This window comes from Novosphingobium mississippiense, assembly GCF_044029535.1.
Lineage (GTDB): Bacteria > Pseudomonadota > Alphaproteobacteria > Sphingomonadales > Sphingomonadaceae > Novosphingobium.
This window is the reverse complement of sequence record NZ_CP147003.1, coordinates 809,085-866,755: the sequence shown is the minus strand read 5'-3', so window position 1 is coordinate 866,755 and position 57,671 is coordinate 809,085. Positions and strand designations below refer to the sequence as shown.

The following is a 57,671-nucleotide window of genomic DNA, read 5'->3' as shown; positions in this document are numbered from 1 at the left end:
TCCCCCCGTTTCGAACAGGGCTTGCGGGCGTTCTTCTCCGACATGCTGCTGTTCGAGAAGTTCGACGAATTGGCCAAGGATCCGGTCATCTACCCCTATTTCAACCAGGAGGTGCTGCAGGCGCTGCCCGAACAGATGCTGCGCACCATCACCACCCAGTTGCTTGATGGTGACGGTGACTATCGGGAACTGTTCACCACCCGCAAGACGTGGATGAACCGGCCGCTGGGCGCGCTCTACAAAGTGCCGGTCAGCGCATCGCAAGGGTGGGTACCCTACGAATTCTCGGCCGGTTCCGACCGTTCGGGCCTGCTGGGCCTTGCCGGCTTCCTGGCCATGTATTCGCATTCGGGCCGCAGTTCGCCCACGCTGCGCGGACGCGCGATCCGCGAACTCCTGCTCTGCCAGCCAGTGCCGAACCCGCCGGGCAACGTGAACTTCACCGCGGTGCAGGACACGGCGAACAAGGCGATGCCCACCGCGCGCATTCGCCTGGATGCCCATACCACCGATCCGGTCTGCGCGGGATGCCACAAGATCACCGATCCCATCGGCCTTCCTCTGGAGCGTTTCGACGGGATCGGCGCCTTCCGCGCGACCGAGAACGATGCCCCGATCGACGTATCTGGCGCGATGGACGATGCCGCCTTTTCCGGTGCCGACGGACTGGGCAAGGCGATAGCTTCCAGCCAGGACGCAACGATGTGCGTCACGTCACGCGCGCTGGAATATGCGACCGGGCGGCCCAGCGAGAACGGCGAACTGGTTGAGCAACTGGAACGCCGTTTCGCCGCGGATGGCTATCGCTTGCGCAAGCTGATCGAGATGGTCGCCACCCTACCGCAAACTTACGAAATCGCCCCTGAAGACCTGAAAACCGCCCCCGCCCAAGTGGCGATGCGGCGCTGAACGCGAGGAGCAACACAATGGCATTCGACATGTCCCGCCGCTTTGCCCTCAAGGGCCTGCTGAACGGTGCCGCGATCACTGTGGGCGTTCCGCTGCTCGACATCTTTCTGGATGGCAACGGCGAAGCGCTGGCCGCCACCGGCGCGCCGGTGCCGATCCGTTTCGGCACTTGGTTCTGGGGCCTTGGCGTCAATCCCAGCCGCTGGTTTCCGGACAAGGCTGGGCCCGGATACGACCTGAAGCCCGAACTGGAAGTGATCAGGCCACACGCGCAGAAGATCAACATTCTTGGCAACTTCAATGTCATGCTGGACGGTGCTCCGAACCTCCCTCACGTTTCGGGCGGGCCCGCCATTCGCACCGGCCGCGCAATGACGGCGGAAGGCGGGCTTCCCGGGGAAAGTTTCGATGTGACGATCGGGGACCGGATCGGGACGCACACCCGGTTTCGCAGCCTGGAGACATCGGCCTCCGGCGATCCGCGCAATTCGCTGAGCGGTCGGGGCGGCGGCAATCTCAACCCCTCGGAAGGTTCTGCAGCAGGGCTTTACCGGCGTATCTTCGGAACCGGCTTCAAGGATCCGAACGGCGCGACGTTCACGCCCGACCCCGAAGTGATGGCCCGGCGCAGCGTGCTCTCGGCCGTCACCGAGCAGCGGCAGGCACTGGAACGGTCCGTCGGCGTGGCGGACCGGCAGAAGCTGGAGCAGTACTTCACATCGGTACGCCAGTTGGAAAACCAGTTGGACGTGGAACTTACCAAGCCTGAGCCGTTGCAGGCCTGCCTCGTGCCCAAGCCGGTCGCCGACCGGCCGGTGAATGCCGAGATCGAGAACGTGGTCACCAACCATGCGCTGATGACGGACCTGATGGTCATGGCGCTGGCCTGCGATCAGACGCGGGTGTTCAACATGATGTTCAACAACGGCGCATCGTCGCTGACGCGGATCGGCAGCACGATCACACATCATCAGCTTACCCATGAAGAGGCGCTGGACAACCGGCTGGGCTACCAGCCCGAGGCGACTTATTTCCTCAACCGCATCTTCGAGGCATGGACCTACTTCGTCGGTGCGCTCGACAAGGTGCAGGAAGGATCCCGCACCCTGCTCGACAACACGCTGGTCTTTGCCCATTCGGAAACCGAATTCGCCAAGTTCCATACCATCGACAATATCCCGATGATGACCGCAGGCAGCGCCGGCGGGCGCTTCAAGACCGGGATTTACGTCGACGGGCTGGGATCCCCGATCAGCCGCGTGGGGCTGACGCTGCAGCAGGCGATGGGCGTGCCTGTCGACAAGTGGGGTGGCAAGAGCATGGAAACGTCCAAGCCCATCACGGAGATGCTGGCATGAAGGCGGCTTTCGCTCTCGCCATGCTGGCTGTGACGCTTTCGCCATCCGGCACTTATGCGCAGTCGTCGGCACCGACTGCCCGCCTGCTTGGCCCGGTATTGAATGCCGTGGCGATCGACAGGGAACTGCAGTTCTACGAAACCGCATTCGGCCTGAAGCCAGGCATGACGCTCGATCACGGCACGCGCCGCGAATATATGCTGCGGTTTTCGGCCGATCCCGCCGAAGCCGGGCTCATCCTGGTTCACGATTCCGGGCCTGATGCGCCAACCAGTCTTACCCATGGCAACGGTTTTGACCGTATCGTGCTGCGTGTGACGGACATGGATGCGCTCGTCGCCCGCCTGGATGCGGCCGGCATCGGGCACGATCCCGTGCACGAAGCAGCGCGCGGTTACCGCGTCCTCCAGCTTCGCGATCCCGAAGGGTATCCCCTTGAAGTGATACAAAGCGGCTCTTCTGCAGGAGCGGCGAAATGACCGCGACACGCAGGCACTTCCTGCGGCAGGTTTTCGGTTTTGGCGCCGTCGCGATGGCGGGCCTGGTCGCTGCAAGGGCGCAGGCGCAAGGCGCCGCTTGCTACGACCCCGCGACCCTTCCCTACACCCAGAAAAGCCGCAGACGGGCATTGGGTTACCTCGATGCAGCGCCGGCAGGAAACCGTCGGTGCGGCCTCTGCGCCTTTTTTACCGCGTCCGCTCCGGGATGCGGGGCCTGCCAGATGCTTTCGGGTGGGCCGGTCAATGACGGCGCCGTCTGCAATTCGTTCGCCGCGAAGGTGGCGAAATGAGCGCTCCATCCGGCATTCGCGTCGGGGTTCGGGTATGGGATATTCCCACGCGCCTGTTTCATTGGCTGCTGGTCGCGCTTTTTGCATTTTCGTGGTGGAACGCGGAAAACCGGCACATGGACTGGCATTACATCTCGGGCCTGACTTTGCTGGGCCTGCTGGCCTTTCGCTTGATCTGGGGGCTGGTCGGCGCCAGCACCGCGCGCCTTGGCCCTCTGTTCGCCTCACCCGGAACGGTTCTTGATTACCTTAAGGGACGGCAGGCCGCGCGAGCCGGGCACAATCCGTTGGGCGGCTACAGCGTGTTGGTCATGCTCGTGCTACTTTCGCTACAGGTGGGAACCGGCCTGTTCGCGACGGATGTCGATGGGCTGGAATCCGGGCCATTGTCCTTCCTCGTAAGCTTCGAACAAGGCCGGCTTGCCGCCGAAGTCCATGCGATAAGCTTCAACGTCCTGCTGGCTCTGATCGGACTGCACGTGCTGGCGGTGGGCTTCTATCAGCTGTTCCGCCGCCGCAATCTGCTGGGCCCTATGGTGACGGGCCGCGATCGTGAACTGGCCCCCGAAACGCCGGCTGTTCGACCTGCATCGCTGGCGACGTTCGCGATTGCCGCGACAGTCGCCGCCGCTTTTGCGTGGTATGCGGGCAAGGGTTTCGGCCTCTAGCCGCATCCGCTGCAACGCGCGTGCGATACCGTGCCCCGTCCTCTTCTCGTTATCGTAAATAGTATTCACTATTTATTGTGATGGGAAAGTGGCTGGAGGACACGGCGATTATTACCGAACTGCTCGATTTTTCGGGAAAGGCGGCCATCGTCACCGGCGGGGCGACCGGCATCGGATATGCCACAGCGCTGCAACTGGCGCGGCTGGGTGCGCGTGTCGTGATATGCAGCCGCTCCGTCGATGAACTCGACACCGCGGCCCGCCGGATCGCTGCGGAAAGCGGCAGTGAGTGCCTGGCGATCCCGACCGACGTCAAGGACGAGCAGGCCGTGACCCGCATGGTGGGACGCACGGTAGAGGCGTTCGGCAAGATCGACGTGCTGGTCAACAACGCCGGCGGCACTCGCATGGGCCCGCTGGAAGCGATCCCCACCCGTGGCTGGGATGCGGCCTTCGATCTCAACACCAAATCGGCCTACCTCTGCGCGCGCGAGGCCGGCAGGCACATGATAGCTGCCCGGTCGGGCGCGATTGTCAATGTCTCGTCCAACGCCGGGATTACCGGCGTGAAGGGTGGCGCCCACTATTCGGCGGCAAAGGCCGCGCTGCAGATGTTTACGACCGTCACCGCTGCCGAATGGGGCCGGCACGGCATCCGCGTGAACTGCGTGGCCGCCGGCATGATTGCCAGCCCGCGCGCTGCGGCTGCGTGGGATGCCGCAGGCATCTCCGGCGAGGACATGGCCAAACCCATTCCGCTTGGCCGCCCGGGAACGCCCGATGAAATGGCGAACGTGATCGTGTTCCTGGCCAGTGACGCCGCCTCCTACGTCACCGCGCAGACGATCGCGGTCAATGGCGGCCCGGCACTGGGCGGAATGGCATTGGACTGACAAGGGAGGAGCCGGGCATGGCGCCTGCGATCAAACCGCTGATGGAATACCTCGCCCCGCTGGAAGAGGCCGTGGCGCAACTGGCGAACACGTGGCGGCCTGATGATCCGGCCTGTCGCACCGACGTCTACCGCCAGATTATGATGCAGTTTTCCTACGCCTATTTCGCGTTCTTCCATGCCGATGCCGATCATCCGGACTGGGCCCCCTTGTGGAACCCAGTTTTCACGCTGCAGCCCAATCCGGACGATATCTATCTCTACTGCCCGATCAGCAGCGAACGACGCTATCGCATCAGCGGCAATCGCGGCACGGTGAAGATGGTAACTTTCACCACCCAGCTCAGCCTTGCTGGCATGCCTTGGGAAAACGACCTGACCGGCGCACACTACAACGACATCGACGACGGCGACCTGCAGGTCGATGCGAATGGCGACTTCGAACTGCTGCTCAGCGCCGAACGCCCCGAAGGCCATCAGGGCAACTGGCTGCGCATAGCCCCCGGCGCGCAGGTGCTGATGACGCGGTATCGCAGTTACGACTGGGAGAACGAGGTCGATCCCCGCATGTCGATCGAATGCCTCGATCCCGTCGGCCCGAAACAGCGCCTGTCGCCCGACCAGATCGTCGAACGCATCGATCACATGGCCCATATGCCCGAACGCGCGCTTCGACTGTTCTACCCTATGCAGAACGGCATTCGCGAACGCGTGGGTGTGAACGTGTTCGAACCGATCAAGTACGGCGGATCTTTCACGCGGCAGGTCTACCTGCCGGCCGTCTACGAACTGGAAGACGGCGAAGCGCTGATCGTCGAGACGGACCTACCCGCACAGCGACGCTATTGGAATTTCCAGCTGAACGATCCGTACTTCAATGCCGCCGAATACGTCTATCGCCTCTCCAGCACCAACGGCCACTATGCGCGAGTAAGTTCGGACGGGAAGTTCCGCGCCGTGATCGCGCTGGAAGATCCCGGCGTGCCGAACTGGCTCGATCCAGCGGGGTTCAAGCAGGGAACCATTTACGGCCGCTGGTACGATTGCGACAGCGAGCCCACGCCGACGATCAAGCGCGTAAGGCTGGCGGAACTGCGTGACCATCTGCCGTCGGACACGCCCATCGTCACGCCGGACGAACGTGCGGAGGAATTGCGCCGCAGAGTGCGTGCCTGCCAGCGCAGGCGCCGTTGGTAGCCCCGCGTCAGTCGCTTAGCTCAGCAGCGTCGATCGCGGCGAGCGCTTCCTTCATTGCCCACTTCGCCGTGTTCGCGGCCGGAAACCCGGCGTAGGGAACGGCCAGATAGAGAATTTCTTCCAGTTCGGCGCGGCTGATGCCGTTGGCCAGCGCCATGCGAACATGATGCTTCAGTTCCTCCGTCTGACGCAGCGCCATCAGGATGCCGATCACCACGCAACTGCGCGAACGCGGATCCAGCCCTTCGCGCGACCAGATGGTGCCATAGGCAAAGTCCGCCGCCCAGGTCGCGCATTCCTTGCCGAAATCCCCGCCGACGAGATGTTCGCGCAAGGCATCCCCCTCGCCCGTAGCCAGAGCTTTGCCTAGATAATCGATGCCGCGTTCGCGCTTGTCCATCGCCGTGCTCCTCAGACCGTCTTCAACGCGCCACCTTCATGAGAGGATTGGCGAATGGCATCCATGATCTTCATCGAGGCCAGACCATCGGCGAAAGTCGGGATCGCGACCGAAGACTGCCCAATCTGGCCGGTGATCGCATCACGCAACGCTTCGCAAAGCCGCGTGAACGGGCCGAGTTCAAAGCTGGGCGGGCGACCCGAAGCCGATACCTCGCCCATGGGGAGGCGCAAGTCCTCGGGCACGTCCAGTTCGCGCGTGCCGTCCTTGTCGGCCAGCATGACCTTGCCTGCGTCGATCCAGACCGTGCCCTTGCTGCCGGCGCAGCGCACCAAAGTGGCTGGCGCTCCCCATGCGCCTGCGCTCTGCTGCATCGAACCTTCCAGCCCATTGGCGAGCCGGAATCGCAGCGAGTAACTGTCGTCAGCAACGTCAGTCCGATCGGATACCGTGAGAAGGCGCGCGGAAACGCTGTCGAACTCACCAAGCCAGGCGCGGATCTGGTCGAGCAGGTGGGAGCCGCCCGCCCCTAGCCAGCCACCGCCCGAAGCCTCGTCGAACCACCAGCCGGGCAATCGCGCCTCGTGATCGGCGCAAAACGGAATGAACTGGTCCATCGCCAGCAAACGCGGTTCACCGATCAGGCCGTCTGCAATCGCGCGTCCGAACAGCACCCGCTCTGGCAGCCAGCGGAATTCATGCGCGACCATGTGGACGACGCCTGCCTTCTCCGCTGCTGCCAGCAAGGCCGCGCCCTCGGCCGCATCGAGCGCGAAGGGCTTTTCGCACAGCACATGGCAACCACGCGCGATGGCCTTCATCGCCAGCGGCGCGTGCGTCGAAGGCGTCGAGGCGATGGTGACAAGCTGCGCGCCGGTCTTCTCGATCGCTTCGTCCAGATCGGTGAAGAACGCGGGGATGCCGGCATCCGCCGCCTTGCGCTCCAGCTTGTCCGGCCGGGTGCCAACAAGGCCCACCACCTCGAAACCGGCGGCGCGCAAGGCAGGGACATGGACGCGGCAGCCGAATCCGGTGCCGACGACGAGTGCGGGTATCTTCGTCATGATCGGCTCTCCGTCAGGATGCGTTGCAGCGCACGTGGACCTTGGTTTCCTCGTTCGGGCCACGCAGCGTGGCGAACATGTCTGGCAACTCGTTCAGGCCGATCACATTGGTGACGATCGCCTTGGGATCGACGTGGCCCTTGTCCATCTGGTCGGCAATGTAGACGAATTCCTTCATCGAATAGCCCACTGCGAACTGCATGGAGACGCACTTGTAGGAGGCGATGGCCGGGATCACCGGATCGGGGGCGGTGCAGAATCCCAGTGAGACGATGCGGCCGAACTGGTCGGCATGGGTGATCGCCTTGGAAAGCATGCCTTCGGCGCCGACCGCCTCGAACACCACTTGCGGCGGCCCGCCCAGCGCTTCGACCACTTCGCCGATCTCGCCTTCACCGTAGGCGACAAAGGCATCCGCCCCCATCGCCAGCGCCAAATCCTTGCGCCGCGCCGAGCGTGACATGGCGACGATCCGCCCTGCCCCCAGTCGCCGCGCCCAGTAGATCGCATAGAGCGCGACCGTACCGCCGCCCAGCACCAGCACACGGTCACCCGGTGCGATTGAGGCGAACTTGGTGCCGTAGAGGCTGATCGCCAACGGTTCGATCAGGGCGCCATCGGCCAGCGACAGTGTGGACGGCAGCTTGGTCGCCACGGTGGCAGGCACAGAGGCCAGTTCCGCAAAACCCACCATCGCCTTGGACGGACTCGATTGGCAGAGCACATTGTTGCCATGCGCACGGCACTGGCGGCAGTTCCCGCAGGCGACCGAGGGCAGGACGGCGATCTTCTCTCCGATCCGGAACCCTTCGACATTGCTGCCCAGTTCGACGATCTCGCCCGCATATTCGTGGCCGAACTGCACGTTCGCGCCATAGTCCCACATGCCGCCCTTGGTCATCGACAGGTCGGTGCCGCAGATGCCGCAGCGGTCCACCCGGATCAGCAGGTCGTCCGGGCCCGGGCGAGGATTGGGCAGGCTTTCGATGACGATCGGGCGGCCGCCGCCCGGATAGAGCGCTGCCCTCACTTGCCTTTCTCCACCAGATCGAAGCGTTCGATGTAATCTCCGAAAGGCTCCCGCGCCTGTTCGGGCGTCATGCCGTAATCGGCAATAGAGTAGCGATGGACGCCGTGCTGAAGCTCTGGCTTCTCCTCGATCCGCTGCGCGAACTGGGCGCGCGTCGTGTCCGGAATGTCCATGCCGATGAAGGCATAAATACGGTCCAGCACGTCCATCGGATTGCGATGGAAATCGAGATGGACGACGTCCAGCACCTTGCCCGGATGCTGTTCGCGCACGGCATCGGCTTTGCGCACGGCGTTCGCCCATTTGGCCACTTCGCGTTCCAGCATATTGGCGGCGCGCTGGTCGGCACGGCCTTCCTCCATCGTCGGGTGGAGCGTCATCAGCAGCGACACCAGCGAAGGCACTGCCTTGGCCGGATCACGGTGTGTCTGGATCACCTTCGCATCGGGGAACACCGCGAAGAGCAGATCGAGATTCTCGATATGCCCGGGGTTCTTCAGCAGCCACCGCTTGTCGCGATCGTTCGATCCGATCAGCTGGACGCAGCGGTAATAGTAGTCATAGGCGGCCTGCTCGCTCTGGCACTGCCACCATGCGTCGTAAGTCGGTGCGGACCAGCCGCAGCTCCACAAGTTGGAGACAAACGACTGGCGCAGCAGCATGCAGCATTCGTGCACTTCCTCGGCGGCGATGTGGTGCGCCGCCCGCTTTTGCGGGGCGGCGGCATAGCGTGCCTCCAACACCGCGACGGTCTTGCGGTATTCGGGATAGCTTTCCCACTCGCTCAAGCGCGGACGCGGCATCGGCGCATCGAGCAGCCACGTCTGCAAGCCCTGGAAACGCGGGTCTACCGCCATCAACCGATGGAGCGCCGTGGTGCCCGTGCGCGGAACGCCGGTAATGACCACGGGGCCCGTGATCGCTTCCGCATCGAAGCCCAGATTGTCCTTCATCGCCTTGAAGGCCCCGGCCCGGCTGCGGAGCACGCCGATCACTTGCCCCCATGCCGCGCGCCGGCCCTGCTCGGTGAAATGCGGGTCATAGTCCATCGACTGGAGCATGACCTTCAGCCCGTGCAGGTAATCGCCGGGGCCGAAATCGTCGTGCCCCAGTTCGCGCGCGACAATCTCGTGCGCCTGGTCCGACGCGGTCCGGAACCGCTCGGGCGGATCGTACCCGAAATCCATCGACTATCCTCTCTCGTACCTCGTTCTTGTCATCAGCGCCCGATTACCAACGTCGGCGGCGCTGGCAGGCGCGCACCCGCTGGCGCAGTTCGTCATCGCGTTCCTCGGGCGTCACCGTGGGGGTATCGGTGGGGAGGTGATCGCGCAGTTCGGCCAGCTTCACGCGCTTGATCGTCGGCGTCGGCTCGCTGTCGCAATCGTACCAGCGGCCATAGATACCACCCTCGGTATATCCTGCCGGGTCCAGCCAGTTGGGCACGCCGGGATCTTCCAGCGCGATCACCGCACGGTACTTGCCGTCCGAACTCAGCTTCGCGAAATGGCCGTTCGAACTGGAGATGCGATAGACGTATTCCAGCGCGTTGAAGTACGGATCGTTGAGCTGGATGTTCCAGTACGGTGCCTTGGCCGGGATCTCGGTCTCGATGATCAGGGCTTCGTCGGGTTCGAGCTGGAAGCAGGCGGGCCAGTAGACCTGCTTCACCAGTGCGCCGGGCATGCGGATCGGTTCGAAGACGTTGAAGCCCACCCGATCCTTCACACCGTTCTGCATCGGGTAGTAGAGCTTGGTCTTGCGCCCGGGGAACTTCGCCATCTCCTGAATGCGGCGCAGGATTTCCTCCGGCGAAAGGCGCGGCTTGGGCGGCACCGGATCGAGGCATTCGATCGAAAGCTGCGGGTCCACCTCGTTCAACCAGTCGTAGCTGCGATAGCGGAGGTAGAGGTAGCCCGCCTCCGGATCGATCTTCGCCCACTTGCCGGTGTAGCCCGCCGGCCGTTCGGCGCTGAAGATGACGGAGAAATCCTTGCCCAGTTCAAGGCCAAGGTCGGTGTCGTCCACCTCGTTATGCCCATTCGGCCGGGGCATCTCGTCCACCGATCCGGACTGCACCTTCTGCGTGGTGAAGGACAAGATCCGGCAGGTGCCGCGATTGCCGGAAATCCGATAGGTCAAATCACCCCGGATGGGTGACTGGACGTAGATGTCGTCGGGATTTGGTTGGAGCGTGTAGACCGGGTTCCACAGCGGCGCCCAATCGGGATGTTCCGGCGTGGCATGGAAATAGGCGAAGTAGGCATAGGACAGGCTGGTCATCGTCTGGCGATAGACGTCGGCACGATAGGCCGGATCGTCCGGGTGCCAGGTGTCCTTCAGGTTGGCGACCGCGGTTTCAAGGTCGGCCAGATAGGCGAGGATGTTCGGCTCGATTTCCATCGTGTGGGGCCTCTCCAACCCTATTGATAGCATGAACTATCTACGTGTGTTCAACATGGCCGGACAAGCCAATTCGAACCGTTGCCGCGACCACCGCCCCGGCGATTTTGCGCAGTCAGGCCTGCTGCCTCTGGCTGCCCATCATGAACGACGCGTCGATCGCACCGGTCATCACCCCGGTCGCGAAGCCTTGGTCGGTATAGAGGAACGCCCCGGTCACCGCGCCGTTGAGCGGACTGTTCAGCAGAACCAGCGGCCACGCCTGATCCTCCGCCGTGGCAATGCGGCCGAGCGAGGGATAGGGCCATGCGTCGAGGAATTCCTGGCTGATGACGTCGGCGGACTGATCCATGAAAGCCGTCTTCGTCGGGCATGGGCCGATGGCGTTGAAGCGGATGCGCCGCTCATTCCCCAGCGCGACCGCCGCCTTCGCCACCCAGACGACCAGCATTTCCTTGGAGGTCGTGTAACCGTCGCGCAGGCGCCTTTCCGGATCTGCCTCCACCCAGGCGAGCGCTTCGTCTGGATCGCTGATGGACAGCATTTCAAGGCTTTGGGCGATGTTCTTCTGCCATCCCATAGCTGCGTCGGATGAGATCAGGGCGATGCCAGCCCCATCTGCCAGCGAGGGGAGCAGGCTTTCCACCAGCAGCCGGGTGCCTATGTAGTTCACCCTCATGCAATAGAGCGCGCCCTTGATATGTGGTGGCAGGCCCGCGCAGGGGAAAAGGAAGTGGATCGGGGCGATCGCCTTCAACGTCGCTGCCGTGGCGCGCACCTGGTCGAAATCCGACAGGTCGCAACGGTAATAGCCTGCGTGATCCACTTTCGGTTGCTGGATGTCGACGATGTGCACTTGGGCGCCAAGCTCGCCCAATATCCGTGCCACGGCCTCACCCATGCCGGACGCTCCACCCGTGACCACTACGTTCTTGTCGCGATAACCCAGGCCATCCAGATCGCCAGCCATGTCCTTCTCCTGCTCATGCGTCCGCGTCGGTGTCGCGGGGCCCTTTGATTCGGGAATCGTAAGGCCAAGGCAGGCACTTGCACAAGATAGATAGCATGTACTATCATGATCGTCCTGGGTGAGGAGATCATGATGCCGCTTTCGCTTGACCGTTCCGTGGATCGCTTCGAACCGGGGTCAGGCCTGCTGCTCAGCGAGCATTTCCAGATGGCCTATGCCACCAATGACATCGAAGCGGCGCGGGCGCTGTTTTCCGAAAGGCTGGGCATTCGCGAGTTCTGCCGGCTGGAAGGACCACTTGCGCAGGGCGGCTATATCAAGGCGGATTTCGCCTGGGTGGGCACGGTGATGTACGAAGTGATCGAGGCCGCCGGTCCCGGCTCCGCAATCTACAGCGATCGGCTGCCACAGTGCGATGGCTTTCATCTGCGGCACCATCATCTGGGCTTCCTGATCCATGACGAAGAACAATGGCAGGGCGTGTTCCGGCAAGCGGAGCGCAACGGCTGGGCCGTCCCCTATCGCAGCCGTAACCCACTGCTGCAGGCTTGTTTCGTCGACGTGCCGGAACTGGGCCACTATCTCGAATACCTGTTTGCCGAACAGGCGGGGCTGGACTTCTTCGCATCGGTGCCGCGCAGTTGAACGGGGCATCCCTTCTGCTAAGCCTGCGCGCGGCAACACGATGGAGCGGTGGTGAGCGAAGAGGGCAAAACGACGCGCAGGAAGCGGCGGACTTCGGAGGAAGTGGCCGGTCGCCTGCTGGAAGCGGCGGAAGCGGAATTCAAGCGCTGCGGCTATTCCGGCGCGACCACGGCCGCCATCGCGCGCCGGGCGGAGAGCACCGAAGCGCAATTGTTCCGGATGTTCTCGTCCAAGGCGGCGCTGTTTCAGGAGGCGGTGTTCCGCCCACTGGATACGCATCTTGAACAGTTCAACGAAAGCCACGCCATCGACGATCCGGCAACGGGCAACCGCCGGGAAAATGCGCGCCTTTATATCGCGGAGTTGCAGCGGTTTCTTCAGGAGCATTCTCAGCTCCTGCTCACGGTGTTGACGGCGAGCGTCCACGGATCGGACAGCGATGCCAGCGCACGCGCCATCAGCAGCCTGAGCGAATACTTTGAGCGTGGCGCGGCCGTCCAGACGAAGCGGCTTGGCGCCACACCCCGCATCGATCCCAAGCTGATGGTGCGGGTCTCCTTCGCCGCGGTGTTGGCCAACGTCATGTTCAAGGATGTGCTGTTTCCGCCGGGGCTGGCTTCGGACGAGGCGATCGACGAGGCGGTGCTGGAATTCGTGCTGGACGGGATCAACGCCAACAAGGATTGATGTTCGCCGCGGAAAGGAGGCGGGGCGTTACTGCCCCGCCCCCTCACCTTACCCCTACAGCGCGTCGCCGCCGAAGCGGACCCGCAGACGAACCCCATACATGCGCGGCTGCCCCAGGATCAGCGAATCATAACCCGTTGAATTCCACGCGTTGCCCACGAAGACCGGGTATTTCTCGTTCGTCAGGTTGCTGACGAAGCCGGAAAGATCGACCGGACTGCCGGCGATCGAGTTCCAGTTTGCATTCAGGTTCCACAGATTGGTCGATGGCAGCCAACCGATCGGGCTATCGTTCGCCGCAAGCTGCTTGGCGGTGTAGGTATAGGTGGCCGAGAGCGAGACTTTGCCGATACTGTCATCCAGCGGCAGCGTATAGGTACCTGTCAGCGTCACGCGGTGCTTCGGCGAAAGCGGCAGGACGCCGCCTACCGCCGCGCCGGTCGATGGCGGCAGATAGCCGGGGATCGATGGCGGCGAATAGGACTTCAGCTTGGTGTCGAGCCAGGTGTAGCCTCCCGTGAGGTTGAAGCCCATCCAGTTGAGCGCGCCTTCCGCCTCGATGCCCTGAATGCGCGACTTTCCGGCGTTGACGATCACCTGCGACGGCGATGCGCCGGCCACGGTCCCATCGGGAATGAGATTGGCCGAAAGCTGCTGGTCGCTGAAATCGTTGTAGAATCCGGCAAGGTTCAGATAACCAGACACAGTGCCATGAAAGCTGGCCTTCGCACCGATCTCGTACGTGTCGACCTTTTCCGGCCCCCAGCCCACGGGCACCGTGTTCGATACGTTGACGTTACCTTGGCGGTACCCACGCGCGTATTTGGCATAGACCATGGCGTCGGGCGTGATCTTGTAGTCCAGGCTGACCAGCCAGGTCGGTTTTTCGGACTTCTGGGACAGAGAGGTCACGCAGTCCTCTCCCGTCGGAGCGGGTCGCGTGGGATAGGCAGCGCAGAAGAACGATGGCGTATCGTTGGTGACGCGGACCGTGCGGGTGCCGCCCTCCCCTCGAACTTTGTCCATCGTGTAGCGGAAGCCGCCCGTCAGCGAGAGCGCCTCGACGATCTTGTATGTCGCCTGCGCGTAAAGCCCGATGTTGCGATACCAGTAGCGGGTCAGCGAGTTCTGCAGGATCGACGGAATTGCCTTGGCGCCAAGGCTGTTCAGGTTGGTGCAGACGTAGTTCGCGATGTCCGAGCAGGATGACGTGGTGAACACCGGGATCGGCAGCCCGGTCTGGGCTGGCGAAAGCACCGTGGTGATCTGCGAAACCGTTCCCTGCCAATTGCTGAGCGGACCGGACCGTTCGTAGTAGACGCCGCCCTGATAGGTCAGCTTGTTGTCGGGCGTGCGGCCCTGAAGCTGGAATTCCTCGGTAAAGGTCCACTGGTCGATGTTGTTCAGGCTCTTGGCCGGGGTGACGCCCACCCAGGTGACCGGCAGGCCTTGGTAGGTCAGATTGTCCGCCCCGACATTGAACGCCTGCGCCTGCGTGAATTCCTGATAGCTGGCGATGTTCTTCAGCGTGATCGTGTCGCTGGCCTGCCAGGTGGTGGTGTTGATGAACGACAGGCTGTCGATCTCCAGGAACGGATTGGGGTGGCCGCTTTCGACGTCCCAATAGCCATAATCCTGATCCTTCGCGCGGGCCAAAGTGCCGGAGCAGACCATGGGCGCCAGATAGGATGCGGTCGATCCCGCCGTCGGCAGCGGGAACCGGTCCGCCACGCCGTCTCGGCATCCGGGCGTGTTGGCGACGACGATCTTTCCGGTCGTGCCGTTGGTGCGCGAGCGGGTGTAACTGGCGATCGTGTAGTTCTCGAGGTCCGGCGTGATTTCGGCCAGCACGGATCCGCGGAACGCCCAGTAATCGACGTCGCCGAAATCGTTCGGGCCGATGCCGGACCGGTTGTGCAGATAGCCGTCGCGCACCTGCCGGTCCAGGCCGAGGCGGACCTTGAAGGTTTCCGCCAGCGGCACGTTGACCACCGCCTGGAACCGCCGCATGTCGAAATTGCCGATCGATCCTTCGGCATAGCCGCCAAAGTCATCCTTGGGCCGCTGGGGAACCAGCAGCACCGCGCCGCCGGTGGTGTTGCGGCCGAACAGCGTGCCTTGCGGGCCCTTCAGCACCTGCACGTTCTGAAGGTCGAAGAACATGCCGACGCCCGCGCCATTGCCGCCCGGCGTCCCGCCCTGCGCACGCGGACCGACGACATCGGCGAAGTAGACGCCCACCGACGGCGAGGTATAGCTTTCCTGCGTGAAGCCACGGATCGCAAACGTCGCGGTTTCACCGCCATAGCGGGCGTTGGAAGATAGCGACGGCGTATAGGTCGCCAGATCCGCGCCGGACACCACATTGCGATTGCTGAGTTGGTCCTGGTTGTAGACCGTGATGGAGATGGGAACATCCTGCAGACGCTCCTCGACACGACGCGCCGTAACGACGATTTCGTCGACATTGTCCTGCGCCAGCGCAGGCGTGGAAAAGCCAAGAACAGTTCCCGCCAAAAGCATGGCGCGATAAACGGCTTTCGTCATTGTCCCTCTCCCGTTCAATATCGTTTTTTGTTGGTTTTCTGCTTTTTCTTCCGGTCTTGAAGGTTCTGGCTCGACCTTAAATCAGGCGCACTTTTGCAGCATGGTTCGGCAAGCCGGATCCGCCGCCATGTGCGCTTGGGCACGGCGAGCAGGCGCGGTTTGCGCACAAAGGTTCGCTGGAAAGGCCACGGCTTGATCCAGTCTGATGTCGCAACCGGAACAGTAGTGTTCACGATTTAAAGAGTCGATCGATAGTCCCTGCACACGATCGCGGGCACGCGAATATAACGCCCGGGCGAACTTGGCCAAAAATGACGGCAACGGAATCGCGAAAATGCGCGCAAAACTAGCACACCAACATCCGATCAATCGGCAATGCTGGAGGGCTGGCGCTTATAGTTATTGCGCAGCATGTCGATCGACGGTGAATTGTCCAAATGTATGGATAAACTTTGACATATTCGGGCAATCAACCGTCAATATTCAGCCGGCCGACTTGAACACCGGCACCCCAGCTTTGGCGGCCGGGCGACCGACAGGCCCGGTGCTTTCGCGCTCGATCAGGGAATAGCTCAATTCGACGCAGTCGCTCGCCTCGGTCCGCTCTCGCGCGGAGCCTCCTACCAGCAGATCGACGGCGACTGCCGCCATCTCGGCATTAGGCTGGTTGACGGTGGAGAGCGCCGGCCATGCCATGCGCGAAATTTCATCGTCGTCGAAACCGGTGATGGACAGTTCACCGGGAACGGCAACACCATGCCGCATGGCCACGACCAGCGCGGCGAAAGCCATCTTGTCGTTACTGGCGAAAATCGCGGTCGGCCGCTTTGCGTCGGCGAAAATGGCCTCCGCCGCAGCAAGGCCGGACTTGAAGCTGAAGTCGCCCTGCAGCGCGCGCCGGGTGGGGATGTCGATACCGGCCACCGCGCAGGCATCGGCGAAGCCCTGCCAGCGCAAGGCCGAAGCGCTGTGCCCCGGGTGGCCGCGGATGAAGGCTATGTCGCGATGACCCAACTCGATCAACCGCTCTGCCATTTCCCGCGCAGCCGCCCGGTCGTCGATCCGCACCTGCATCGCGCGGCCCGGTTCGGTGGCGGGTGCCAGACGGACGACTGGAATGCCGTGACTGTCGAACAGGTCCAGCAATTCGCTCCAGTCGCAGACCGGAGCGGCCAGGATGGCGCCGGAAAGCGACAGTTCGCGCAGCGTCGCATCAATCTGCGCCAGCCAGTCCGGGCGATCGCGTTCCACCGCCTCTACCACAAGGTGATGGCTGCATGTTCGGCATTGCTCCAACGCGCCGCGCTGGAGATCGGCGGCATAGCCGGAGACCGGATCGTCCACGAAGAGCCCGACAAGGAAAGATCGCGAACTGGAAAGACCGCGCGCGAAGGCATTCGGCTTGTACGCCATTTCGTCAACGACGCGCATCACCCGCTCGCGAATCTCGTCACGCACGTGCTGCTCACCGTTGATCACGCGCGATACCGTCTTGGGCGAAACACCCGCCCGCGCCGCGACGTCCTTGATCGTAACTGCCTTCAAGCCATTCTCCATGCCAGCGCAGCAGGATAACCCGCTCGAACCACGGCGAACGCCGCGATGACGAGGTAGCAGATGCCGGGAACCGCAAGCGACGGCAAGAGGCCGATGCCATCCGCCAACGCCGCCGTGGCCATTGGCACCACGGCGCCGCCCACTACCGCCATGCACAGGGCCATGGATGCGTAGGGCACCGCCGCCTGCTCGTCCGGCAGGGCGAGGGCGAAAAGCGTGGGGTACATGATCGAATTGCAGACGCCGACCGCGATCAGAGCCACTGCGCCGATCATGCCGTTGCCGAACGTCGCCATCAGCACCAGCGCTGCCGCCGCACAGGCCGTCGCCGTCAGAACGCGGGTCGCCGGCCATCGGCCCAGCGCCATGGACCCAGCAAAGCGCCCCACCATCGCCCCGCCCCAGTAGAGGCTGACCAGACGCCCGGCGGCAACCGGATCGGCGCCGATGATTTCGGGAAGGACGAGGTAGTTCGTCAGCAAGGTTCCAATGGTCACCTCCGCGCCGACGTAACCAAACATGGCGATGCAGCCGGCCGTCAGGCGCGGGGTGGACAGCACGCGCAGCAGGCCGGACAGCGGCACCCGCTGCGGCGGCGTGGTATCGCGAAGCAGGTCGCGGTTGCGCAGATAGCTCCAGGCCATCGCCAGCAGCACCACAAAGCTGGCGATGAATGGAATCGCCACCATCATCCAGGCACTGGCATCGTCCCCCGCGCTGCGATCGCTGAGCAGGAACGAAGCGCCCAGCAGCGGGGCCAACACCGTGCCGCAGGAATTGAACCCCTGCAGCAGCGTCATCCGGGGAATCGCCTTGTCGGTATCTTCGACCAGCGTGATCACGACATTGCCGGCGATCTGCAGGAACGTGATTCCCCCCGCCAGCGCCAGAAGCGCGATCAGTACCATTGGATAGTTGTGCAGCGCCGCCGCTCCCACGAACCCCAGGCTGCCCGCCGCCATCACCGCGCAGCCAGCGGCGATCACCCGCATGTACCCGATTCGCACCAGCCACGCCGTGACCGGCAGGGCAAACAGCAGATAACTAGAATGAAACGCCGCCTGCACCAGTGCAGCACGCGTATAGTCCAGTCCCATCAGGATTTTCAGCCGCGGAACCAGCAGACTTACCAGCGAAACCACGAATCCGCCCATGAAATACGTGCCGATCGACAGATTGAACATGCGCGCAGCGCGCGTCCGCTCCGTCATGACTGGCGCTTGCACAATATCGTCCGCAGCGCCCGATCTTGAGACCATGGTGGCACCCCCCTGATTTTATTTTGTGCGCCGATCATAGGCAATTTCCGCCAAGATCGCGCGCCTTGTCTTCGCTCTATCGACAAGAAACAGCAACAAAGTCGAAATAGAGCTGCCCGAGTCCGATTGACAACGATGTCAGACTTTGCGATCAGACCCTCAAGCCGACCAAAAGGCGGCAGGGAGGATCATGAAGGCTCAACCGAAAATTCGGCAACGGCGCGCCCGTCTGCATGTCATGCGTCAGTCCACGGCATTGGCCGCGCTGGCCCTTGCGCTTCCGGCGGCCGTCATTTCGGCGCCCGTGACGGCGCAGACCGCAACGCCTTCCGCCGAAAAGCCGGCAACGGGCGTATGGCAGGACAAGTCCCGCTCCGCCCAGGAACGCGCCGATGCGCTGGTCAAGGCGATGACGCTCGAACGAGAAACTGGCCATGGTCCACGGCCTGTTCCCGCCGCAGACCAAGAATCCGCCGGCCGACATGATTCCCTCCGCCGGGTATGTTGCCGCCATCCCGCGCCTGGGCATTCCCGCCATGCGTGAAAGCGATGCCTCGCTGGGCGTTGCCAACCAGGTGGAGCAGCGCAAGGGCGACGTGGCGACAGCCCTGCCCTCCGCCCTCGCCACGGCGGCCGGGTTCGATACCGATATCGCCTATGCCGGCGGCGCGATGATCGGTGCGGAGGCCCGCGCCAAGACGTTCAACGTCCTGCTCGCCGGTGGCGTCAACCTGACGCGCGATGCGTGGAATGGCCGTAATTTCGAATACTTCGGTGAAGACCCACTGCTGTCCGGCCTGATGGCGGCGGCCGCCGTCCGTGGCGTGCAGTCGAACAACATCGTTTCCACGGTGAAGCACTTCGTGCTGAACAGCCAGGAAACCGGCCGCACTGTCCTGGATGCGCGCATCGATACGGTGGCCCTGCGCGAAAGCGATCTGCTGGCCTTCGAAATCGCGATCGCCGAGGGCAAGCCCGGCTCGGTGATGTGCGCCTACAACAGGATCAATGGCGATTACGCCTGCGAAAACCGCTTCCTGCTGACCGATGTGCTGCGCAAGGAATGGAACTACCCCGGTTTCGTGATGTCGGACTGGGGTGCGGTTCACTCCACGGAAAAGGCCGCCAACGCCGGCCTTGACCAGGAGTCCGGGCAGGAACTGGACTCCAGCATCTTTTTCGGCACTCCGCTGGCCAAAGCCGTCGCCGAAGGTCGCGTATCAACGCAGCGGCTGGACGAAATGGTCCACCGCATCCTCACCGGCCTGATCGCCACGGGCGCGTACGACCATCCGCTGCCGACCAGCGCGCAGCCGATCGATTACGAAGCCCATGCCAAGGTGGCGCAGCGTGCGGCCGAGGCCGGCATCGTCCTGCTGAAGAACAACGGCAACATCCTGCCGCTGGCGCGCGAAGCGAAGACCATCGCGGTCATCGGCGGCCACGCCGACGTGGGTGTGCTGTCGGGCGGTGGCTCGTCGCAAGTGCGGTCTGTCGGCGGCGTGCCGATCGAAATTCCGCTGACCAGCGGCGCTGCGGCCTCCTTCGCCCGCGTAACCTATCACGCATCGTCGCCTCTCGACGCGATCCGCGCGATGGCGCCGGGGGCAACGATCCGCTTCGTGGACGGCAGCGATCCTGCCGCCGCAGCGGCAGCGGCCAAGCAGGCGGACATCGCCATCGTGTTCGCCACCCAGTGGCAGACCGAAGCGCAGGATGCGCCGTCGCTCTCGCTTCCCGATGGGCAGGATGCGCTGATCGGCGCGGTTGCGGGGGCCAATCAGCGCACCGTGGTCGTGCTCGAAACCGGCGGTGCCGTGCTGATGCCTTGGCTGGACAAGGTTCCCGCCGTGGTCGAGGCTTGGTATCCGGGCCAGCGCGGCGGGCAAGCCATCGCCCGCGTGCTGTTCGGCGAAGTGGACGCATCGGGCCGTTTGCCGCTCAGCTTCCCGCAATCGCCCAGCCAGCTTCCGCGTCCGGAACCCGTGCAGATGCCCGCTGGCATATCGGACAACGGAGCCGCCGCCAACGCGGCGATGGGCGATGCCGCGAAGCTGCCGCCCTATCCCGTGAACTATCAGGAAGGCGCCGAGGTCGGCTATCGCTGGTATGCTGCCAGCAAGCAGAAGCCACTGTTCCCGTTCGGCTTCGGTCTCAGCTATGGGCACGCCGCGTTTTCCAACGCCAGCTTCTCCGGCGGAACCACGCCGGGATCGAGCGTGACCGTGCACAACGACAGCAAGCGCGTGACGACGGTCGTTCCCCAGCTTTACGCCACGCTCCCCGGCGTCGCCACGCCGCGACTGGTGGGTTGGGCCCGCCGCGTGCTTCAACCGGGCGAGACCGCGACGCTAACGATCAAGGCCGATCCACGGTTGCTGGCGCGCTGGACCGCGCAGGGATGGCAGATTTCAACAGGAAATTACCAGCTTTCGCTGGCAACCGATGCCGAGCACGTAGTCGCTGAAAAGATTGTTAATTTGGATGGTGCTCGAATGAGCATTACTGCCGCGGATACTGGCGGCAATAAAGGCGCAAAAAACAAGACACATTGACAGCGATGTCGGCAATGTTAGCAATGCAGATCAAGACGGTGTCAATGCCGCGATGACTGCAAAATACTCGCAGTAACAGGGAGAGGGTATCATGAAGGGTTCACGCCTTGCGTCGTCGTTCGCGCGATCGACGTCAGCAATAGCCATGCTGGCGGGTCTGGTCGCACCAGGCGTCGCCATCGCGCAGGACGCGGCCGCCGCGCCTGGTGGCGCCGCGGTCGACGCGAACGAAATCGTCGTCACCGGCGTTCGTGCGTCGCTGGAACGTTCCGCTGAAATCAAGCGCAATTCGAACGGTGTCGTCGACGCCATTTCGGCCGAAGACATCGGCAAGTTCCCCAACACCAACCTCGCGGAATCGCTGCAGCGCATTCCCGGCGTCTCGATCGACCGTGTGAACGGCGAAGGTTCGACCGTGACCGTGCGCGGCTTCGGTGCGCAGTACAACCTTGTCACTCTGAACGGCCGCCAGTTGGCCACCTCCGACATCACCGCCGTCGGCGGCGACCAGGGTGGTGACGGCGCTTCGGGCACCGGCCGTTCGTTCGACTTCTCGAACCTGGCTTCGGAAGGCATCCAGACCCTTCTCGTCTACAAGACGTCGCGCGCAGCCGTTCCTTCGGGCGGCATCGGCGCCACGATCGACATCCGCAGCCGTCGCCCGCTGGACAACAGCGAAAGCGGTTTCCAGGGTTCGGTCGGCGCCAAGGCCAGCTATGACACCAGCGCCGACGATTGCGTCAGCTGCGGCAATCACGTGACGCCAGAATTTTCGGGCATCGCCAGCTGGACCGACGCAGACCAGCGTTTCGGCGTCGCCCTGTTCGGCAGCTACCAGAAGCGCAACTTCAGCGTTCCCAGCCAGGCGAATGACGACTGGAATATCCGTACTCTTTCGGACTTCCTCAATCCCGCCAACGGCTTCGTGAACGCGAACACCAAGTACACCAACCTGCCAACCGATCAGAACGTGCTGGTGGCCGTCCCCAACGACAGCCGCTACCACTTCTCGGAAGACAGCCGCGAACGCATCAACGGCCAGGCCGTTCTGCAGTACAAGCCCACCGACACGCTGACCCTGACCGTAGACGGTCTGTACGCGCAGCTGCGGGAATCGGAACGTCGTTCGACGCAGTCGAACTGGTTCAACCGTCCGTTCGACGAAGTTGGCTTCGACGACGCTTCGGACGGCATCGCCACCACGCAATTCCTGCATGAGACCATCAACGGCGTGAAGGACAGCGCGTTCGAACAGGCCTATCGCGCCCAGAAGAACCGCCTCTACGACGTCGGCGCCAACGTGGCGTGGCAGGCTACCGACAAGCTGTCGTTCACGCTGGACGGTCACTTCGGCAAGGCTGAAAGCTTTGGCGACAATCCGAATGGTCAGACCTCGACCACGGTGGCGTTCAATATGCCGGTCGTGTCGTCGCAGTCGCTGACCTGGACCAAGGGCGGTTTCCCGCAGCAGGCCATCACGTTCAACGATTGCCAGGCCAGCACCACCCCCAAGGGCGTGGCGTTCACCAAGGGCAATTGCGACGGCAAGCTGGACGAGGGTGATCTGGCCGGCGCGGTTCAGCGTCAGTTCGACTCCACGCAGACCCAGCGCGTCAAGGAACTGCGCCTTGACGGCAAGTACGATCTGGGTGGCGACAGCCACTTCGATTTCGGCGGCAACTATCGCAGCACCAACACGCGCCAGACGCAGTACAACACGCGTCAGGTTCTGGGTGACTGGGGCAACTCGCTTCCGCCGGAAATCGCCGCTGTGGCACCGGGCCAGGTCTTCCAGTTCTGCACGACCTGCCAGTTCCACCACAACAACCCGAATTCCGACGCGAATTCGATGGTCGCCTGGCGTACCGAGGATGCGACGAAGCTCTACAACACGCTGTACAACTACTACAGCGGCATCACCACCGACGGCGTGAACCACGCCAACAACATCGATGCGAACAACGACAACCGCGTCAAGGAAGACATCTGGGCGGTTTACGGCCAGTTCACCTGGAACGGCCAGATCGGCAACATGGATGCCCAGCTGGTTGCGGGTGCCCGCTTCGAAAGCACGAAGGTCAAGGCGGTTTCGCTGCAGCCGATCCCGCTCGCAATCGTATGGCAGGCGGACAACGACTTCAGCATCCAGTACACGGCTGATCGACAGGAAGTGCGCAACAAGGGTAGCTACAACAATCTGCTGCCGGCGTTCGACTTCTCGATCGACTTCACGCCCACACTGAAGGGCCGCTTCTCCTACGGCAAGTCGATCGCACGTGCGCCTTACGGCAATCTGTTCGCATCGACCACCGTCGGCCAGCCGCCGCGTCCGACCGCAATCGGCGGCATCGCCACCGGCAATGCCAACAACACCGACCTCGATCCGCTGAACTCGGACAACTTCGACGTGTCGCTGGAATGGTATCCGCACAAGGACGTCTACCTGTCGGTCGGCTTCTTCGACAAGCGGGTGCACAACTTCATCGGCAACACCCTGGTCAATCGTTCGCTGTTCGGACTGGCAGACCCCACATCGGGTCAACCGGGCACGCGTTCGGGTACGGCAAAGACGCAGCTGCAGTCCACTTTCGGTGCTGATATCACTGACGTGAACCTGTTCACCTACACCGCTCTGCTCCAGCAGAACAATGGTGACGTGGCCGCAGCCAATGCCCAGTTCGCCCAGCACTACAACACGCAGACCCGCGCGCTGGATCAGGGCTTCGTGGACAGCACGTTGGCCGCCGTCGACATCGTCGCCGACGCTAACGACCCGCTGTTCGACTTCTCGGTCAACACGCCGATCAACAACAAGGATGCCGAGATCTACGGCGTGGAACTGGCTGGCCAGTACTTCCTTGGAAACACCGGCCTCGGCATCGCAGCCAGCTATACGTTGGTGCGCGGCGACGTCGGCATCGACGTGGCAGCCCCTCCCAGTGTCGACCAGTTCGCGCTTGTTGGCCTGTCCGACACCGCCAACGTGACGCTGATCTACGAAAAGTATGGCATTTCGGCTCGCCTCGCCTGGAACTGGCGTGACAAGTACCTGAGCCAGCTGAACCGTGACAGCTATCACAACCCGGTCTTCACTGCGCCCTACAGCCAGGTTGACTTCAGCATCAGCTACGACATCACGCCGAAGATCGCTGTCAGCTTCGAAGGCATCAACCTCTTCGAGGAAGGTGTGCGCACCTACGGTCGTGACAAGATGAACACCTGGTACGAAACCGAGGGCTCTGCCCGCTATCTGCTGGGTGCCAGCTACAAGTTCTGAGAATAAGTGCCGCCCACGCGAAGAAGGTCACCTTGATCAGGCCTTCTTCGTGTGGGATGGCATTCCCTATACGATGCTGGCGATAGAACATGTCCGATCCCGTACTTCTCAATAACGTTGACCATCACGATCTGCGGATACGCGCAGACTACGGGGCGGAACTGGGCGATGCCGTCAATCAAATGACGGTATTTGCCCCTGAATTTGAGGCATTGTCCCGCGAATACCCTATCGTATTCCGTCGCGATGCTGCTGGAGCCTTTCGGGCGGTCGCACTGCTCGGTTTCGCGCACGATGAAAATCTCTATCTGAATGGGCACGAATGGGATGCGCGCGCCATCCCCGCCCTAGTGGCACGCGGGCCGTTTTCGATCGGTGTTCCAAAAGCCGGTGAGGCTGGCGAACCGATGATCCACATTGCGCTGGATCACCCCCGCATCTCTGTCGATCAAGGCCATCGCGTCTTCCTCGATCATGGGGGCAATGCGCCCTATCTCGATCATGTCGCGGCGATGCTCCGCATGATCTATGCCGGAACCCAGATCGGCCCGGCCATGATCACCGCGTTCGACGATGCCGGCCTGCTGGAAGCGACGACGCTTCAGCTGGAATCGCCCGATGGCCGCCGCTTCGTCATTCCCGATTGCTGGACGATCTCGCAATCGCGCTTCGCCGCTCTGGATGGCGCGCAGCTTGCCCAGCTTCATCAGGGGGACTTCCTTCGCTGCGCGGTCTGGCTGATGTCCTCGCTCGGCAATCTTTCCTCGCTTCTCGATCGCAAGCTGGCCCGCGATGGCGGAAGCTGACCGGCCGACGGGTACCGCCGCCATGCGGCACACCCGCGTTGTCGAAGGCGCCGCGCTCGAAGACCTGAAGCTGACTGCGCTGGTCGAGGCTGGCGAGCCCGTCATCCTCCGCCAGGCCGCTGCCGACTGGCCGCTGGTCCGTGCGGGCAAAATCTCGGCGGAAGCCGCCGTGCAAGTGCTCCGTCAGCATGATGCCGGGCTGCCGGTCGTTGCGTATCTCGGCGAGCCGGGCATCGCTGGACGTTTTCATTACAATCCCGATCTTACCGGGTTGAACTTCACCACCGAGCGGGGCGCGCTGTCCGCATTCCTGGATCGTCTGCTGGCATTGCGCGGCATGGCCGATGCCCCGGCGATCTACCTGGGATCGACCGATCTCGACACCTTCCTTCCCGGGTTGCGCGCGTCGCACCAACTCAACCCGACAGACGGTACCTTCGCGCATCACCCGCCGCTGGCGAGCGCCTGGATCGGCAATCGCACCATTGCCGAAACGCATTGGGACATGTCCAACAACATGGCCATCTGCGCCGTCGGGCGGCGGCGTTTCACGCTGTTTCCGCCCGATCAGGTGAGCAATCTCTACCCCGGCCCCATCGAACCCACACCTGCCGGGCAGATCGTCAGCATGGTCGATGCCGCAAAGCCCGATTTTGATCGCTATCCAGGCTTTGCGGAGGCCCTGGAAGCCGGGCAGGTCGCGGAGCTGGAGCCGGGAGACGTACTCATCTATCCCGCCTTGTGGTGGCATCGGGTCGAGGCGCTCGAAGATTTCAACGTGCTGATCAATTACTGGTGGAATGCCACACCGGCGTTTCTGGCTGATCCGATGACCACGCTGCTTCACGCGTTGCTCAGCTTGCGCGATCGTCCCGCCCACGAAAAGGCCGCCTGGCGCAGCATGTTCGATCACTACATCTTCGGGGCGGCCGAACACGCCGCCGCGCATTTGCCTGCAGCGGCGAGAGGCCCCCTCGCCCCACTGGATTCCTCACTTGCACGCAGGTTGCGTGCATTGGTCGGCAACAGGATCAACCGATGAATGGCAACGTGCGCAAACGGGTAGTAGTGGCCGGCGGCGGCACTGCCGGATGGCTGGCGGCCACCGCGCTGGTCCGCCAGTTGAACGGACTGGTCGATGTGACGCTGGTGGAATCCGATGACATCGGCACCGTCGGCGTAGGGGAATCGACGATCCCCACGATCCGCACGTTTCACGAATTCATCGGCGTGGACGAAGCCGAATTCGTGCGTGCCACGAATGCCACGTTCAAGCTGGGCATCTCGTTCGAAAACTGGGATCGGGTGGGTGATCACTATTTCCACCCCTTCGGGTCGGTGGGCCGATCCACATTTGTGGCGGATTTCCAGCATTTCTGGCTGGAAGCGCGCAGGCGCGGTTTTGGCGGCGACTATGGCGACTATTCGCTGGAACAGCAGGCAGCGATGGCGGGCCGGTTCACCGCGGCCGGCGATCATTCGCTGGGTTATGCCTATCACCTGGATGCGACCGCCTATGCCCGGTTTCTGCGGGGGGCGGCGGAAGAATCCGGTGCGCGCAGGGTAGAAGGGCGCATCGTCAGTGTGGAACAACACGGGGAGAGCGGTGATATTACGGCCCTCGTGCTGGAATCGGGCGCCCGCGTCGAGGGCGATCTGTTCATCGACTGCACCGGTTTCCGCGCCCTGCTGATCGAAAAGACGCTGAAGACCGGCTTTGACGACTGGAGCCAGTGGCTGCCTGCCAACAGTGCCTTCGCAGTTCAGAGTGAATCATCCGGCGATCCCGTGCCTTACACGCGCGCCATCGCGCATGGCGAAGGCTGGCGCTGGCGCATTCCTCTTCAGCACCGCGTCGGCAACGGCATCGTCTATGCCAGCGATTTCCTATCGGATGATGCCGCAAGGGATCGCCTGATTCAGGCGCTGGATGGACCGCCGCTGTTCGAACCCCGGCTGCTGCGCTTCGAAACCGGGATGCGCAAGCAGGTATGGAACCGCAATTGCATATCGTTGGGCCTAGCCAGCGGTTTCGTCGAACCGCTGGAATCGACCAGCATTCATCTGGTCATGATCGCGGTGACCTGGTTGATCCAGAGCTTCCCGTTCGGGCCGGACAACACCGCTGTCGCAGCATGGTTCAACGCCCGTTCGCGCCACGAATGGGAACATGTGCGCGACTTCATCGTCCTCCATTACGCAGCGACGCATCGTAACGACACCGAGTTCTGGCGCTCGCGCGGCACAGCCTCCATCCCGGACAGTCTTGCCGAGCGGATCGCGCTGTTCCGCGAGGCGGCGATTGCCTATCAGGGCCGGGATGACTTGTTCCGCATCGATTCCTGGGTCGCCGTACTGACCGGACAGGGCGTGTGGCCGCAGCGCCATCACATGATGCCCTCTATGCTTCCGGCCGCGCAACTGCAGCTCGCGCTGAGCGACCTTCAGCGCAACATCGACGCTGCCGTTTCGCGAATGCCTTCCCATGCGGAGCGTCTGGCCGAAATCGCGCGAGGCGCACGAACACCCCAGACGGCGTGACCTGACGGCCTGGGGTCATCATTCTCCGCCGATGTCACGCAGGAATGCGCCGATGGCATCGAGCGAGAGCACCATTGCTGTTGGACAAAGGTCGAGCGCCGCCAGCGGCATGGCGCTGGCATAGGCGGCAGACGGGTCTTCCACGATCGCAATTCCGCCGGCATCGGCAATCGCCCGCAGGCCCCGTGCCCCATCGGGGCTGGCTCCGGTCAGGATCACGCCGATCACCTGTTCGTCAAAGGCGTCAGCCGCGCTTTCGAGCAGTACGTCGATGGAGGGACGCGAATGGAGCACCGGCTCGTCGCTGGAGAGCGCGAGTGTGCCCTCCGCTTCCACCAGCATGTGATAGCCGGGTGGCGCGAAAAAGATGGTTCCCGGCGTGGCGGGCTCCTTGTCTTCCGCCTCTCGCACCGAAAGCCGGCACTTCTTCTGGAACAGGGGAGCAAGGACATTGCCGCCATCCGCCGGCATATGGATCACCACCAGCACAGGCATCGGATAGCCTTCCGGCAGCAATGGAAGTATGTGCGAAAGCGCCTGAATACCGCCCGCCGATGCACCGATCACGACAGCGCGAAGGCCACCGGCAGGCGCGTCCGCCATCGTCATCCCTCACGCTTCCGATAGATCTTTTCCTGTCGCACGAAATCGCCGAAGGCGTCGGCATAGGCGGAAAAGCGGATGTTCTCCTTTGCGCCTAGCCCCAGGAATCCACCACGGATCAGCGAATCCCGGAACAGGCCGATGGCCCGATCCTGCAGTTCACGGTCGAAGTAGATCAGCACGTTGCGGCAGGAAATCAGGTGCATTTCCGAGAATACCGCATCGGTGACCAGGCTGTGATCGGAAAACACGACACGGTCGCGCAAGCTTTTGTCGAACACCGCGTTGCCGTAGGCGGTGCTGTAATAGTCCGAAAGCGAGGACTTGCCGCCGGAGGCTCGGTGATTTTCCGTGAAAGTCCTGATCCGGTCGAGCGAATAGATCCCGCGCGAGGCGAGGTCGAGCGCGTCCTGGCTGATGTCGGTGGCGTAGAACAGCGTGCGGTCCTCCAGCCCCTCCTCGCGAAACAGGATCACGAAGGAATAGAGTTCCTCTCCCGCGCTGCAACCTGCGATCCATACCTTGAGCGAAGGATAAGTCCGCAAATGCGGCACGACCTTTTCGCGGATCGCGCGGAAGAACGAAGGGTCGCGGAACATCTCGCTGACCTGCACGGTGAGGTAGCCAAGCAGGCGCGGCAGCATCGCCGGATCGTGCAGCAGCCGTTCCTGCATCGTGGAGAAATTGGCGAACCCCAGCTGCTCGCGTGCCTGCCGCAGGCGTCGTCGCACCGACGCCTGCGAATACTTGCGAAAATCATAATGATACCGTTGGTACAGCGCCTCCAGCAGCAGGCGGATCTCGATATCCTCGACCGGATCGGACATGTCAGCGCGGCATCCAGACGCGCACCAGCGACAACAGCTTGTCCACGTCCAGCGGCTTGGCCATGTAATCGTTCGCGCCAGCTTCGATGCAGCGTTCCTGATCGTCCGGCATCGCCTTTGCCGTCAATGTGATGATCGGCAGCTTCTTCCAACGCGGATCCTCGCGGATTTCGCGCGTGGCGGCCAGGCCGTCCATCACCGGCATCATCACATCCATCAGCACGAGGTCTATCGGGCTTCCTTCGGCGGACTTTTTCAGCGCATCGATTGCTTCGCGGCCATTACGCGCCACTTCGATCACCGCCCCCCGCGGTTCGAGAATATTGGTCAGCGAATAGACGTTGCGAACGTCATCTTCCACCACCAGGATACGGCGGCCCTCCAGCACGGCGTCGCGGCTGCGGGCCTGCTGGATCATGCGCTGCTGTTCGGCAGGCATTTCGGTGACGACCTGATGGAGGAACAGCGATACTTCATCCAGCAGACGCTCGGGCGAGCGCGCCCCCTTGATGATGATCGAATCCGAATAGCGCCGCAACCGCTGCTCATCATCGGCCGAAAGTTCGTGCCCGGTATAGACGATCACCGGCGGGAAGCTGTGATCCCCCTCCTCACGCAGCGTTTCCAGCAGGGTGAAACCGGACGCGTCGGGCAGCTTCAGGTCCAGCACCATGCAATCGAAGGTTTCGTGCCGCAGCCGCTCGACGCATTCCGCCGCGCTGCCCACGCCCACGGTTTCGACATCGGCCGATCCGAGCAGGGTTGAGACCGCGTCACGCTGCCGCTCGTCATCCTCCACGATCAGCACCCGGCGCACGCCCTGCGCCAGCTTGTCCGCCAGCGCCTGAAGCACGCCGACAAGTTCGTCGCGCCGCACCGGCTTCACGAGATAGCCGATGGCGCCCAGCGACAGCGCGGTCTGGGCATGATCGCTGGCGGAAACGACATGGACCGGGATGTGCCGGGTGGCCACATCGCCCTTGAGCCGGTCCAGCAGGGCAAGGCCTGACTGGTCCGGTAGCCCCAGATCGAGCACCACGGCATTCGGTCGATACTGGCGCGCCAAAGCCAAGGCTTCCTCTGCAGTTCCGGCGACAAGGCACTGGAACCCTAGTTCTCGTGACAGATCGCGTACGATGGCGGCGAAGCTTTCGTCATCCTCGATCACCAGCAGGATGCGATCGGTGCTTCCCAGGCGTTCGCGATCATCATCGACCTTGCGGGCGAAGCTCGCGGGCCTTGCTGCATTCTCGGACGGGGTGCGCAGGGCCGCATCGGGTACGGTCTTGGTCGTCTCGCCTTCCGAAACAGCTGCCGCCGGATCGTAGGCCTGCGGAATGAAGAGCGTAAAGCGGCTGCCCTCTCCCGGTTTGCTGTGCAGCCCGATCGATCCACCGAGCAGGCGGGCCAGTTCGCGCGAGATCGACAGGCCCAGCCCGGTGCCGCCGTACTTGCGGCTGATCGTGCCGTCCGCCTGCCGGAACGCCTCGAATATCTCCCGTTGCTGGCTTTCGGCGATGCCGATCCCGGTATCGGTTACCGAAATGGCGATCCCGTCCGGACCATCGGCATCGATGGTAAGGGTGACATTGCCCGCCTCGGTGAACTTGAAGGCGTTGGACAGCAGGTTCTTGACGATCTGGTCCAGTCGCTGCCGGTCGGTATCGATCGTGCCGGGGCAATCGGCGGCGACGTTGATCGCGAAATCCAGTCCGCGTTGGCGGGCAACCGGCTCGAACACCTGCCGCATGTCGGCAACAAAACGGTCCAGCGCGATCCTTTCGGAACGGACCTGCACGTGGCCCGCCTCGATCTTCGACAGGTCGAGGATATCGTTGATCAGTGCCAGAAGATCGTTGCCGGATGACTGGATGGTCTGGGCGTAGCGTATCTGCTCTTCGGAGAGATTGCCCGCCGCATTGTCCCCCAGCAGCTTGGACAGGATCAGCAGCGAATTGAGCGGCGTGCGCAATTCGTGGCTCATGTTGGCCAGGAAGTCGCTCTTGTAACGGCTTGCCTGTTCCAGTTCCTGCGCCTTCTGTTCCACGGCGGTGTTGGATCGGGTCAGATCGTCGCGCTGTGTCTCAAGCTGCAGGGCCTGCTCCTCAAGCTGGGCATTGGTCTGCTCCAGCTCGACATGCTGCTGTTCCAGGCGGACCTGCGATTCCTTCAGCGCGCGGCCCTGCTCCTCCAGTTCCTCGTTCGAAACGCGCAGTTCCTCGCTCTGCACCTGCAGCGTTTCGGATTGCCGTTGGGTCTCTTCCAGCAAGTTGCGCAGTTCGGTGCGGAAACGGGCGGAGCGCAGGGCGACGCCGATCGCGCCCGACGCCTGTTCCAGAAAAGTCAGCGCCAGTTCGTCCACCGGTTTCAGGAACCCGAGTTCGACCACGCCGTGAACCGCCTCGTCCGCGCTGGCGGGAGAGATCACCAGATGCCGCGGCTTGTCCTGCCCCAGCCCCGATCCGATCGCCAGATAGCCATCCGGAATGTCGCTCAGGACCGATTGCTCGCGTTCCGCCGCAGCGCGGCCCAGCAGGCCGTCCTTCAGCGTGAAGCTTTCCAGCACGCCGGCCTCCGCCGGGACGCCCAACATCGCAACGCGCTGGAATTGCGTGCCGTCACCCGCATAGATGGCCCCGGCCTGCGCGCCCAGGAAGCGCGTGAGAAATGCCAGAATGCTCTCGCCAAGCTGCCCGGTTGCCGGATCGCCCAGCATGGCCGATGCCAGGCTCGCCTGGCCGGACTGCAGCCACTGCTGACGATCCCGCGCCCGGGTGGAGCGGCGAACGAGCATTCCCACCACCAGTGTCAACGCGATGCCCAGCACGGCGGACATCAGGCCGGTGGTCCACGCGGTGCGGTAGGCGCTGTCCATCTCGTCGAGCCGGACCTGCCGCAAACGCGCCTCTTCCTGCTGCATCTGGTCCAGTTGGGCGCGAATGGCGTCCATCTCCACCTTGCCGCGATCGGTGCCGACCACGGCCAGCGCCGCCTGCATGTCCTGCCGACGGCGAAGGTCGATAGTCTGGCCAAGTTCGGCCATCTTCGCCTCGACATGGCGACGCAGCGTCGTCAGCCTGGCCTGCTGGGAGGCATTGTCCGCCGTCAGCGCGGCGATGTCCTTCAAGCGTGCCGGAAGAAGCGTGGTCGCCCCTTCATAGGGGGCAAGATATTGCTCCTTGCCGGTCAGCAGGTATCCACGCTGCCCGGTTTCCGCGTCCTGAATCGTAGACAGAACATCGTCCAACCCGGCGATCACTGCGTGCGAATGGGTGATCTTGCCCGCGTCATCGCGCAGCGTCTCGATGTTGCGGAACGCAATTGCACCGCTGAGGATGAAAAAAACTATCACGAGGCCAAGGCCCAGCCACAGCCGCCCCTCCAACCCGGATTTCGGCCCCGATTGGGCCATGCCCCCTTGCAGCGCCAACGATGGCGACATCCTTACCCCCCCATGCAGGAAACCGGCCTGCTGGCTAGCGGCCATTCCGGCGTCAAGTCAAAAACATATGCTCCGCCGGAAGGTCCATGGGACGCTCCTCGCACGTGGCCGTGCCGCAGCAACGATCGCGCCCGGGCATGGTTCCCGCAGCCTTGTCGATTTCACGCCAGATTCCCAGGCGCGCCATCATGCAACAGTCCTGATGGAAAGCGACGCAGCCCTTGCGCGTGGCCTTTGGCTTTCCGGTTCATCCGTGCTTAAGCCGCGTTCCGGCTTTTCGCCCTACCCGCACGATTCCCTCTTCTCCGATTTCGCCTTCCTGGATTTATCGCAATGACATTGATGCAGCCGTCCTGGCCCACGCCACCATCTTCCGGCGCGAGTGCCGGAAATCGGGCGACGGACGCGCTGAACACGGCCGCTCTCGCAACGGTCAGACAGCGCGGGCCGCTTGTTCGCAGACATGTGCTGGTGGCACTTCTGCTGGGCCTGTTTGCGCTTGCCGTACTGATGCATCTGGCGCGGCTGCATGTGGATCCGCTCTTGCCCAGCAACTTGCCGTTCTATGCAGCCGGGATATTGGCCGTCGCCCTGCGCTTCGCCCTGCCCCGCACCAACTGGCGGCACGCCGCGCCGGTTGCGCATTTCAGCGAATATGCAGTGCTGTTCATGGTGATCTCGCTGATGGGGGCAACCGCCAGCTATCCCGTTGCCGCTCTTACCCATGGTTATGCCGATACCATGCTGCAGCACGTGGACGAGGCGTTGGGTTTCGATTGGTTGGGCTGGTATCGCCTTGTCGCCGCCTATCCGGTCCTGCAGGCGCTGGGTACGGTAGTCTATCGCAGCATCTACGTGACGCCGGCGCTGCTGCTTTGGTCGGCCGCCCGCGCGGGCGATCACGTGCGGGCCTATCGCTTCCTTGCGGGATTCTGCGTGGCTGCGGTGATCACGCTGGCCGTGTTCAGCCTTATGCCGGCCGTGGGGCCGTTCTCGTACCTCTGGCACGGGCCTATACCCTACATGCCCGAAAGCGAGCTTTGGCAGCAGGGGCTGATCCCCGCCCTGCGCGCGCATGAGGTTCACATCGTCGACCTTGGCCATTTGCGCGGCATCGTGTCGGCGCCCAGCTTCCACACGGCTGCCGCCGTGCTCTATGTCGTCGCGGCCTGGCGCATTCCCACGCTGCGCTGGCCAATCGTCGCGCTCAATGCCGCAATGCTGCTATCCACGCCCGTGGAAGGCACGCATTACCTGATCGACATGATCCTTGGCGCCATTGTCGCGATCCTCTCGTTGGGCGTGATCCGCCTCTACTTCCGGGCGCTGGAGCCGCGCGGAGATGGAGAGGCGGTGTATCCCGCCAGATTGGCTGAAATTGCCGCCTGATCCGCCTTGCGGATGCGTGCAGACAAGGTAGGCTGCGCGCATCTCAACAGGGGGATACAGGGGATGGCGCAATCCATGAACCGGCGCGAATGGCTTGGCGCCAGCGCGCTTGCCGTCACGATGACTCTCGTGCCTGCACGCATTCTGGCCGCCACGAAGACGGTCGGACTGCCCCGCCCACCCGCGGCGCGCGTTGCCCCGGTGCAGGACACCTATTTCGGAGAGACGCTCACCGATCCCTACCGCTGGATGGAGAACGACAAGGATCCGGATTGGCTACCGTTCCTGAAGGCCCAGAACGACTATGCCCGCGGTATTCTGGACGCCTTGCCGCAACGCGCCGGGCTGCTTGCGCGGATCCAGCAGCTTTCCGGCGACCTGACCGGCACCTCGGAAGTCCAGCACGCTGGCGGGCGCCTGTTCTATCAACAGCGCCCTGCCGGGGCCGACAACTTCAAGCTCTTCCTGCAAGAGGCGGGCAAGGTTCGCGTGCTGGTGGATCCCACGCAGATGACCGGCGCGGGAGCGGAGCACTTCTCCCTGGACTGGTGGCGCGCCTCGCCCGACGGCAAGCGGGTGGTCTATGGCGTCTCGCCCAATGGCAGCGAGGCTTCCGCTGCCCACATTCTGGACGTGGCGACGGGCAAGAACCTGCCAGAGACGATTCCCAACACCGAATACGCCCTGCCGCAATGGCTGGATGACGGCAGCGGCTTTTTCTACAACCAGTTGACCGGGAAGGTCGACACGCCCGATCGCTACCTGGACAGCCAGGCCCGTTTCCATCGTATCGGCAGCGATCCATCGACGGACCCGATCCTGATGAAGCGCGGGCTGGATCCGGCCGTTGCCTTCGAGAAAATCCAGATACCGTTCGTCGCCACGGCACAAGGATCGTCTTACGCGCTGCTGGGCCTGGCCGATGTCCGCACGGAAATGCGCCTCTATGTCGCCCCACTGGCCGATGTCGTGGCCGGCAAGGCCCGCTGGCAGGAAGTCACGCGTTTCGAGGATGAGGTGACCGCCTTCGATCTTCACGGCGACGACCTGATCCTGCTGGCCAACAAGGATCACCCGCGCGGCCGCCTGGTCAAGACCTCTGCCAAGGCGCCTTCGCTCGCCGGCGCAGCGGAGGTGGTGCCGCAAGGCCCGCAAGTGATCGACAGTATCGAGCGCGCGGCTGACGGGCTCTATCTCAAGATGATGGATGGCGGCGTAAATCGCCTCAGGAAGCTGGGGAACGACGGGAAAGTCACTGAAATCCCGCTTCCGTTCGATGGCACCATCGGCGGCCTGTTCACCGATCCGCGTCAGCCGGGACTGTTGATGACCTATGGCGGCTGGTTGACGCCGCCGGACGTGTGGTCGGTCGATCCTTCGGGCAAGCTGGCGAAGACGGGCATGAACCCGCCCCCGAAGATAGACGTCAGCGGGTATGCAACGACGCGCGCCTTCGCCACCGCGCGCGACGGTACGCAAGTGCCTTATGCGCTGATCTACAAGAAGAACCTTCCACGCGACGGGTCGGCGCCGGCCTTCATCCAGGCCTACGGATCTTACGGCGCGGCGGCCTACACGCCCTCGTTCCTCGGCAAAATGCTGGCGCTGGTCGATGCCGGTGCGGTCGTTGGCTTCGCCTATGTTCGCGGCGGCGGCGAATATGGCCGCGATTGGCACAGGGCCGGCCAATTGGCCAACAAGCCCAATACCTGGCGCGACCTGATCGACGTGTGCGAAACGCTCTGCCGTGACAAGTGGACCGCGCCCAAGCATCTGGCGATCGGCGGGCGTTCGGCCGGCGGCATCACCGTGGGCCGTGCGTTGACGGAACGCCCGGACCTGTTCGCCGCAGTGATCGACGGCGTGGGCTGGTCCAACCCTCTACGCTACGTGGTGGAGCAGAACGGCTATGGCGAGGAGCCGGAATGGGGCGCGATCAGCGATCCCAAGGGTTATCAGTACATCAAGGCCATCGACAGCTATCAACACGTGGTGGACGGCACGCCCTATCCCGCCGTCCTGCTGACCACCGGGATTACCGACCCGCGGGTGGCGCCATTCCATGTCGGCAAGATGGCGGCGCGCCTGCAGGCGGCCTCCAGTTCGGGCAAACCGATCCTGCTGCGCGTCGATTATGACGCCGGCCACGGCATCGGTTCCACGCGCAGCCAGCAGGATCGAGAGGCAGCTGACACATATGCCTTCATCCTCTGGCAGACCACGTAAAGCGGATAGGACTGTAGACCCCGCGCCACCTATCGATTAATCTGCGCCGACAAGACTCGATTGCGACAAGTTTCTACCCCGCAAGGGAGGGAGAAATGAGTGTCAGGCTCGACGCAATAAAGTTCAACCACAATCCCAATACCGTTCACGACAATGCGATCAACATTCGCAGGAACGCGACGACTTTCGTCGACGTGCCCGAATGGCGTGCAGGCGTCAGCGTAAACGCGGAAGATTCGTTGGCAGCCTATGCCAAGAAGGAAACCGCCGGGCAGACGCTGACGATCCAGACCCGGTTCCGCTGGAATTCGATCGAGCCTGCAAAGGTGGACATCCGCGCATTGGATGCCACCGTGGAAAAGGAAGGGCCTTCCGGATGCCTGGGCCTGCTGATCCGGATCATCCGCGCGCTCTTCGGCAACGTGCTGGGCGCAGTGAAGACCCGCAGCGTAAGCTTCGGCGGCGCCGGCCTTGGTAACTGGGAAACCTTCCAGTTGGTGGGGGTCAAGCTTTCGCAGGTTGGCGTAGGCATCCACCTGACATCCTGGCGTTGGCAATATCGGCGGCGCGGAGGCAGCTGGCAGGATTTCGACACGTCCAACCATCGCATCTACGTGGTGCTGGAAACGCCCACCGCCCCGTGGCAGCAGCTGCCCTACGCAGCGTCGAACACGCAACTTCCCTGGACCGATGTGCTGGACAAGGCCTGCGGCTGGGCGATCGGCGCGGTGGACCGCGATACGGCGGTGGCCAGGATCACGCAGCAGGTCTACGACCTTGGCAATTCGGTGATACAATACGATTGCCCCGGCGGAGGCAGTACGCATTACGCCAGCCCGGGGTTCGACTGCACTGCTTTCCTTGAACGGATCGCCGGCGGGCCGGGGCTTGGCCAATATGTGAATTGCACCGATTGCGCGACGTTCGTCTCCACTTTCGCCAACGCGCTGGGCTGCGATTTCTGGCAATCGCGGATGGGCTGGGGCTTTTCGTTGAACCCGCTGCTGGCGATCGGATCGTCCACGTGGCAGACGGCCTGCGGTTGGGGCGGCTTCAGCTATCACGAAGTGGCGTGGACAGGCGCCTGCGACGCGGTGGATACCGTGTGTGACGCCTGCCTGCAGGTGGATGGAGACGCGGACCCCACCAGCGCGCCGCATACGCCCTTGCTGCCCGTCAACATGGTGTTCGGCACGCCGGGAAGCGGCGATTATCGTGACAAGCTTTCGCCTGCGGGCAGTTGCGATCCGCAGCCCGGCTCGCGCACGCGGCGCGCGGTGTTCTGAGCGGAGACGAGGATGGACCAGATCGAATTCCTGCGGGAACGCTTCCGGTTTGACGAGTGGAAGGACGCGAACCGGCTAGACCACGAACTGGAACTGCACGACATCGCGGTTCCGGAGGGCGTATTGCCGGGGCTGGAGGCCGGGCGGGTTCGCCGCATCGATCCCGGCGACGGCACCCGATTGCTGCGGGCATCATGGTTCATGGCAGACGATCGGGATGCAATGATCGTGATGGACATTCGCGAATGTCCATCACGAACGGCCGCGCATGAAGTGCTGCTGGAACTGCTGGCCAATATTCAATCCCCCCATGTCGAACGACTGACGGAAGATGCGCCGGGCGATGTGGCGTTCTCATCGGGAAGTTCCGCCGGTCTGATCTTCGCACGCGGCAATGTGGTGGTGCGCGTCGCCAATGGCGGTGCGCGGCTGGTTCCGGTCACCCCGATCGCGCGGGAAATCGATACCTGGCTGGTCGAAGGCACTGGCTCTGCCACGCCACTGGGGCCGGCCGCCGCTTGAAACGGCAGGCGCCCGGCTTTACATTTGGAATATATATTCTAATAAACTCACGGTCCGCGCCGGATGAGCGCGAAACCGTGGGAGAGCCGATAGATGACCGATCGCCGTTCCGTGCTGGCCGCTGCCGGCATGGCCGCCACCGCACTGGCCAGCGCATCCGCGCCGATCCCCGCCTTTGCCGCAGCCCGCAAGCCGGCCGATCCCAAATTCCCGCAAGGGTTCCTGTGGGGCTCGGCGACGGCAGCGCACCAGGTGGAGGGCAACAACGTCAACAGCGACGTCTGGGCCATGGAGCACGCCAATCCCACCGTCTATGCCGAACCGTCCGGCGATGCCGCCAACAGCTTCGTACTCTGGCCGACGGATCTGGATCTGGTGAAGGGCCTGGGGCTCAACACCTATCGCTTCAGTCTGGAATGGGCGCGGATAGAACCGGCCAAGGGCCAGTTCTCGATCGCGATGCTCGATCACTACAAGGCGATGATCGACGGCTGCCACGCGCGCGGGCTGGTGCCGATGGTGACTTTCAACCACTTCACCACGCCTGCGTGGTTTGCCGCGCAAGGGGGCTGGTCGAACGCGGAAGCGCCCTCGCTCTTCGCCCGTTACTGCGACCGTGCGGCGCGCCATCTGGCCGGAGGCATCGGTTATGCCACTACCTTGAACGAGCCGAACCTCAGCGGGCTGCTCGATATCGTGCTGCCGGGTGACATCGGCAAGCGCCTGCTGGATGCAGACAAGGCCATGCAAGAGGCCGCCGCCCGCGAACATGGCGTGGCCCGTTTCCTTCCGGGCAATCCGCTTTACGTCGCCGATCCGGAAACCGTGCAGGCGAACCTGTTGGCCGGGCACAAGGCGGGGCGCGACGCCATCAAGGCGGTGCGCGGAGACCTGCCGGTGGGCGTCAGCCTGGCCATCATCGACGATCAGGCTGCGGGCCGGAACAGCCTGCGCGATGCCATGCGCGCCAAGCTCTACCGCCCATGGCTGGAAGCCGCGCGCGGCAACGATTTCGTGGGCGTGCAGAACTACGAACGCAGCGTGTGGAACGACAAGGGCCGCCTGCCCGCTCCTGCCGGGGCCGAGACCAACGACGTGGGGTCGGAAATCTACCCCGCCTCCCTCGCCGGCGCGGCACGCTATGCGCACGAGGTCAGCGGCGTGCCGATCATTGTTACCGAGCATGGCGTCAATTCGGCCGACGACACCAAGCGCGCGCGGTTGATCCCGGCGGCACTGGCCGAATTGCGGCTGGCGATGGACGATGGGATCCCCGTTCTGGGCTACTGCCATTGGTCGCTGGTGGACAACTTCGAATGGGTATTCGGGTACAAGCCGCAGTTCGGCCTGCACACACTGGATCGCACGACTTTCGCGCGCACGGCCAAGCCCAGCGCTGCCGTGCTGGGGGCGATTGCGCGGCGCAATTCGCTGTAGTTTGACGCGCGCGGCGCTGGAAACACCGTTGACAACGGGCGGCGCACAATCATAAATACGAATTGTAATTCTAATAATGGTCATCCGCACGGACGACCGGGGAGAAGGTTCCATGTCCAAGATCCAGCGGGGCGTAAGCCTCTACAGCTTTCAGGAGGAAATGTTCCTGGGGCAGATGTCCGTGGAGGACTGCGTGGCCTTCGCCAGTTCCATCGGCGCCAAGGGTATAGAGATCCTGCCCGAACAGAACATGCCCAGCTTCCCGCATATCGACGATGCCGAAGTGGCTCGCTGGCAGGAGATGCTGGCCCGCCACGGCGCGCACTTCACCTGCTACGACATGTTCCTCGACACCAAACTGCGCAAGGGCGAGACGATGTCGGACGAAGAGCAGGTGGACAGCATCCGCCGCGATCTGGTGCTATGCAACCGCCTGGGCATCCGCAACATGCGCGTGCTGGTCTTCGTGCGACCCGATATCCTTGAAAAATGCGTGCCTTACGCGGAAGAACTCGACGTTCACATGGGCGTGGAAGTCCACGCGCCGTGGCATCTGGAACATGCCTGGATCCTGCGCACGATCGATGTGGCGGACCGGCTGGGCACGAACCACCTCGGCATCCTGCCCGACATGGGCATCTTCATGAAGCACTACCCACCCGAATTCCGCGCCCGCTTCGAACGCCAGGGCGCGCGGCCGGAAGTGGCGCAGTTCATCGTCGACCAGCACGAGCAGAAGATCATGTCCGAATACACGATCTACGAAGTGGCGGTGAAGATGGGCGGCAACAAGGCAGAGGTCGCCATGGCCGAAACGCTGCGCCACGCACCTTACGCGAACCCCAAGCGGATTGGCGACTACGCCCCCTACTTCCGTCACATCCAGGCCAAGTTCTACGGCATGGCGGAGGACTGCACCGATCCCACCATCGCCTATGACGAAGTGATCCCGGAACTGGTGAAATGCGGCTGGGAAGGCACGCTTTCGAGCGAATACGAAGGCAATCGCTGGATTCAGGACGTCTCGCCAGTAGACAGTCGCGAGCAGGTTCGCCGCCAGCACGTGATGTTCGAAAACCTGATCGCCAAAGCCGAAGCGGAACGGGAGGAGGCCTAATGCGCCGGTTCGCTGCCTTGCTGGCAGCTACGGCGCTGCTGGGCAGCGGCCCTGCCGTATCCGCCCAGCCTGCCGTCAGCCGCGAGACGATCCCCGCACCGCGCCAGCCCGGCGCCATAGACCTGCCGATCGCCAAGGGCACGGCCCAGCGCGAAGTCTGGCATCTGGACGGCACGCAAATCGCTGTGCGCAATGTGACCCAACCCACGCTGACGCCGGTACTGCCGGCGGGCAAGGGCACCGGGGCTGCAATGATCGTAGCACCGGGAGGCGCGTTCCTTGGCCTGGCGATCGAGAAGGAAGGCTGGGACGTTGCCCGTTGGCTCGCCAATCACGGGATCGCCGCTTTCGTGCTCAAGTACCGGGTGCTGCCGACGCCAGCGGATCAGGGCGTGTTCGCCGGTGAGATGGCCAAGGTCGTCACGGGCGGAACGGCCAGCTTCGCACCGCCCGCCGATACGCCGCAACCGGCGCTGGACGATGCCCGTTCCGCCATCGCGCTGGTGCATGACCGTGCCGGTGAATTCGGGGTGGATCCGAACCGCATCGGCATGATGGGCTTTTCGGCAGGGGCGATGCTCACGCGCAGCCTTGCCACGCACCCGGGCCAGTACATGCCGGCCTTCATCGCGCCGATCTATCCGATGATGAACGCGGTGGAGGTGCCTGCCAATGCGCCGCCGATGTTCGTGGCCCTTGCCGCTGACGATACGCTGTTCGGCAAGAGCCCGTTCGGCCTGGTCGATAGCTGGCGCGCGGCCGGAAAGCCGGTGGAATTCCATTATTACGCCACGGGCGGCCACGGCTTCGGCCTGGGCAAACCCGGAACCCCCACAGAGGGCTGGATGGATCAATTGTACAGGTGGCTGGCGTCGAGCGGCTTCCTGGCGGGAGAGAAATGATGTTCGACAAGTATCTGATTGACGTGGCAACGCTGCGCAACACCGGCCCCGCCGATGCCCCAACCGGCTTCGCGTTCGAGGCGAAGCTTGGCTATTATCGCGGCCTTGGCCTCTCGATGATCGAGAAGTTGGACGTTTCCATCGATGGCGAACAGCTGCCGCGCGAAGCCGTGCGGTTCGACGAAGGTAACGGCCCGCTCTCGCTGGACGAGATGGAAACCGCCTACGACAGGCGCTGGCCTTTCGGCACGCCGGCCACGATCCTGATCGAGCGGCCGGGCGGCTTCCCGCCGGGCGAGCATGAACTTTCGCTGCTTCAGCAGCTTCGCGTTTCATACCTGCCCTTCCCCTCAACCAACAGCGACGCCAAGTCGGTGTCCTTCCCGGGATAACCCACAGGCAGCACGCCTCGTCGGCATCGGCCGACGGGGCACCCCTTTTGCGCCGGCCGGCCACTCCCAATGGCTGGCTCGTCCGCCGTCAATCTCGCGGTTAACCTGTCTTCCGCCGCAATGCAGCATAAGGCTGTATAAGGGCAAGAAAAGGTGGCCGCGTCGCGATGGGCTCGCAAGCTCAACTCCGTGCCTTGTTCGTAATCAACTCGCTTGCCGGGGGCGGGGCGGAGCGGGTGTTCACCACGCTGGTGCGCGAACTGAACGGTGCAGACCGGGGCTTTGCGATCACCGTCGCGCTGCTGGATGAAGAGGCTGAGGAAGCCTATCATCTGCCCCCCGGCATTCCGGTGGAGCGGCTGGATACGCGCGGCGGCCTGCTGCGCAGCGTCACCCAGTTACGCCGGCTGGTCTGGCGGTTGCGGCCGGACGTTACCGTGTCGTTCCTCTCGCGCGCCAACGTGGCGGCGGTAGTCGCCATGCGCCGCACCGGCGGCCCGGCGGTAATCAGCGAGCGGGTGAACACCACCGCGCATCTGAAATCCGGCCGTTTCGGCTTTCTCAGCCGGCTGCTGATCCGCCGCACCTATCCGTCTGCGCGCAAGATCATAGCCGTGTCCGAAGGCGTCGCGCAGACGCTGGAGGCCGACTTTTCGGTGGAGCGGGAACGGATCTGCGTGATCTACAACCCCGTCGACCTCGAACGCATCAGAGCCATGGCTGCCAAACCCCCGGAGATCGAGGTTTTTGCCGATGATTTCGTCACGGTGGGGCGCCTGGTCGCCAACAAGAACACGGCCATGGCAATCCGGGCCTTGGCGGCATCGCAGTCGCAAGGCCGGCTGATCGTGCTGGGCGAAGGGCCGCTGCGCGACGATCTGGCCGCACTGGCTGCCGCGCTGGGCGTTGCGGACCGCGTGCTGCTGGCGGGCTTCGTCGCCAATCCTTATGCCGTGCTGGCCCGCGCGGGCTGCTACCTGCTGACATCCAACGCAGAAGGATTTCCCAATGCCATGCTGGAGGCCATGGCCAGCGGCCTGCCCGTGGTGGCGGCGGACTGCCCTTCGGGGCCCGCCGAAATCCTTCAGGTCAGCCTTGACGGTGAGAACCCGGCGTTCGGCACCGGCGGCGCGCTGGTCGCCATGAACGACCACGTGGCGATGGCGCGCTGCATGGACCGTCTGGTCGAACCCATCGTGCGCGATGTCTGCGTGCAGCAGGGGCAGGCACGTGTCGACGCCTTTTCCGTCACCCGCGCGGTAGAGGCGTTTCGCGATACCATCCTTTCGGCAACGGCCGGTAACGGAGTGCTGCCCGGATGAAGATCTGCGTGACAGGGCTGCGCGGCATTCCTGGCGTGATCGGCGGCGTGGAGACCCATTGCGAGGAACTGCTGCCGCGCATCGCCCAGATCAACCCGGACATCGAGATAGAAGTCTGCTGCCGCGCCCGTTATGTCGATCCGGAAATGGAGAGCTTCCGGCGCGTCAGGTTGGCTCCGCTCTATGCGCCATCCGGGAATGTAAGCGAGGCGCTGGTCTCCACGACCGTGGCGATCGTCCATGCCTGGCGAAACGGCGTCGATGCCGTGCATATCCACGCGATCGGCCCGGCATTGCTGGCCCCACTTGCCCGGCTGTTGGGTCTGAGCGTGCTGCTCACGCACCATGGGGCGGACTACAACAGGGCCAAGTGGGGCCACGTTGCCCGATCCATGCTGAAGCTGGGCGAACGATTGGGAATGCGGTGCGCAAACCGGGTGATCTGCGTTTCTCCGTCGTTGGCAGAGGATATGCGCGCAAGTTACCCCGCTGCTGCCGGCAAGGTGGTTTTCATCCCAAATGGGGTTGATCCGCCTGAACCGCCGGAAGAACCCGCTGCCGACGTGTTGGCCAGGCTGCGTTGCGAAAGCGGCAATTTCGTGCTCTGTGCAGCCCGTCTGGTGCCCGAAAAAGGCATCGATTACCTGATCGAAGCCCACCGTCGCAGTGGCGACAGTCGCACGCTGGTGATCGCCGGCGCCGGCCGCAAGGTTGATCGCTATGCCGAAGAGCTGATGGCGCAGGCCGGCGACGCTGTGCGGATGCTGGGAATGCAGCCCCGCAGCGTGCTGGGCGTGCTCTATCGCCATGCCTCGCTGTTCGTGCTGCCCTCGTTCCACGAAGGCCTGCCGATCGCCGCGCTGGAGGCGCTGTCATGCCATTGCCCGGTGCTGTTGAGCGACATCCAGCCCAATCTGGACCTTGGGCTGCCGCCACAATGCTATTTTCCAGTGGGTGATGTCGATGCCCTGGCGCAACGACTTGCGGAGGGCCGGACGAATATAAACGGGGCGGGCGCCTCCACCAGTCCCGCCCTGATGAGCTGGGACGAAGTGGCGATCCGCACGTCTCCCTATTACCGGGAAATGGCCAACCGCACCCGTCTTACGCCGGCCTTGCGCAATGCCGGCTGAGCGCCCCTTGTCCTCGCCCCCTTCCCTCGGCTCCGGCCCCGGTTCCTGCCGTCCGCACCGTGAGGATGCGCAACGATGCTATCGCTGACCGCCGGCAGCCCGCCGCTTCCCGCATTCATCGTCTTTCCGGTGATGATGGCCTATCTGGCGCTGATGCTGGTGATCGCGATGCGGTCCCGCGCCTCCACCGGATTTCTGGTCATCACCTTTGCCATGCGTCTGGCAATGTCTGCACAACCCCGGTTTTCCTTTTCCTCCTCCCCCGCCGGGCTCAGCTGGAACGCTCTGGCATCGGTGCTGGTGGTTCTGGTGGGCTGCCTGCTGTTGCGCCGGTCACGCGCCGTTCCGCTCGTGCTGGTGCCGCTTGCGCCGCTCGGCCTGGTGATCGTTGCCAGCCTGCTGCTAAACAAGGACGTGCCCGGCGGGATCGAGAGCTTCGTCAAATACGCCTATCTCGCCACGATCATCCTGACCGCCTACGATGCTTTCGTGACGGATGGGCCGGGAAAGGTGCTGTCGCGCCTGCTGTTCACCTTCACGCTTCCGCTTACGCTGCAGGCAGCCAGCATCGTCCTGCACATAGCCAAGGCCACCGAAAGCGACGGATCGGCATCGTATATCGGCGGCTACAACCACGAAGCCAGCTTCTCGATCATTCTGCTGACCGGCCTGCTTGCCGGCCTGCTGCACCCTACGCTGCGTTCGCGCTACAAGCTGGCCGTTGCCGCGGTCTGCGTCGGTGGCGTTCTGGCGGCCAATTACCGAACCGCGATCATCGCAGCAGGCCCACTGCTGCTGGGCCTTTTGCTGTCCACGGCAATGGCGGCGGTGCCGCCAAGGCAGCGCGGCGTGGCCGGCATCCTGGGCTTTCTGCTGATCCTGTCGGCAGTGCCGATCATCCCGCATCTGGCCGGCGACCGGTTCGACACGATCACCACGCTCGCCTCCGAACCCGAAGTGCTGACCAAGACGCCGGACGAATTCCGCAAGCTGGACCGGGCGATCATGTCCGGCCGCCTCTATTTGTGGAGCCAGTATATCGATGCCTGGCGTCATGGCAGCAAACGCCAGCACGTGCTGGGTTACGGCGCCAATTCGTGGGAGGGGCGCTATCGCTACTATGCCCACAACACCCTGATTTCCACGCTTTACGAATTGGGCACGCTGGGCGTGGCGGCCATGCTGTTGCTGTGGCTGTGGATGTTCACGATCGCCCTTTCCACCTCCGGCCCGACACGGATCACCTTGGTGCTGGCGCATCTGGGCTTCATCGTCCTGAACATGGCGACGATGCCCTTGTGGATGATCGAGGGCTTGTTGTTCTATGGGTTGCTATGCGGCTTCACCGTCTACTCGCGGCTCAATCGTCCAGTTCGCGAACGCCCCGTCGCAAATGTGCTTCGCCCCCACCCGGTTTGACCGTTTCGGTCATGGCCTTTCCGCCGAAACGGCAGACATGCGAAACATATTCGCTACCGTTCTGAATGAGCCCGCCGCGCTTCGGTGACATTGCGAGGAACGTCATGATCAAGACCCTCAGTCTGGCGATCCCGCCTTTGCTGGTAGGCGCGGCGGTGATTTCCCACGGCCCGTCGATAGCACCGACAACGCCGGCATCACCAACCGCTCCGCTGACCATGACGATGGTCGACCTTGCGTCCATCGCCGCTGGTGCGACCACATTCCGGATGCCGTCCATCGCCAAGCCGGCGGTGGCGTCATCCTCATGCCCGGCCCGCTCGACAATCCGCCTCACCGCCAGCACGCCGCCATTGAAGTCGATCTGCGCATCGGGCGGAAAGATCCTCGTCAACGGCAGCAACGCGCAGGGCTTCGCGATGAGCGACATCGTCACCCGCGGCTATGGCCCGGTGATGCGCGGCGTGAACGTTCCCGACCTTCGCGTGGAGCGGGTTTCGGCAACCGGTGCTCGCGCCGATCCCACGCTGGGGCTGGGCCTCGTCAACATCAGCAGCGGCATTGGCCATGCCGTGTTCCGCGATGTGGTCTGGATCGGGGACACCAAGGCCCCGGCCATCAACGGTGACGATGCCTGGGGTGCGATCACACTGAAGGGCAAGAACGCGAAGGACTTCGGCACGTTCGAAATTACGGGCTTCGATTTCCAGAACCTGTTCATGGCGCCCGGCAGCCACTATCGCAACGTAGACGGGATCTCGACCGAAAAGGGCTTTTCGGGAACGATATCCAACGGCCGCGTGATGAACGCCAGCGACGCGTGCCTGGACATCAAGGGCGACGTAAAGGTCACCAACGTCTACCTTTCCGGCTGCCGCGAAGGGCTGAAGATCTGGCAGAGCCAGCATCACGGTCTGGTCGAACTGGGCAGCAACAGTTTCGCGGGGATCATCGGCAAGGGCAGCCCGTCGGAAACGCGGACGATCGAGATCGAAGTGCTGATCGCCTCCGGTAATCCGGACATCCCGCTGTTCGTGGCGGAGGAAGGCAAAGTGATCCTCCACATCGGCCGCCTGGTCGCCAAATCGAACCAGGTCCTGAAAGGCAGCGGAAGCTATTCCGGATCGCAGGTGATCGTCGACCAGCGCATCACGAACTAGGTCTTGGCGGTCAGTTCTTCGTAGATGGCCATTACCCGCTCGGTATGCCGTCGCCCGCTCAACGTTTCGCGGGCATATTGGCCCGCTTGCGAAAGACGGGCAGGATCGTAATCGCGCAGCCCCTGCAGCACGGCTTCTGCGAAACGGACCGGATCGGCATCGCGTGGAACCAGCAGGCCGCCTCCGAAGCGACGGCCCGTCTCGCCAAGTCCGGCATCGTCGGTGGCGACATAGGGCACGCCCAACATCAACGCCTCAAGCGGCGTGCGGCCCAGCGGCTCCTCGATCGCGGTGATCGCCAGCATGTCGAGCATCGCGATATTGTCTTCCACCGGCATCCGGAACCCGGCGAAGACCACGTGCCTGGCGATGCCCAGCGCCGCCGCGTGGCGCTCCAGCGCCTCCTGCGTCTCGTCCACCTCCCGCCCGAAGACGACGAAGGTGGCGTCAGGACGGCGTTCCAGCACCGCCTTTCCCATCTCCAGGAAATAGCGCGGCCGCTTTCGATGCGCAAAGTTGCCCACGAAGCCGATCAACGGCCCTTCACCCGCCGCCACCGGATAGTCCTTCGCAAAGGCATCGCGGAGCGCTGTCACATCTTGCCCGTTCCGCAATTCGAAGGGGTTGTCGACCAGCGAAGACCGCCGCGCGAGCCAGCCCGGCAGGCGCCGTTCCACGGCCTGCGAAATGCAGATGATGCGATGCGCCAGCCCCATGATCGCCAGGTTGGGCGGCACGGTACGGTTGAAGGCGCGGTTGTGATAGACCACCGGCAGGCCCCGCATCCGCGCCGCCGGCCCCCAGCTCTGCAGCGCGGAAAGGTCGTTGTTGTGCACCAGGGTCCCAGCCGGTTGGCCCGCCAGCAGGCGCAGACGGCCGGGCAACAGCCGTGCCTCCGTCATTACGCCGTGCCGGAAGGCGGGTTTCTCGGCCAGCGGCCAGACGGTGAAGCCCCGTTCCCGCGCAACATCGCAGATAAGGGTGCCTGCAGGCGCAGCCACGACCACTTCCACCCCGTGATCGCGCTGGAGCGTCTCCCCCAGCGTGAACGAGGATACGTGGCTGCCCCCGATCTTGGCGTTGGTGAAGGGAAAGATCACCCTGCTCACCGGCATTGCGCAGGCTCCTTACGCTTCCTGGCCCCTACACTTAGTGGTCATTGTGCAGTGCAACCAGAACGCCTATCCAGTGCAATTAGGTATAAGCGCCTGATGGCACAGCGACGAGGCAGATGCCGATGGCCGTGATCTGGTCGTTCCCCGGTGAAGAAAATCGGCGGAGCAATCCCTATACCTCGACGCTGATCGATGAATTACGCAAGCTTGGTCATACCGCCTTCTCGCCCAGTTGGCCGCAGCGCGTGCTGGGCCGTTGCGACATCGTGCACCTGCACTGGCCGCAGAAGGTGGTGCAGGACAGTCTGCTGCTCAGCCTGCGCTCGATCACTCTGTGGCTGACCTTCCTGGCACTGCAAAAGGCGCGCGGCGCGCGAATCGTCTGGACGGTGCACAATGTGGCATCGCACGAAGCGCTGCGCCCCCGGCTGGAACGCTGGTGGATGCTGCGATTGCTGGGCCTTGTGGACGGCGTTCACGCCCTTTCGGCCGACAGTCTGCGCGAGGCGCGCACCATTTATCCCGCAATTGCGAAAAAGGAGTATCTGATCGCCCCGCACTGGACTTACGCCGGCGCCTACCCCGCCGCCACGCGCAAAACGCTGCCACCGGGAACGGTGGCGTTCCTGGGCGACCTCAAGGCTTACAAAGGTTTGGACGTGCTACTTGAGGCTCTGGAAGCGGCAGAGCCGGACCGGCGGCGCTATCTGGTTCACGGCCTGCCCTCCGACGGGATCGACCCCGCCGCGCTGGAGGCCAGATTGTGTGCACTGCAACATCGCGGATGGCAGCTGGAATTCGTCCTGCAGCGGCTGAGCGAGCAGGAAATGGCCGATCGGCTGGCTGAAACCGGCCTTCTCGTCCTGCCCTATCACAGCGGAGAGAACAGCGGCCTGGCCGTCCTGGCCGCCGAACGCGGCACGCCGCTGCTGGTATCGGCCCTCCCCGCTTTCGAGCCGCTGCTGGAGGAACTGCCCCCCCCCCGTGTGACGGAAATCGTCGCTCCGCTCACGCATGTCCAGATCGCCGATGCGTTCGACCGCGCAAGCGGGGTGATGGGCATGATCGACCAGGAATTCGTCGCCCGTCGCGCACCCGGCCGGATCGTGCGGGAGATTTCGAATTACTACCTGTTTCTCATGGATCAAGCGCGCGGTTCTACCTCAAGATAGTCGCGGCGTTCCCCGGCCCAGGAGCTTGCGGACTTGCACTTCGGTTCCCAGCAACTCGATACTCGATCCGCACGAGAGGCCGGGCACGAATCCCGCGCTTCCCAGGGCGCTGCTCCAGCGGCCGAGGGTAAAGGCGGGGGCGGCGGCCCCGCGCCGGCCGGGCAGAGTGACAAGGTCATAGACCTAGCCTGGATGGCCACACTGGCCTGGCGCTACAAATGGGTCATGCTCGGCGTGATCGCGGCAGTGCTGGCGATGACGATGCTGGCCTATATGCTGGCGCAAAAGGTCTACGACGCCAACGTGATCCTGGCGCTGGACCGTAACGATCAGCAGATCGTGCGTACCGCGCAGAGCGACCGGGACGATGTGATCGATTCCCCGGCGGTCGATACCGAGGTTCAGGTTCTCAGTTCGCCGGAAATCGCCCAAGCTGCGGTGGAACGCGCGAAGCTGAACACCAATCCCGCCTTTCTTCACGCCAAGGCACGGGACGCGACCGGGCCGATCTCGGTAGAAGCAGCCACCAATCTCGTCCGATCCAGCCTGACGGTGGAACGCAAGGGACTGTCCTACGCGATCAACCTGGCCTTCAGTTCCAACAACCCGCAAGTTTCCGCGCTCGTGGCCAATGCCGTCGCCGATGCCTATGTCGGCGGACAAGTGCAGGCAGCGCAGGCAGCCCGCACCGTGGACATCCAGATGCTCCGCACGCGGCTGGACCAGTTGCGCGGCGATGTGCAGCGGGCCGAAGCGGATGTGGCCGGCTACAAGGCCAGCGCCAATCTGGTCGGCTCCAGTAACGACAACACGATCGGCCAGCAGGAACTCTCCACGCTGAATACCGAACTTGCTGCCGCCAAGGGCGATCTCGCCGCCGCAGAGGGCCGGGCCAGCGCCAATGCCGGCGCAAGTGGTTCTGTCGTCAATTCCAGCCCGGTGATCGCCGATTTGCGCAGCAAGGTCGCCACGCTGGAGCAGAAGCTGGCGCAGCAGTCCGCCACGCTGGGGCCCAACCATCCGGATCGTATGCGAACGGAGGCCGAACTCGCCTCCACGCGCGCCTCGCTCAATCGCGAGATTGCGCGCGCCAGCGCCGGCGTCGCACAGGACATCCGCGTCGCCAGCCAGCGCGTAGGCGCGATCCAGAACGTGATGGGCGGAACCCAGGGCCGCCTGATGGCCGGCAACAACGCCTCGGTCCGTCTGGCCGAACTGGAACGCGTCGCCGAAAGCTCTCGCCAGCTCTACCAGACCTTCCTCGACCGTTATCGCGTCGAACTGGCGACCCGCGGCACCGAAAAGAGCAAGGCCGACATCATCTCGCGCGCGCAACCGCCAACGCTACCCACCTCGCCAGACATCCTCGTCTACCTGTTGGGTGGCCTGATCGCCGGCGTGATCGCGGCGGTGGTGCTGGCGCTCCTGCTGGAATGGCGCGAACGCGGCATCCGCACCCGGACAGAGGCGGAGGAATTCACGGGCTTCAAGGTAATCAGCAGCCTGCCGGATATCGGCACGATGGACGAGCCGGACTTCCACAAGGGCGAACTGCTCTCCGTACCGGATTTTCTGGTCAAGAACCGGGAGTCCCCATTTTCGGAATCGGTCCGCGCGATCTGGACGGCGTTGCGCATCGGCCAGAAGGGCCAATTGGCGCAAACCGTCGGTATCACATCCTCGATCCCGGACGAAGGCAAGACCAGCACCGCCATCGCACTGGCACGCTCGGCCGCCATGGCCGGACGCCGGACGCTGCTGGTGGATTGCGACTTCCGCCGGCTGGGCACCACGCTGGCACTGGGGCTGTCCGGCCGATCCGGGCTGGTGGAGGTCCTGTCCGGCCACGCCCGACTGGACGATGTGATCCTTACCGATCCGGCCTCCGGCGCGCATGTCCTGCCGCTGAACTCCTCAGGCGCCGGCAATTTCGATATCGTCCAGTCCGACGCGACGGTAGCGCTGCTGGAAAGCTGCAAGCATCGTTACGACCTGATCGTATTGGACATCGCCCCTGCCATCCCCGTGGCAGAGGCCCGCGCCGTCGCGGCCATGGCCGATGCGGTCCTGATGGTCGTGCGCTGGCGCACGACGCCGCGCAGCGTCATCAAGACGGCGCTGCGCGAACTGGAACGCGCCGAAGCCCATATCTTCGGCGTCGTGCTGACCCAGGTCGATACTCGCTCCGCCGCAGTACTGGGCGAGGAAATGGCCTATTATCAGTACTACTACAGCCGCACCGCGACGACCTGAGAGGCGCCGAATTCGTAACGAACTCCGAGAAAACTCAGGACGGGGCGCCTGCGTCACCACTCCGTGAGCCATCGGCCGCTACGGCCCGCAGATGGGGTTCCCCGATTTCCCCTCCGTCTTCCGCCGCCAGTTCCGTCGCGAGGTCATAGCCGAAGAATTGCAGTACTTCGGAAGCCCCGGAAAGCTCATCCACCACCATTTCACGCTCATGCTCGGTAAGCTGGCGTGCGGTGTCGGGGCCGGTTCGCGCCCCGCTGGAGGAGATGGCCCCAGGGGGCATGTCGTCGCCACCGACCAGCGGCAGCGGCTCAAGCCCGAACGCTTCGGCGATGGCAGCCGGACGCCTGCAGAACGCCTCATAGGACAGGCAGGGATAGCCATGATCGCGCACCGCCTGCATCAGCAGCCGGCTGCGCCACAGCCAGATCCGCGCCAGATGACGCACGACGAGCGGCCGATGCGCGCCGTGATACTCCTTGAACAGATAGCGACGAACCTGGGCCGCCACATTGGCGACCGGGCCGCGATTGTTCACGACCACGCGATGGTTCGGGAAATATTCCAGAAGCTGCCTGTGACGAACCATGTTCGCGGGGCTCTTTTCCAACCACCAGGCATAACGCCCTTCGGGATCGGCTTCGGCGATCCGCCTGCTCCAAGCGCCCAGAACGGCTTCATAGTCCACGAATTTCTCAGGCCACCAGCGGTCGCTGTCCATCAGCCCCTTGACCAGACGCTGCCCCTCGAAACTGTGGTGCAACCCTCCGATGTCGCTGCGCCGGCTCATGTACCAGGCGATGTCGGCTGAGCCCGACCCGGCGGGGGTGAGCAGGAACAGGAAGGGTCTGTCGATCCGCTTCGCCCGTGCACGAGGCCAATAGGGACGCTCGTCCAATTGGTCGAGCTCGTAGCCCAGCGGCTTCAGCAGCTTGTTGATGCGTGACTTCATCGATCCCGTCGGCGGTTTGATCCCTGCCGGTCAGGATAACCGCCGCGCGGCGCATCGTGGCTGCTATTGAGAGAAAGGCACCATCTCTTTCGCGGTAATGACGCCCCGGCCCAAACCGCCTCAGACCGTGCCGACAGCCTCGATCCGAAACAGGGTATCGGTGATCGCGCGGGTCTGGAACTGAAGCGCCGCCCCTTCGCCAAGGGCCTCGGCAAGAGTGGCGACACGGCTTTGCGGCAAAACCAGGTCGATCTCTATCCGGTCCTCGTAGACGCGCGCCTGCCCGGCAATCTCCGGGTCGGTGAAGGCCGTATGCGGCGGGTTCAGGAATACCGCGACGTCCATGCCCACCAGCATCGGCCCGTCGTCGGCGGCACCGCCGGCAACCCGGCCATCGATCCGCAACGGCCCCGCGCGCAGGACGGTAACCTCCAGATCGGCACGGTGCATCTGCCCGGCATTCTTCATGTTCTGGCTCTCGGCGGCACGTTCGAACTCGTGGACTACCAAGCCCGGCGGAATCGAGAAAGTCCCTTGTTCACAATAATTCACCGACATGCGGGCCGCCGGCTTCCCGCATGTCGGTGGCCGGCTGTCAGGCCGCTGCCTGCGCTTCGGCGCGGCGCAGCTGCATCAACCGTCGCCGCGCGCGGATCGCCCCGGCATCGGTTTCCAGGATTGCCGGACGCGCCGCCCAGAAGTCCCCGTCTCCCAGCGCCTCCTGCGCCGCCTCGATCATCGGCTCGTCCTCCTCCACGAAGACCTGACGCGCCAGCGCCTTTGCTTCGGGGCTTGCCTCGTGGTCGTAAAAGTAGTGGCAACTGGTGCGCGTCTCGGGCGTGATGATGTGCGGATTGGTCATCACCGGCACCACCATGTCCGCTCTGCCTGTGCCGGCTTTCGCAAGGCCGACCGTCAGCGCCATCGACGCGGGCGCGTGCCAGCGCATGTGTAGCCACTGGTCCACGAGTTCGGCATCCCCCAGCATCGGTTCGGCCCACATCGGCGGGGTGACGGCCTCCATGTCCCAGTTGTTCCAGATCGCACCGCTCTCCTCGGTGAGGACCGATTGTCGTCCGGAAAAGATCGAACCGTTCACCCCGAAGCTCGCGATGTGGAGGAATTCCGCGTGGGTCAGGTCCATCAGGTTGTCCGTCATCAACTCGTAGTTCCCCTGGATCACCAGGCGACTGCGCTGCATTCCCCCGCGATCGACGAAGGCGAAATCGGGGATCAGGGCAGGGTCCGCCTGTTCGGGATCGCCGGGCCAGAACCAGAGGCCCCTATGGCGATGGACCACCGGCATCGTTCGCGCGCGGGCATGGGCGGGCGGGGGCGCCGGGAAAGGGTTATGGACGCACGCCCCCGTGCGATCGAAGCCGAGGCCGTGATAGGGGCAGTGGATCACATCGTCTTGCAATTGCCCCTTGCTCAGCGGCACGAAGCGATGCGGGCAACGATCCGCCAGCATCGCATATGTTCCGTCTGAAAGGCTGGCGATCAGCCACGTTTCGTCCAGCAGACGGCGAGACATCATGCCCCCTGGCGAGACTTCATGATCCCAGGCCGCGAGATACCAGAGGTTGCGAACGTAATCGGACATCGGCTTCTCCCAATGGTTTTCGGAAGAGGCGGAACGATGTCTCTACATGCTGCGCCGCCGCCCCCGAAAGGGTCGTCCCGAAGGACAAAGCGGCCCGCAGCATGAAGGCGCGGCCAGATATGGCGGCGCCGACTTCCCAAGCGGAGAAACTCCGCTACCAGGCTCGACTCCAGTTCTAAATAGAATCAAAATTCCAGTCAACCATCATGCTCGGGAAACAACGGCGCGGGCAACTGGAGCGCGAGCGCGAGGCAGAGCAGCATCAACCCCTCGATCGCGGCGATGGCCGGAAGGATCGCGCCCACTTCGCCAGCCGGCGCACTCGCGAAAAAAGCCGTGCCCACCACAGCGATGCCCAGCGCCATGCCCAGTTCCTGCACCGTCTTGATCAGACCGCTCGCAACGCCGGCATGGCTGCGGTCCACCCGCGCCAGGATCACCGGCGTCAACGGGCCGCTGGTCATGCCCATGCCCGTCCCCGCCAGTGCAAGGCATGGCAATGCCCACCAGAACGCAATACCACTCTCGATCCAAAGCAGCGTGCCGCCCGCGAACAAGGCCATCAGCGCAATGCCGCCAACAAGCACCCACTTGCCATGGCTGGTCACCAGCTTGCGGCCGAGAAAGGCAATGCCCAGCATGACGCCGGCGCTGAACGGGATATGCAGCAGGCCGGTTTCCAGCGGCGAAAAGCCCAGCAGCTTCTGCGCTCCGAACGCGAAGACGAACAGGAAACCGCCCGTCGCCGCACCAAACGCGAGCGCGATCGCAAGGCCGAACGAGAATTGCCGCTGGCCGAACAGTTCCGGTGCGAACAGCGTTGCCTCGCCGCTCCGCTGCCGCCGAAGGGTGCGTCGCCATACAATCGCCAGCAGGATCGGCGCGGCAACCAGCAGGGCCATGTGCCACGGCCGCCAACCCAGATCGTGCCCGCGCACCAACGGATAGAGCAGCGCCGCCATCGATGCGGCGAATAGCGTGGTGCCGCCCCCGTCGATCCCGCGCGCGACAGGTGAACGCGCCGCCGGCAGCAGCCTCGACGCCACGATCACCGCCGCGATGCCGACCGGCACATTGATCAGGAACACGCTGCGCCAGCCAAGATCGAACAGGTTGGCATGGATCAGCACGCCACCGATGATCGGCCCGCAAATGGCCGACAGCCCGCCGATTACGCCCACCCACGCTAGTTTCGCCACGCGCTCAAGCGGTTCGAACAGCACCTGGATCAGCGCCATCACTTGCGGCGCCATCATCGCCCCGGCGGCTCCCTGCAGTACGCGCGCGGCGATCAACTGGTCCGGGCTGCCCGACATTCCGCAAAGCAGCGAGGCGAACGTGAAGCCTGCGACGCCGCCGATAAACAGGCGGTTGTAGCCGAAAGCATCGCCCAATCGTCCGCCCAGCATCAGCAGCAGGGCGAAGGCCAGCGAATAGGCTGCCGCCACCCATTGCGCCTGCGCTGCCGCCGCGCCGAAATCGCGCTCGATCACCGGCAGGGCCGTGTTGACGATGGTGACGTCCACGATCTCCAGGACCAGGGCCACCATCAATGTCAGATAGGCGAGCGACTTCTGCCGCTCGGTCAGGTCCACGGGAAGCGCCCGCGACGCAAGTGCGGTCAAATCACGCCTTCCTTCAGCATCGAAACCGCCGTCGCGCAGGCCCGCGCAGTCAGCGCCATGTACGTGAGTGAAGGATTCTGGCAGGCCGAAGAACTCATCTGCGCGCCATCGGTGACGAACAGGTTCGGAATATCGTGCGCCTGGCTCAGGCGGCTGAGCACGGAGGTCTTGGGATCCCAGCCCATCCGCGCGCCGCCCATCTCGTGGATCGACGTGCCGCCGTGGCCGGGCCGGTCAAAGCCCATGATGACATGGCCGCCCGCATCGGTAAGCATCCTGGTCGCCTCACGATGCGCGTCCGCAAGCGCGGCCATTTCCTCCTTGCCGTGCTCGAAGGCGATCTCCAGCTGGCGCACACCGCGTGGGTCGGTACGATTGCTCAGCGTCAGGCGATTGCTGGCGCGCGGCATCGAATCCGCGAAGACCACCAGCACCATCGTCCAGGGGCCGATCTGGTGCAGCTGCTCCTTGTAGTCCTTGCCGATGCCGCCCATCCGCTTGCCGCGCGTCCAGGTGCCTTGCAGCGCGCCGCCTTGGAACGAATAGCCGCGCGTGAAGCCATCGCCGTCCAGCGTGTCCAGATTGCGGAAGCGCGGGATGACGATGCCGGTGGGGCGGTTGCCGAAAGTGGTTCGTCCCTCGAAACCGGGCACCACCGCCATCGCCGCCATCGTGTTTGCATGGTCCATGATATGCGTGCCCAGCACGCCGCTGGAGTTGGCAAGGCCATGCGGCATCGCCTCGCTGGCGGAATTCAGCATCAGATGGACCGAGTTGAACGCGCCCGCGTTCAGAAATACGACGCGGGCATGGGCCACCTTGTGCTCGCCCGTCTTGGTATCGATCCAGCGCACGCCGGTAACGCGGCCGGTCTTCGCGTCATAGTCCACCTTGTGAACCTGCGCATCGGTAACAACGGTGAGCCGGCCGGTCTTCTTCGCTGCCGGCAGCGTGGCCGATTGCGTGGAGAAATAGGCGCCATAGGAACATCCGCGTGCGCAGATGCTGCGGTACTGACAGTGCGCGCGGCCCTGTTCCGGCCGCGCTTCCGTCAGGTTGGCGGTGCGACCGATGGTCATCACCCGGTCGGGGTATTTGGCCCGAATCCGCTCCCGCATGGCGGATTCGACGCAGTTCAGTTCCATCGGCGGCAGGAAGCGGCCGTCGGGAAGCTGCGGCAACCCTTCCGCAGCGCCGGAAACGCCGACGAATTCCTCCACCTTGTCGTACCACGGGGCAATGTCGGCGTAGCGGATCGGCCAGTCGGTGCCGAAACCATCGCGCTTGTTGGCGCCGAAATCGTAGTCCGACCAGCGATAGCACTGCCGCCCCCAGGTCAGCGAGCGGCCGCCCAACTGGTAGGAACGGAACCAGTCGAAATCCTTGCCCGGCGCTTTCTGGTAAGGCTGATCGGCGTCGTTGACGAAGTGGCCTTCGGTGAACTCATTGAAGTGCCGGTTGAGCATCTGCACCGGGTATTCCCGCGCATAAAGCTCGGCATCGCCCTGCCCGCGAAACTCCATTTCCCACGGGGCCTTGAGTTCGGTGTCGTAGCCCGTCTGATGCTCGATATTGCGGCCGCGCTCCACCATCAGGACGGTCAGGCCGGCCTCGGTCAGTTCCTTGGCCGCCCATCCGCCGGTGATGCCGGAGCCGACGACGATAGCGTCAAATTGCGTATTGTTGGTCATTGTCAGCCGAAATCCACTGCGGTCCAGTCGCTGGAAAATGCGCGATCGCCAGGGTGGATGGGAATGTCCCACTCCCACTTGCCGGGGACCAGTTCGTAGCGAAGCTCCTGCGATCCGCCCGCTTCGCTGGTGTAGTAGCCGGTGAGGATCAGGCCCTTCAGCGTCGTCCACGGCGATGGCGGCGCGCCTTGCGCGAAAGCCTCTGCGTCGAGTGCGGCCAGCAGGCGCGTGCGTTCGGCACGATCGTGCCGCAGGAAGTCGCCGCCCGCCGCTCGGTCGAGCGTATGTTCCAACCACGGCAGATAGCGCAGCGACCCATCGCGGCGGCGGAAGGGGGCAATGGCGGCCGTCACCATATCCGAAGCCATGGTCGCGCGCGTACCGGAAAGCCCGTGGGCAAGCGCGAGAACGACGAAATCGCCCACATCCACATCCATCGCGCCCGGCGTTTCGGTGCGCGGGATCACAAGATCGGAAACCTCCGCGATCAGCCTGCCCTGCCGGTCGCTCGGCAGGTCCGCCGCGTCGAGA

46 protein-coding genes and 1 pseudogene (2 of these 47 cut by a window edge) are annotated in these 57,671 nt (G+C 63.7%); 28 read left to right on the top strand and 19 right to left on the bottom strand.

Annotated features, from left to right (window positions below; genetic code table 11):
* The 7 genes from WBP06_RS22470 to WBP06_RS22440 all read left to right on the top strand — a co-directional run.
* Positions 1–909, top strand: partial view of a DUF1592 domain-containing protein gene (locus WBP06_RS22470; RefSeq protein ID WP_395337343.1) — the 3' portion only. It extends 783 nt beyond the left edge of the window; the window shows 909 of its 1,692 coding nt (coding positions 784–1,692); its start codon lies off the left edge, out of view; the stop codon is at positions 907–909.
* 17 nt (positions 910–926) lie between these two features.
* A complete protein-coding gene (locus WBP06_RS22465) occupies positions 927–2,267 on the top strand; it encodes a DUF1552 domain-containing protein (protein ID WP_395337342.1) in 1,341 nt (446 codons plus the stop codon).
* Positions 2,264–2,746, top strand: coding sequence for a VOC family protein (locus tag WBP06_RS22460; RefSeq protein ID WP_395337341.1), 483 nt, complete (start codon positions 2,264–2,266; stop codon positions 2,744–2,746). Before WBP06_RS22465 ends, WBP06_RS22460 begins: the two co-directional genes overlap by 4 nt.
* Positions 2,743–3,057: a high-potential iron-sulfur protein gene (locus tag WBP06_RS22455; protein WP_395337340.1), complete on the top strand. Its 315-nt coding sequence runs from the start codon at positions 2,743–2,745 to the stop codon at positions 3,055–3,057. Before WBP06_RS22460 ends, WBP06_RS22455 begins: the two co-directional genes overlap by 4 nt.
* Entirely contained in the window at positions 3,054–3,725 is a 672-nt protein-coding gene (locus WBP06_RS22450; protein WP_395337339.1) for a cytochrome b/b6 domain-containing protein, read from the top strand. The genes WBP06_RS22455 and WBP06_RS22450 overlap by 4 nt, the downstream gene beginning before the upstream one ends.
* 80 nt (positions 3,726–3,805) lie before the next feature.
* The gene (locus tag WBP06_RS22445) at positions 3,806–4,618 is read left to right on the top strand and encodes an SDR family NAD(P)-dependent oxidoreductase (protein WP_395337338.1); all 813 of its coding nucleotides are present in this window, start codon (positions 3,806–3,808) and stop codon (positions 4,616–4,618) included.
* A gap of 17 nt (positions 4,619–4,635) precedes the next feature.
* Positions 4,636–5,814, top strand: a complete 1,179-nt coding sequence (locus WBP06_RS22440) for a DUF1214 domain-containing protein (RefSeq protein WP_395337337.1) — start codon at positions 4,636–4,638, stop codon at positions 5,812–5,814.
* A 7-nt stretch (positions 5,815–5,821) separates the two neighbouring features.
* Here the strand turns inward: WBP06_RS22440 and WBP06_RS22435 are convergent, their stop codons facing one another.
* The 6 genes from WBP06_RS22435 to WBP06_RS22410 form a co-directional block, all read right to left on the bottom strand.
* Complete coding sequence (locus WBP06_RS22435) at positions 5,822–6,214, bottom strand: carboxymuconolactone decarboxylase family protein (protein WP_395337336.1); 393 nt, start codon at positions 6,212–6,214, stop codon at positions 5,822–5,824.
* A gap of 11 nt (positions 6,215–6,225) precedes the next feature.
* On the bottom strand, positions 6,226–7,278 hold the full coding sequence (locus WBP06_RS22430; protein WP_395337335.1) for a Gfo/Idh/MocA family protein: 1,053 nt from the start codon (positions 7,276–7,278) through the stop codon (positions 6,226–6,228).
* Between the two features lie 13 nt (positions 7,279–7,291).
* Complete coding sequence (locus WBP06_RS22425; protein WP_395337334.1) at positions 7,292–8,308, bottom strand: alcohol dehydrogenase catalytic domain-containing protein; 1,017 nt, start codon at positions 8,306–8,308, stop codon at positions 7,292–7,294.
* A complete protein-coding gene (locus tag WBP06_RS22420) occupies positions 8,305–9,495 on the bottom strand; it encodes a sulfotransferase family protein (protein ID WP_395337333.1) in 1,191 nt (396 codons plus the stop codon). The genes WBP06_RS22425 and WBP06_RS22420 overlap by 4 nt, the downstream gene beginning before the upstream one ends.
* A 43-nt stretch (positions 9,496–9,538) precedes the next feature.
* Positions 9,539–10,711 (bottom strand): hypothetical protein, encoded by a 1,173-nt coding sequence (locus tag WBP06_RS22415; protein WP_395337332.1) that lies wholly within the window; start codon positions 10,709–10,711, stop codon positions 9,539–9,541.
* 115 nt (positions 10,712–10,826) lie between these two features.
* Complete coding sequence (locus WBP06_RS22410; protein ID WP_395337331.1) at positions 10,827–11,681, bottom strand: SDR family oxidoreductase; 855 nt, start codon at positions 11,679–11,681, stop codon at positions 10,827–10,829.
* 105 nt (positions 11,682–11,786) lie between these two features.
* On the opposite strand from WBP06_RS22410, the gene WBP06_RS22405 reads away from it, so the two are divergent.
* Positions 11,787–12,326, top strand: a complete 540-nt coding sequence (locus WBP06_RS22405) for a hypothetical protein (protein ID WP_395337330.1) — start codon at positions 11,787–11,789, stop codon at positions 12,324–12,326.
* A gap of 51 nt (positions 12,327–12,377) precedes the next feature.
* Positions 12,378–13,013 carry a TetR/AcrR family transcriptional regulator gene (locus WBP06_RS22400; protein ID WP_395337329.1) on the top strand — a complete coding sequence of 212 codons (636 nt, stop codon included), beginning with the start codon at positions 12,378–12,380 and terminating at the stop codon, positions 13,011–13,013.
* Between the two features lie 54 nt (positions 13,014–13,067).
* Here WBP06_RS22400 and WBP06_RS22395 read toward each other — a convergent pair whose 3' ends face one another.
* From WBP06_RS22395 to WBP06_RS22385, 3 genes are all read right to left on the bottom strand, one after another.
* A complete protein-coding gene (locus tag WBP06_RS22395) occupies positions 13,068–15,560 on the bottom strand; it encodes a TonB-dependent receptor (protein ID WP_395337328.1) in 2,493 nt (830 codons plus the stop codon).
* A 483-nt stretch (positions 15,561–16,043) separates the two neighbouring features.
* Entirely contained in the window at positions 16,044–17,105 is a 1,062-nt protein-coding gene (locus tag WBP06_RS22390; protein ID WP_395337327.1) for a LacI family DNA-binding transcriptional regulator, read from the bottom strand.
* The gene (locus WBP06_RS22385) at positions 17,102–18,328 is read right to left on the bottom strand and encodes an MFS transporter (RefSeq protein WP_395337326.1); all 1,227 of its coding nucleotides are present in this window, start codon (positions 18,326–18,328) and stop codon (positions 17,102–17,104) included. Before WBP06_RS22385 ends, WBP06_RS22390 begins: the two co-directional genes overlap by 4 nt.
* A 286-nt stretch (positions 18,329–18,614) precedes the next feature.
* On the opposite strand from WBP06_RS22385, the pseudogene WBP06_RS22380 reads away from it, so the two are divergent.
* From WBP06_RS22380 to WBP06_RS22360, 5 genes and pseudogenes are all read left to right on the top strand, one after another.
* Positions 18,615–20,931 (top strand): annotated as a pseudogene (locus WBP06_RS22380) (beta-glucosidase).
* 91 nt (positions 20,932–21,022) lie between these two features.
* On the top strand, positions 21,023–24,208 hold the full coding sequence (locus WBP06_RS22375) for a TonB-dependent receptor (RefSeq protein WP_395337325.1): 3,186 nt from the start codon (positions 21,023–21,025) through the stop codon (positions 24,206–24,208).
* An 89-nt stretch (positions 24,209–24,297) separates the two neighbouring features.
* Positions 24,298–25,014, top strand: a complete 717-nt coding sequence (locus WBP06_RS22370; RefSeq protein WP_395337324.1) for a SapC family protein — start codon at positions 24,298–24,300, stop codon at positions 25,012–25,014.
* Positions 25,001–26,056, top strand: coding sequence for a cupin-like domain-containing protein (locus WBP06_RS22365; protein WP_395337323.1), 1,056 nt, complete (start codon positions 25,001–25,003; stop codon positions 26,054–26,056). The genes WBP06_RS22370 and WBP06_RS22365 overlap by 14 nt, the downstream gene beginning before the upstream one ends.
* A complete protein-coding gene (locus WBP06_RS22360; protein ID WP_395337322.1) occupies positions 26,053–27,555 on the top strand; it encodes a tryptophan halogenase family protein in 1,503 nt (500 codons plus the stop codon). The genes WBP06_RS22365 and WBP06_RS22360 overlap by 4 nt, the downstream gene beginning before the upstream one ends.
* Before the next feature lie 18 nt (positions 27,556–27,573).
* Here the strand turns inward: WBP06_RS22360 and WBP06_RS22355 are convergent, their stop codons facing one another.
* From WBP06_RS22355 to WBP06_RS22345, 3 genes are read right to left on the bottom strand one after another with little or no spacing between them, the layout of a single operon-like run.
* A complete protein-coding gene (locus tag WBP06_RS22355; protein ID WP_395337321.1) occupies positions 27,574–28,164 on the bottom strand; it encodes a chemotaxis protein CheB in 591 nt (196 codons plus the stop codon).
* Positions 28,161–28,985, bottom strand: a complete 825-nt coding sequence (locus tag WBP06_RS22350; protein WP_395337319.1) for a CheR family methyltransferase — start codon at positions 28,983–28,985, stop codon at positions 28,161–28,163. The genes WBP06_RS22355 and WBP06_RS22350 overlap by 4 nt, the downstream gene beginning before the upstream one ends.
* Before the next feature lies 1 nt (position 28,986).
* The gene (locus tag WBP06_RS22345) at positions 28,987–32,427 is read right to left on the bottom strand and encodes a response regulator (RefSeq protein ID WP_395337318.1); all 3,441 of its coding nucleotides are present in this window, start codon (positions 32,425–32,427) and stop codon (positions 28,987–28,989) included.
* A 471-nt stretch (positions 32,428–32,898) separates the two neighbouring features.
* On the opposite strand from WBP06_RS22345, the gene WBP06_RS22340 reads away from it, so the two are divergent.
* The 12 genes from WBP06_RS22340 (at position 32,899) to WBP06_RS22285 (ending at position 46,732) form a co-directional block, all read left to right on the top strand.
* The gene (locus WBP06_RS22340) at positions 32,899–33,816 is read left to right on the top strand and encodes a phosphatase PAP2 family protein (RefSeq protein ID WP_395337316.1); all 918 of its coding nucleotides are present in this window, start codon (positions 32,899–32,901) and stop codon (positions 33,814–33,816) included.
* 63 nt (positions 33,817–33,879) lie between these two features.
* The gene (locus tag WBP06_RS22335; protein WP_395337315.1) at positions 33,880–36,042 is read left to right on the top strand and encodes a prolyl oligopeptidase family serine peptidase; all 2,163 of its coding nucleotides are present in this window, start codon (positions 33,880–33,882) and stop codon (positions 36,040–36,042) included.
* Positions 36,043–36,137: 95 nt separating this feature from the next.
* Positions 36,138–37,328 (top strand): hypothetical protein, encoded by a 1,191-nt coding sequence (locus WBP06_RS22330; protein ID WP_395337314.1) that lies wholly within the window; start codon positions 36,138–36,140, stop codon positions 37,326–37,328.
* Between the two features lie 12 nt (positions 37,329–37,340).
* The gene (locus WBP06_RS22325) at positions 37,341–37,850 is read left to right on the top strand and encodes a hypothetical protein (protein WP_395337313.1); all 510 of its coding nucleotides are present in this window, start codon (positions 37,341–37,343) and stop codon (positions 37,848–37,850) included.
* Positions 37,851–37,943: 93 nt separating this feature from the next.
* The gene (locus tag WBP06_RS22320) at positions 37,944–39,287 is read left to right on the top strand and encodes a family 1 glycosylhydrolase (RefSeq protein WP_395337312.1); all 1,344 of its coding nucleotides are present in this window, start codon (positions 37,944–37,946) and stop codon (positions 39,285–39,287) included.
* 112 nt (positions 39,288–39,399) lie between these two features.
* Positions 39,400–40,404: a sugar phosphate isomerase/epimerase family protein gene (locus WBP06_RS22315; protein ID WP_395337311.1), complete on the top strand. Its 1,005-nt coding sequence runs from the start codon at positions 39,400–39,402 to the stop codon at positions 40,402–40,404.
* Entirely contained in the window at positions 40,404–41,306 is a 903-nt protein-coding gene (locus WBP06_RS22310) for an alpha/beta hydrolase (RefSeq protein ID WP_395337310.1), read from the top strand. Before WBP06_RS22315 ends, WBP06_RS22310 begins: the two co-directional genes overlap by 1 nt.
* A complete protein-coding gene (locus WBP06_RS22305) occupies positions 41,306–41,698 on the top strand; it encodes a DUF6379 domain-containing protein (RefSeq protein WP_395337309.1) in 393 nt (130 codons plus the stop codon). Before WBP06_RS22310 ends, WBP06_RS22305 begins: the two co-directional genes overlap by 1 nt.
* Positions 41,699–41,892: 194 nt before the next feature.
* Positions 41,893–43,020 (top strand): glycosyltransferase, encoded by a 1,128-nt coding sequence (locus WBP06_RS22300; protein ID WP_395337308.1) that lies wholly within the window; start codon positions 41,893–41,895, stop codon positions 43,018–43,020.
* Positions 43,017–44,153, top strand: a complete 1,137-nt coding sequence (locus tag WBP06_RS22295) for a glycosyltransferase family 4 protein (RefSeq protein ID WP_395337307.1) — start codon at positions 43,017–43,019, stop codon at positions 44,151–44,153. Before WBP06_RS22300 ends, WBP06_RS22295 begins: the two co-directional genes overlap by 4 nt.
* 75 nt (positions 44,154–44,228) lie before the next feature.
* Complete coding sequence (locus WBP06_RS22290) at positions 44,229–45,572, top strand: O-antigen ligase family protein (RefSeq protein ID WP_395337305.1); 1,344 nt, start codon at positions 44,229–44,231, stop codon at positions 45,570–45,572.
* Between the two features lie 104 nt (positions 45,573–45,676).
* On the top strand, positions 45,677–46,732 hold the full coding sequence (locus tag WBP06_RS22285) for a hypothetical protein (RefSeq protein ID WP_395337304.1): 1,056 nt from the start codon (positions 45,677–45,679) through the stop codon (positions 46,730–46,732).
* On the opposite strand, the gene WBP06_RS22280 is transcribed toward WBP06_RS22285, so the two are convergent.
* A complete protein-coding gene (locus WBP06_RS22280) occupies positions 46,729–47,847 on the bottom strand; it encodes a glycosyltransferase family 4 protein (protein ID WP_395337302.1) in 1,119 nt (372 codons plus the stop codon). The two genes, WBP06_RS22285 and WBP06_RS22280, sit on opposite strands and share 4 nt — an antisense overlap.
* A gap of 122 nt (positions 47,848–47,969) precedes the next feature.
* Here WBP06_RS22280 and WBP06_RS22275 point away from each other — a divergent pair, with 122 nt between their 5' ends.
* Both WBP06_RS22275 and WBP06_RS22270 read left to right on the top strand, forming a co-directional pair.
* The gene (locus tag WBP06_RS22275; protein WP_395337301.1) at positions 47,970–49,019 is read left to right on the top strand and encodes a hypothetical protein; all 1,050 of its coding nucleotides are present in this window, start codon (positions 47,970–47,972) and stop codon (positions 49,017–49,019) included.
* Positions 49,020–49,052: 33 nt separating this feature from the next.
* Positions 49,053–51,272, top strand: coding sequence for a GumC family protein (locus WBP06_RS22270; protein ID WP_395337299.1), 2,220 nt, complete (start codon positions 49,053–49,055; stop codon positions 51,270–51,272).
* A 34-nt stretch (positions 51,273–51,306) separates the two neighbouring features.
* On the opposite strand, the gene WBP06_RS22265 is transcribed toward WBP06_RS22270, so the two are convergent.
* The 6 genes from WBP06_RS22265 to WBP06_RS22240 form a co-directional block, all read right to left on the bottom strand.
* Positions 51,307–52,221 (bottom strand): sulfotransferase, encoded by a 915-nt coding sequence (locus tag WBP06_RS22265; protein WP_395337298.1) that lies wholly within the window; start codon positions 52,219–52,221, stop codon positions 51,307–51,309.
* 120 nt (positions 52,222–52,341) lie between these two features.
* Positions 52,342–52,689 (bottom strand): hypothetical protein, encoded by a 348-nt coding sequence (locus WBP06_RS22260; RefSeq protein WP_395337297.1) that lies wholly within the window; start codon positions 52,687–52,689, stop codon positions 52,342–52,344.
* A gap of 127 nt (positions 52,690–52,816) precedes the next feature.
* Entirely contained in the window at positions 52,817–53,824 is a 1,008-nt protein-coding gene (locus WBP06_RS22255) for an aromatic ring-hydroxylating dioxygenase subunit alpha (RefSeq protein WP_395337295.1), read from the bottom strand.
* A 197-nt stretch (positions 53,825–54,021) separates the two neighbouring features.
* Entirely contained in the window at positions 54,022–55,449 is a 1,428-nt protein-coding gene (locus WBP06_RS22250) for an MFS transporter (protein WP_395337294.1), read from the bottom strand.
* A complete protein-coding gene (locus WBP06_RS22245; protein ID WP_395337293.1) occupies positions 55,446–57,140 on the bottom strand; it encodes a GMC oxidoreductase in 1,695 nt (564 codons plus the stop codon). Before WBP06_RS22245 ends, WBP06_RS22250 begins: the two co-directional genes overlap by 4 nt.
* Positions 57,141–57,142: 2 nt before the next feature.
* Positions 57,143–57,671 carry the 3' portion of a gluconate 2-dehydrogenase subunit 3 family protein gene (locus tag WBP06_RS22240; protein ID WP_395337291.1) on the bottom strand. 104 nt of this gene lie beyond the right edge of the window, so the window shows 529 of its 633 coding nt (coding positions 105–633); the start codon falls outside the window, past its right edge; its stop codon occupies positions 57,143–57,145.

Bases quoted from the DNA above. Each gene is read 5' to 3' on its own strand.
- WBP06_RS22465 (WP_395337342.1), top strand. From the start codon at position 927: ATGGCATTCGACATGTCCCGCCGCTTTGCCCTCAAGGGCCTGCTGAAC.
- WBP06_RS22460 (WP_395337341.1), top strand. From the start codon at position 2,264: ATGAAGGCGGCTTTCGCTCTCGCCATGCTGGCTGTGACGCTTTCGCCA.
- WBP06_RS22455 (WP_395337340.1), top strand. From the start codon at position 2,743: ATGACCGCGACACGCAGGCACTTCCTGCGGCAGGTTTTCGGTTTTGGC.
- WBP06_RS22450 (WP_395337339.1), top strand. From the start codon at position 3,054: ATGAGCGCTCCATCCGGCATTCGCGTCGGGGTTCGGGTATGGGATATT.
- WBP06_RS22445 (WP_395337338.1), top strand. From the start codon at position 3,806: ATGGGAAAGTGGCTGGAGGACACGGCGATTATTACCGAACTGCTCGAT.
- WBP06_RS22440 (WP_395337337.1), top strand. From the start codon at position 4,636: ATGGCGCCTGCGATCAAACCGCTGATGGAATACCTCGCCCCGCTGGAA.
- WBP06_RS22435 (WP_395337336.1), bottom strand. From the start codon at position 6,214: ATGGACAAGCGCGAACGCGGCATCGATTATCTAGGCAAAGCTCTGGCT.
- WBP06_RS22430 (WP_395337335.1), bottom strand. From the start codon at position 7,278: ATGACGAAGATACCCGCACTCGTCGTCGGCACCGGATTCGGCTGCCGC.
- WBP06_RS22420 (WP_395337333.1), bottom strand. From the start codon at position 9,495: ATGGATTTCGGGTACGATCCGCCCGAGCGGTTCCGGACCGCGTCGGAC.
- WBP06_RS22415 (WP_395337332.1), bottom strand. From the start codon at position 10,711: ATGGAAATCGAGCCGAACATCCTCGCCTATCTGGCCGACCTTGAAACC.
- WBP06_RS22410 (WP_395337331.1), bottom strand. From the start codon at position 11,681: ATGGCTGGCGATCTGGATGGCCTGGGTTATCGCGACAAGAACGTAGTG.
- WBP06_RS22405 (WP_395337330.1), top strand. From the start codon at position 11,787: ATGATCGTCCTGGGTGAGGAGATCATGATGCCGCTTTCGCTTGACCGT.
- WBP06_RS22395 (WP_395337328.1), bottom strand. From the start codon at position 15,560: ATGACGAAAGCCGTTTATCGCGCCATGCTTTTGGCGGGAACTGTTCTT.
- WBP06_RS22385 (WP_395337326.1), bottom strand. From the start codon at position 18,328: ATGACGGAGCGGACGCGCGCTGCGCGCATGTTCAATCTGTCGATCGGC.
- WBP06_RS22375 (WP_395337325.1), top strand. From the start codon at position 21,023: ATGAAGGGTTCACGCCTTGCGTCGTCGTTCGCGCGATCGACGTCAGCA.
- WBP06_RS22370 (WP_395337324.1), top strand. From the start codon at position 24,298: ATGTCCGATCCCGTACTTCTCAATAACGTTGACCATCACGATCTGCGG.
- WBP06_RS22365 (WP_395337323.1), top strand. From the start codon at position 25,001: ATGGCGGAAGCTGACCGGCCGACGGGTACCGCCGCCATGCGGCACACC.
- WBP06_RS22360 (WP_395337322.1), top strand. From the start codon at position 26,053: ATGAATGGCAACGTGCGCAAACGGGTAGTAGTGGCCGGCGGCGGCACT.
- WBP06_RS22355 (WP_395337321.1), bottom strand. From the start codon at position 28,164: ATGACGATGGCGGACGCGCCTGCCGGTGGCCTTCGCGCTGTCGTGATC.
- WBP06_RS22350 (WP_395337319.1), bottom strand. From the start codon at position 28,985: ATGTCCGATCCGGTCGAGGATATCGAGATCCGCCTGCTGCTGGAGGCG.
- WBP06_RS22345 (WP_395337318.1), bottom strand. From the start codon at position 32,427: ATGTCGCCATCGTTGGCGCTGCAAGGGGGCATGGCCCAATCGGGGCCG.
- WBP06_RS22335 (WP_395337315.1), top strand. From the start codon at position 33,880: ATGGCGCAATCCATGAACCGGCGCGAATGGCTTGGCGCCAGCGCGCTT.
- WBP06_RS22330 (WP_395337314.1), top strand. From the start codon at position 36,138: ATGAGTGTCAGGCTCGACGCAATAAAGTTCAACCACAATCCCAATACC.
- WBP06_RS22325 (WP_395337313.1), top strand. From the start codon at position 37,341: ATGGACCAGATCGAATTCCTGCGGGAACGCTTCCGGTTTGACGAGTGG.
- WBP06_RS22320 (WP_395337312.1), top strand. From the start codon at position 37,944: ATGACCGATCGCCGTTCCGTGCTGGCCGCTGCCGGCATGGCCGCCACC.
- WBP06_RS22315 (WP_395337311.1), top strand. From the start codon at position 39,400: ATGTCCAAGATCCAGCGGGGCGTAAGCCTCTACAGCTTTCAGGAGGAA.
- WBP06_RS22310 (WP_395337310.1), top strand. From the start codon at position 40,404: ATGCGCCGGTTCGCTGCCTTGCTGGCAGCTACGGCGCTGCTGGGCAGC.
- WBP06_RS22305 (WP_395337309.1), top strand. From the start codon at position 41,306: ATGTTCGACAAGTATCTGATTGACGTGGCAACGCTGCGCAACACCGGC.
- WBP06_RS22295 (WP_395337307.1), top strand. From the start codon at position 43,017: ATGAAGATCTGCGTGACAGGGCTGCGCGGCATTCCTGGCGTGATCGGC.
- WBP06_RS22290 (WP_395337305.1), top strand. From the start codon at position 44,229: ATGCTATCGCTGACCGCCGGCAGCCCGCCGCTTCCCGCATTCATCGTC.
- WBP06_RS22285 (WP_395337304.1), top strand. From the start codon at position 45,677: ATGATCAAGACCCTCAGTCTGGCGATCCCGCCTTTGCTGGTAGGCGCG.
- WBP06_RS22280 (WP_395337302.1), bottom strand. From the start codon at position 47,847: ATGCCGGTGAGCAGGGTGATCTTTCCCTTCACCAACGCCAAGATCGGG.
- WBP06_RS22275 (WP_395337301.1), top strand. From the start codon at position 47,970: ATGGCCGTGATCTGGTCGTTCCCCGGTGAAGAAAATCGGCGGAGCAAT.
- WBP06_RS22265 (WP_395337298.1), bottom strand. From the start codon at position 52,221: ATGAAGTCACGCATCAACAAGCTGCTGAAGCCGCTGGGCTACGAGCTC.
- WBP06_RS22260 (WP_395337297.1), bottom strand. From the start codon at position 52,689: ATGAAGAATGCCGGGCAGATGCACCGTGCCGATCTGGAGGTTACCGTC.
- WBP06_RS22255 (WP_395337295.1), bottom strand. From the start codon at position 53,824: ATGTCCGATTACGTTCGCAACCTCTGGTATCTCGCGGCCTGGGATCAT.
- WBP06_RS22245 (WP_395337293.1), bottom strand. From the start codon at position 57,140: ATGACCAACAATACGCAATTTGACGCTATCGTCGTCGGCTCCGGCATC.